Genomic DNA, 57,671 nt, shown 5'->3' with positions numbered 1-57,671 from the left:
CAAATTAGCTAGTATTTAAGAAGCTATGATTATAGAGATACTAAAACATCATGGCTTTTGTGTGACAAAATAAGAAAAAGGAGGTGGCTGTGGATCATGTCTATCACAAATGTAATACTTATTGCAATTGTAACAGCTATATTATCTGCTTTTGCAGGATATATGGCTAGAAAAAACATTTCAGAAGGCAAGATAAACCAAGCCGAGAATGTAGCGAAAGAGATTATTGAAAAAGCTGAAAAAAATTCTGAAACCCTTAAAAAAGAAAAGCTCCTTGAAGCAAAAGAAGAAATACACAGAATGAGAAATGAGTTTGATAAAGACAGCAAGGAAAGAAGAACCGAGCTTCAAAAATTTGAGAAAAGACTAGTTCAAAAAGAAGAAGTTTTAGACAAAAAAATATCTCAACTTGAAGACAAAGAAATTAAACTTGCTGAAAAATTAAGGGGAATTACAGAACAAGAATTAGAAATTGAGGCCATAAAAAGGCAGCAGCTAGAAAAGCTTGAAGGAATATCCAATTTAACTACTGAAGAAGCAAAGAATCAAATACTCACAAATGCAGAGAGAGAAGTAAGACAAGAACTTGCAATAAAAATCAAAGAAATTGAAACAGAAGTAAAAGAAGATGCAGATAAAAAAGCAAGAGAGATAGTAGCTTATGCTATTCAAAAATGCTCGGCTGATCATGTGGCTGAAACAACTGTAAGTGTTGTTAATCTGCCAAATGATGAAATGAAGGGTAGAATAATTGGAAGAGAAGGTAGAAATATAAGAACCCTTGAGACGCTAACAGGTGTAGATCTTATAATAGATGACACTCCAGAAGCTGTAGTTCTTTCTGCTTTTGATCCTATAAGAAGAGAAGTTGCTAGAATAGCACTTGAGAAGCTTATATCAGATGGAAGAATACATCCTGCAAGAATTGAAGAAATGGTTGAAAAGGCTAAAAAAGAAGTTGAAAATACTATCAAAGAAGAAGGGGAAAAGGCTGTATTTGAAACAGGAGTATATGGTCTTCATCCTGAGCTTGTGAAGCTTTTAGGAAGATTAAAGTATAGAACAAGTTATGGACAAAATGTCCTAAAACATTCAATTGAAATATCCCATTTATGCGGTATAATGGCTGCAGAGATTGGCTCAGATGTAAAACTTGCAAAAAGAGCTGGACTCCTTCATGATATTGGAAAGGCTGTAGACCATGAAATGGAAGGAACTCACGTAGAAATAGGTATGGACCTTCTAAGAAGATACAAAGAATCCAAAGATGTAATCCATGCTATGTCAACTCATCATGGAGATTATGAGGCTCAATCTGTTGAAGCGATCCTTGTTACAGCGGCGGATGCTATATCAGCTGCAAGACCAGGAGCAAGAAGAGAAACCCTTGAAGCATATATCAAGAGACTTGAAAAACTAGAAGAAATTGCGAACTCATATGAGGGTGTTGAAAAATCATATGCGATACAAGCTGGAAGAGAAGTTAGAATTATTGTAAAACCTGATAATGTTGACGATCAATATCTTCCTCTTTTAGCAAGAGATGTAACAAAGAAAATTGAAAATGAAATGGAATATCCAGGTCAAATTAAAGTAAGTATAATAAGAGAAACAAGAGCAGTAGATTACGCAAAATAATGAACTTGAAATCAAAGGAGCTGATTATAAATCAGCTCCTTTTTGCTATGTAAAATATCAAAACAATCATTAACTTAAAAATTATGTTATAAAATTGTTTAAAAATTAAAAATTATTTATTTTTATGATACTATTATTATAAGTTGGGTAAAACGAATATAGGCTAAAAGATAGGAGGAAATAATTTGAAATTCTATTCAAATAATATCTTGTCAGAAGTAGAAGCTTTTAAAACCAAAGACAGTGAAAGAGAATTTTATAAATATTTTAAAAACAAACTTCCTGGGGTAGGAATTTTAAAAATAACTCCTTATCCAAGTTTCTATGCAGACCTATATTATGAGTACAAGGGAAAAACACTTATTATAAAATTTATGGATACCCAAGAAGATACTTTTTCCATTCTTGAAGAAGAATTAATGGAAATTATGGAGGAGGAAAGTCTCTACCTTAGAGAAAATATAGATAAAGAAGGATTAAATTTTAATTTTAAATATGTTTTTTTTATGCCTTATGTAGATTTATCAAAATATAGTTATGATTTTGCAAAATCAAATATTATTGATAAATCAATATTTGAAAGGATTTTAAACAATGAAGAGTCTATGGATAGTTACATGAGCGAGCCTAACGATGAGATTACTTTAAATTTAATGAGATATTATCTATGCAAAGAATACCATGTAATGAAAAAAGAAGATTCTAATAGACTAATCAATAAAGAATTTAAAAAACTGCTCTTTTCATATAAAGATCATAACTATCAGGCTATGCCTCTTACTAAGACTCAAGTGGCTAAAATTAATTCTATAAAGTACGGCAACACTCTTTTTATTGGTCCAGCAGGGTCAGGAAAGACTACTACATTACTTGCAAGAGCTATTAAATTATCAAAAGTATACAATAAGGACAAATTCCTTTTCATAACCTTTAATAAACAGCTTATGAATGATATAAAAAATAACCTTGATATGACAAACTCAAAGAATGAAAATCTGGAAATCATCAATTTTCATAGCTATATACTTGGGCTTTCAAAAAAATATGGACTAAAAATAGAGAAAAATAGCAAAAAAAACTTTGATCAGCAGTTCGATACAATATTTACAAAAGTGTCCCAGATATACAAGGATAAAAACTTATATAAAGGTATTTTTATAGATGAAGCTGAGAATTTCAAAGAAGAACATTTTCTTTTTTTAGAAAATGTACTTTATAAAACCAAAAAATTTCTTATGATATCTGCAGACAAAGGAAAAGACATAAGAGGAACACTTATGGATTTTGTTGGAGGATGGGAGAATTTTGATTTTAGGGATATTAAAGAATTCAATAAAAATTATAGATCAACAAAATCTCTTACAGGCTTCACAAATAATTTCATTGATAATGTAATTTCTTATAGTCAGGAAAAAAACCTTATAGTCCCAGACGATTATCTTATAAAAAGTGCATCCCAGCGAATCAAAGGGGATTCAGTTTGCATAGAAAAAGTAGAGACTATAGAAGAAAAGTTTCAGGAAATAATAAACAAAATAAATTTTTTACAGGAAAAAAAGAAGATAAATATTTCAGATATATGTATTATATTTCCATTCAACAAACGAAAGACAGGAACCAGAAGTGTGATTTATTTCCAGTATCTCTTGAAAAAAGCCCTTGATGATGCTGATATACCTTATATTTCGGCTCATGAGGAAATTACAAATCTAAACTACAAAAGCGGAGTGACTATATCAAATATATATTCTATCAACAATCTAGAATATAAGGCTGTAATTTTATGTGAGCTTGAGATGCTCTTTAATCATAGCCTTGGCAATGAATATACCATGTCAGACTCCCATTCATTTATCAAAAATATAAATGTAGTTTATACAGCTATTACAAGGGCTACTGATTATCTTCAAATATTTACTCTTATGGATAAAGAGGACAGTGACATAATAAAAATGCTATGGGAAAGTGTGGTGTAATATAGTTTTTTCAAAATAATTAAATAGACGTAAATTCAGTCAATTGATATATTCTCCTGTGAGGACAAAATGATAAAGACAGTCTCAAGTCTAGTCTTATTAATCTCAAAATTTATGAAAAAGGTTTTTAGGGGCAAATATTTTTTGTAATGGGATTTGTATGGGGGGAAAATCATGAAAAAAAGACTGGGATTTACGCTTATTGAGTTTTTAGCTGTTATATCACTTATTTTATTGATAGCAGCTATTTCTTTGCCTAAATACTCGGAAATAGTAGATAATCAAAGATTAAAAACAGATGCAGCAACTGCAATTCAGCTTGGTAAAATGGCAGAGATGTATTATATGGAAAATAAAAACTTACCTGGATTTAATCCTTCAAAAATAGAAGATTATGTTAAGGATTCCTACAATGGAGATTTAAAGTCTAAGTATATCAAAGATGAAAAATTTAAAATAACATTAACTGATAATAAGGCAAATGTTTCTCTGGGGTCAATAAATTTTGTTGTAAAAGGAGAGTTTAATGAAAGCTCTATAATACCTCCGAACCTTGGAGGTGATTAAATTGAATAAAAATCTAACTGAAATTATAGATTTTGATACTGCCAATAAAATGAAAATAGTTCCAATAGAATCAAGTTTGGGAAAAATATCAATCTTATCAAAAAAATCTTTAAAGAGTGAAGAAAAATCTTATATAGAACATATTTCCAAACTTGAGGTTGAAATAATAAAAGATAAAAGAAAAAACTTTGAAAAACTTTTTGAGGAAACCTATAATATCTGCGGGCAAGTCAATGACTTTAAAGAAGAGTTAGTCAATTTAGAATATAAAGATAATATATCCGTGCTTGCAGGATTTATATTTACATCATCTATAAAACTCAAGGCAAGCGATATACATATTACAGGAGAAAAGGAGAGAATATTAGTAAAATTTAGAGTTGATGGGATACTTAGAACATTTATATATCTCAAGCTTGAGGAAGGTGAGCTTCTTGTAAGGTATATAAAAATTAAATCAAATATAGATATTAGCAGAACTGTAAGACCCTTAGAAGGTAGATTTTCTTGGGTGCTATATGGTGAAAACATGGACTTTAGAATTTCTATAATTCCAACAATATATGGTGAAAAGATAACTATAAGGCTTCTTGGAATGAATGAGAATGTTTTTTTATTAGAAGATATAGGATTTTCTTTTGAAGAACTCGAAATAATCAAAAGACGGATAAATACTACTTCTGGATTTGTTCTTCTTTGTGGACCCACAGGGAGCGGTAAATCAACAACTTTATTTGCAATATTAAATGCGATTAATAACGGTCAAAGAAATATAGTGTCAATTGAAGATCCTGTTGAGTACTATATGGATGGAGTTACTCAAATAGATATCTCTAAGGAAAAGAATATGGAGTTTTACAATACCTTGAAATTTGTATTGAGGCAGGATCCAGATATCATAACCATAGGGGAAATAAGGGATTTTGAAACAGCAGACACCTCTTTAAAAGCATCTATTACAGGTCATCTTGTATTTTCAACTGTCCATACCAAAAGCTCTATAGGAGTGCTTGAGAGGCTTATAGACTTAGGTGTAAAGCCTTATATTGTTGCAAATGCAGTCTCTCTTATTATAAGTCAAAGGCTTATTAGAAAGCTATGCGAATCCTGTAAGACTAAGCAAAGTTCCAATGCCTTGGAATTAGACTGCTTTAATATTCCAATAGGAACAACTATATTTGAGGCAGTGGGTTGTGAAAAATGCTATGGAACTGGATATAAAGGAAGGATGCCTATTTTTGAGATTCTAGAAATAGATAATCAAATAAAGGGATTTATAAAAAATAGTGATTTAAAACCTCTACAATCAAACATAATTCCCCTAAAGGAAAAAATTAAAAATACAATAATAGAGGGGAGGACGTCTTTTGCAGAAGGATATAAATATATCTAAAAACTTTAAAAAGAAGGCTCTCTTTAATAAAATAATTGAAAGTAATAAAAAGCTAACTTTAAATGAGAATGAAAAGTTTTTTTTATCACTACATTCTTTAACGTCTGCCGGAATACCAATATTAAAATCATTAACGATTTCTAAGAATCAAATTTCATCAAAAAAAATAATTGATAAAGTAATAAAAGAAATTGAAAAAGGGGAGTCATTTGAAAACGCATTAAAAAAATCAAATGCATTTAGCTCATTTGCAGCCTCAATAATAAGTGCAGGTGAAAATAGCGGAAAATTAACTGAAGCATTTGAAAATCTTACCTACTATTTTAAGACAATGAATCTGATTAAGCAAAATGTTCAAGGTGCTCTTTACTATCCCTTGATGGTGCTTACCTCAATAATTTTTTTAATTTTATATTTGATTTTCAACTTTATTCCGTCTTTGTTAGATTTATATGGTGGGGAGATGGCATATAGCAGTAGCTGGGCTTTTTACGTCATAAAAATTTCTATGTTTATAAAGGAATACTTTATTGAAGTCATCTTAACTTTTTTTTCGATTATATCTATAGTTGTACTTTTATTTAAAACTATATCAAAAAATCCTAAATTCTATGGATTGAAATATAAAATTCCTATACTTGGAAATATATTAAAAAAACAATCGATAAATAATAGCATATGGAGTCTGTATATTTTATTAGATTCAGGAATTCCAATTATGACTGCCTTTGATATCATCTCTGACAATTCCCATGAAAAAATAATAAAAGAATATATATTTAGAATAAAGGAGGATTTAGAAAGCGGATATCCTCTCTCAGAAAGCCTTGTAAATTTAAACTTAAAAGATGAAATTTTGTTATATTTTGTCTATTTAGGAGAAGAAACAGGAGATATGGTTCAAAAGCTAAAGCTTATTTCAGAAATATATACAAAAGACATCACAAATGGTTACAAGGAGCTCTCACAGGTAGTACAACCTTTATTTATCGGTATTATGACTTTAATAGTTGGAACACTTATGTTTAGCGTAATATTACCACTTTTAAATTATGATGTGTTTTATAATCTCTAGGGGGAAAATATGAGTCAAGGGATAAGGAAATTAAGTCTAGCTTTGATACTGACATTAGTAATAGGTAATATATATCTGATTTACTGGAATCAGAATTTAAAAAAAGAGTTTAAAAAAGAAGTTTTAATTTCTCGAAATAATCTTTCACTGGAATATAAAAATTCAAATTATAAAAACTATAGCTTATTGAAAGGAATAAATTCAGCACCTGAAAAAATTAAAATGGGGTTAGAATCAATATATATTTCAAAGGAATCCATAGCTTTTGAGGTTAGAGGGAATTCTTTAGAGGAAATTGAAGATATTGAAAGTTTTTTAAATGATGTATTAGAAAAGACAAAGTTATCCATGAACTTATTATCTGAAGGTGAGAATATAAAAGGTACGTTAATATATGGAGGATTCTAATGAATAAAAATATAATCTTAGTCATATTGATTATCTTCTCAAATTCTATATTTATAACCTATCCACTTTATAGCGAAAATATCAAAATAAGGAAAGATATATTAGATATTAGGGATATGAAAAATGAAAAAAAATATATTAACGAAAGCCCTGTTTCACAATATGAACATCTAGAGAAAATAAAAAACTTACTTGCACATGCAGGATTTGTGAAAATATCTGAAAGGATTGAAGTAGAGAACCAAATATCCTTAGAGCTTAAATTTAAATGTGATTTTGCAGATTTTCAAAAATTTATAAATTTAGCGGATGAGTATGATTCTGACTTTTTTATTGAGGAAGGTTTTTTTAATTTTGATAATAACGGACGAGAATCTTATCTAATAATAAAGCATTTTGGAGAAGGGATATGAATATAATATTCAAGATAAAAGGCAAGTACAAAAAATCCAAAGGCTTTTTGATTTTAGATGTTATGGTATCTATGGTAGTTATAATGACGATATTAATACCTCTTTTAAATATATTTATTATAGTTAGAGAAAATAATGAGTACCATCAAATCACCCAAGAGGTTCATAGTTTTTTAGATTATCAAATAGAAGAGATACTTAAAGAGGATTTTAATATTGAACATACTAATTTTATAGAAGAAGGCTTTATAAGAATTGAGCTTTTAAGAACACCTTCAGAAGATCCTGATATCTATAAAATAACAGGAAATGTCTATTATGATAATAGCCTTTTTACAACTATAGTGCTCTATAAGCTTAGGGGAGATTATAATGATTAAACCAAGAGGTTATTTTAAAAAAGAGGGAATATTTGAAGTGAATTTCAGAAGTTTAGCTTTTTATAAAAAATCAGGGTTTGTATATATAGGGTTAATTATAGCTATGACTATGATTTTTACCGCGTCTCTCGGTCTTTTATCAATTTCAAATAATTCAAGAAAAATAGCAAATTTTAAAAACCAATCACGTCATTATCATTACCTAACAAAATCAGCTCATAGCTATGTTTACAAAAAAGTTTTAGATTATGTACATATTGCTCTTATAAATACAGAAATTAGAATGAAAAATGAATTCGAAAATAATACTACTCCTGAAAATATTGAAGAGATGTTTTTATTAGGGAAAGACAGATTTCAGATAATTTTTATGGAAGAGCTTTATAAAAATGGTGGACTTGGTATTAGAAAATATTTTTCAGCCATGAATTTTGCACAGTGTAGCTATGAAGTTAATTATCTTTACAGGGGATATAGAGGACCTTTTTTGGTTATTGTAACCGCAAAATATAGAGAAGACAATATTAGAAAAGAGCATCTCGTTGAATATAAAATAAATTCTCCAGAACTTGAGATAAATGATTTTTTAAGTATTCTTAAAGGCGAGGGAAGCTCTTTTGTAGAAAAACATTGGAGTGTTGTAAATGTTGGAAGCACTTATGAAGGACTTTAAAAAAAGAAGGGGACTTTTATTAATAGAAGTAATAATATATATATCCATTATTCTTTTATTAGCCACAGTAATCCTAGGCCATAATGGATTTTCAAGACTAAACTCCGATATATTCATAAAGCAATTTGTAAGTGACATAAGGTATGTATATTCAAAAAATAGATTTGGGGACTACGACACTAGATTAAGGTATATATACGAAGGGAATAAAACCACAGGAAAAATATTAGGATATTATATAGATGAAAAAGGTTATTCAAGAAAAACAGTTATGAAACCAGATTCTTTAGATTTTTTAATCGCAACAAAGGCAGATATTAGATTTTCTTCAAGTGGGGTACTTGCATTTAATGGAGAAACTATAGAGATTGCAGATAAAACTACGAAAAAGAAATATAAAATTACAATTGTTCCTATAAGTGGGAGGGTATATGTCTATAATGAATAAAAAAAGAGGATTTCTACTTTTAGAATGCATTGCATATATTTCTCTTGTTTTAGTACTTTTTTTATTTTTTTACTCTTTATCCAACAATTTTATTGAGCATTATAAAAAAGTCTCCACTTCTATGAATCTTCAAGAAAGCGGGGAAGTGATTGAAAAATTCTTCAAGGCAGAGATGAAGATGCAGGGAAATGTAGTTGGTCTTTTTGTAAAGAATAAAGGACTTATAAGTTATGATGAATATAATGATGAAGATATACTGGCCTTTTTTTATACAAATACATATCTCAAGGAAAGGGCAGATATCTATGAAACCTTTACATTTGCTTTTAAAGTGATTGAAAGCTCAGAAAAACTTATACTTTGCAAAAATGTACCTAGAGTTACTAGTAATATAGGCAGCCTGGTAGGTTATGAGGTGGCAAATCACATAAATAATATAAAAATAGAAAAAATAGATAATGAAAATTTTTTTGTTATAATTTCGTTAGCTAATAATGATATAATATATGTTCATAAGTTTCATATTAGAAATAAAATTAGAGAAGCTTAGAGTATGTGAAAAAGAAATTCATAAAAGATAGGAGAACATAAATGCTTAATGAAGAAAGATACGAAATTGGAAACAGAATATCCATAATATCCATAATTGTAAATATACTCCTTGCGTTAATTAAGTTTGGGGCAGGAATATTTGGAAAAAGTTCTGCAATGGTGGCTGACTCTTTACACTCTTTATCAGATGTGGCAAGTACCATTGCAGTTATGATAGGACTAAAAATATCAAAAAAGCCTGCTGACAAGGAGCATCCATATGGTCATGAAAAAGCAGAGCCTGTAATGGCCAAGATTCTTGCTATAATGCTAATACTTACTGCTACGGGGATAGGTTATGGTGGAGTAATTAGGATAATTGAAGGAAACGAACAAATACCTGAGAACATAGCACTCTATGGAGCAATTTTATCCATTATAATAAAAGAATGGATGTATAGATTCACAATTAAAGGAGCAGAAAAAATAAATAGTCCTGCACTCAAGGCCGATGCATGGCACCATAGATCTGATGCAATGTCTTCTGTGGGTTCTTTGGCTGGTATATTTGTAGCACGAATGGGGTATCCAGTGTTTGACTCTATTACTGCCATTGTTATAGCACTATTTATAATTAAAGTTGGCGTTAGTATATATATAGACAGTATAAAGCAGCTTATTGATCAATCTGTAGATCAAAAATCCTATGAAGATATAGAAAGAATAATTTTAAGCACAACTGGAGTTATTGGAATAGATGACCTTAAAACCAGAGTTCATGCCAATAAGATATTTGTAGATGTGGAGATTTGCGTAGATAAGAATTTAAGCCTTATAGATGCCCATAAAATTGCAGAAAATGTCCATAACAAGATTGAGGGAAGTAACAAGGATATAAAACACTGCATGGTTCACGTTAATCCTTATGATGAAACTATGAGTCATCATAAGGGCAAAAGACCACTATAAATCCAAGTTATATTCTAAAAATCATATTTCCTCCACAATCTGATTATAAAATACTATTAAGAAAATAAAAAAGTACACTATATTAGGAGGAATTAAAATGATGTATGGAAGAATGATGAACTCAGAATTTGCTCAAGGATGCAGAGGATTAGGAGCTTTTCATGGACCAGTTGGAATGATAATCTGGACTTTATTAATACTTGGAATAATATATCTGATTTATAAAATAATAACAAAAGATAATACATCTCAAAATCACATACTTGAATCTCTTCAAATGAAATATGTTTCAGGAGAAATAGATGAAGAAGAATATGAAAAGAAAATAAGAGTTTTGAAAAAAAAGTAAAAAATTAAAAAACTAAAATATTAATACCTTTTTAGCTATATCATGTAGATAAGAAACTAAGACTCTTATAGATATGAAGTTAACGCTCAACATGAGAGCTTTAATATATTAGCTATAAAGGTATTTTATTTTTAAGAAGAAAACTGTTTTGAAAGGGTGCTAATCAATGAAATACAAAGTATTAGTCATAGAAGATGAGAGGGATATTAGAGAAATAGTTGTAAAATATCTTGAAAATGCAGACTATGAGGTTCATGAAGGAATAAATGGAATACAGGGATTAAAAAAATTTAGAGAAATCACTCCCCATATAGTGATTTTGGATATTATGATGCCAGATATAACAGGCTTTGAGGTCCTTGAAGAGCTTAGGAAAATATCTGACATTCCAGTTATAATGTTAACTGCAAAGCAAGAAGAAATAGACAGGCTCCATGGATTTGATCTTGGGGCTGATGATTATGTATTAAAACCTTTTAGTCCAAAAGAACTCACAAAAAGAGTGGAGGCTATTTTAAAAAGGGTGCATAGTAAATCCTCAAAGGATAGCTTTTTAAGAAGTGGAGAGCTTATTCTTGATTTAAAAAAATATAAGCTCTTTAAAAACAATGATGAAATAATAATCACTACAAAAGAATTTAATATTTTAAAAGTGTTTTTTGAAAATCCCGAAGTAGTATTTTCTAGGGAAAATCTTATAGAATCAGCCTTTGGTTATGACTATATAGGATTTGATAGAAATATTGACTCATATATAAAAAATCTCAGAAGTAAGATTGAGGATGATGTAAAAAATCCCAAGTATCTGAAAACAAAGTATGGAGCAGGGTATGTATTTGGAGGAAAATTCAATGACAATTAAAAGAAAACTAATCATACTAGGATTTTCCTTAGTTCTTATATCCACACTTTTAAGCTCAATTATATCAGGACTATATATCGATAGGTATTTTACAAATTATATCAAAGAAGAGCATCTCAACAATATAGAAAATATAAAAATATTCGCCCAGGAGATACTTTTAGAAAATCCAAATGAAGTAGAGATATATTCAAGAGAGCTTGCCAATTATATTAAAGATCCGGTTTTAGGAATAAAAATAAGGAATAAAAGTAATGAAGAAATAATTTCAGTAGGACCTAGGGGCATGCAGAATCATATGATGGGTATGAGACATAATAGGACTATTCAGGACGACAGCTATGAAATATATTCAAATGGCAATCATCTTGGATATATAATCATAACAACAACCAGTAATTTACAAGATACCCAGAGCATAACCCTCTTTAAAAATTCTCTAGTTCGTAGCACCGCTATATCCTTTTTCTTAGTCATTTTATTTTCTTTTTTTATCATAGGGTATATGAGCGAAAAAATGAGCAAAGAGCTTATAAAAACTTCCAGATATGCAAGAAACATTGAAGAAGACAATAATGAGGAAATACAGATGTCAAGTGTTATAGAGATAAAAGGAATACAAACAAGCTTATTCAATCTTTCTAAAAGACTTAGAATGAAAGAAAGTATACGAAAAGAAAAAGCCGACAAGCTTTATCATGAGATAAGGACCCCACTGTCTATACTTAAAGCAAATATAGAAGGAGCTTATGATGATATAATTGAACTTGACAAGGATAGACTCTTAAATCTAATAAAACAAACTGATATTATAACTAGCATGGTTAAAAATATATCATCAATAATGGAGTATAATGAAGAGGCTGAAAAAATTGAATTTAACAATTTTGATATAGCAAAGGAGCTTGAGAGTATTATACGTGGGCTAGAGACTCAATTCAATCAAAAGGGAATAAAACTCTCTTTAATAAGCCCCAAATCTTTAATAATAAATTCCAACAAAGATAAGCTCAACCAAGCTATATATAATCTACTTACAAATGCCTACAAATTCACAGAAAAAAATGAGGAAGTAGAAGTTGAGCTTTATGTAGAAGAGGATAAAGTTGTAATCGAAATAAAAGATACCGGAATAGGAATTAATGAACTTGAAGTAACTGAAATCTTCAAACCCTATTTTAGGGGGAAAAATGTGAAAAATTACAAAGGAGAAGGACTTGGACTTCATATAGTAAAACAAAATATTACTAATATCGGTGGAGAAATAGAGGCTTCAAAAAATAAGGATAAGGGATCAGTTTTTAGAATTATCTTAAAACTATAATAGATTTTAAAACAACTTATGGAAAGTAGTGATTATTTTTGTTATAATGCTTAAATATAGTTTTTGAATAAATGACTAAGGGGTGAAGCACTTGAGTTTGGAAAATGATAAAAAGTTAAATGCAGAATCAGGAATAATTCAATCCAATTTCATTCATAATATAATAGACGAAGACCTAAAAAATGGAGCCTATGGACAGAGGGTATATACCAGATTTCCCCCAGAACCAAATGGATATCTTCATATTGGTCATGCAAAATCCATTTGCTTAAATTTTGGAACTGCTCAAAAATATAGTGGAAAATGTAACCTTAGGTTTGATGATACAAATCCTGTAAAAGAAGATGTAGAGTATGTGGATTCAATAATGGAAGACGTTAAGTGGCTTGGATTTCAGTGGGATGAACTACTTTTTGCATCGGATTATTTTGATGAAATGTACAACCTTGCAGTTGGACTAATAAAAGATGGAAAAGCCTATGTATGTGAGCTTTCAGCTGAAGCAATAAAGGAATATAGAGGAACATATGACAAGCCTGGAAAAGAAAGTCCTTACAGAGAAAGGCCAGTAGAGGAGAGCCTTGATTTATTTGAAAGAATGAAAAACGGAGAATTCAAAGACGGCCAAATGGTTCTAAGGGCAAAAATAGATATGTCGTCTCCAAACATGAATATGCGTGATCCAGTTCTTTACAGAATCGCTCATGCTCATCATCATAGAACAGGAGATAGCTGGTGTATATACCCGATGTATGATTATGCACACCCGCTTGAAGATGCAGTCGAAAATATAACCCATTCTATATGTACACTTGAATTTGAAGCCCACAGACCTTTGTATGACTGGGTACTTAAAGAGACAAAATGGAAAAATCCACCTAAACAGATAGAGTTTGCAAGACTTGAAATGACAAATATGATAATGAGTAAAAGGCATTTGAAAAAATTAGTAGATGAAAAACTTGTAGATGGTTGGGATGATCCAAGAATGTCTACAATATCAGGGCTTAGAAGAAGAGGATATACTCCAGAATCTATAAGAAGCTTTGCTGACAAAATTGGTGTTTCCAAGGCTAATAGTACTGTTGATATCTCACTTTTAGAGCACTGCATTAGAGAAGATTTAAAGATGAAGGCAAGTAGGAAGATGGCTGTCCTAAATCCTCTTAAATTAGTAATTACAAATTATCCTGAAGGAGAAGTAGAGTGGCTGGAGGGAGAAAATAATTCAGAAAATGAAGAAATGGGAACAAGAAAGATTCCATTTACAAAAGAGTTATATATTGAGCAAGATGACTTTATGGAAAATCCTCCTTCTAAGTATTATAGATTATTTCCTGGAAATGAAGTAAGACTTAGAAACGCATATTTTGTAAAATGTGAAGAAGTGATTAAGGATGAAGCTGGAAATATTATAGAAATCAGATGCACATATGATCCTCAGACTAAGTCTGGAACTGGCTTTACGGGGAGGAAAGTAAAGGGAACTATTCACTGGGTGAGTGCTACAGAAAATGTGAAGGCTACAGTTAGGCTCTACGATTATCTTTTCATTAAAGAAAATGAAGATGATGAAGAGTACAAATACAATAATAATTCTAAGAAAGTATTAAAAGATTGCTATCTTGAAAAGAGTTTTGAGTCTGCTCAAAAAGATGAAAAATTCCAGTTCACAAGACATGGGTACTTTGTTGTAGATACAAAAGATACTACTGAAAATCAGCTTGTGTTTAATCAAATTGTATCCTTAAAGGATTCATTTAATAAAAAAGGGAAGTAAATAAAAAAGAAATCGGGGAATCCTCGATTTCTTTTTTATTTTAAAAGATTTTAGAAGACTTTATTTTAAACTCAAAACTAAATTTTTTATAGATTTTGCTACTTTGTCAATAGTTCCATCATTATCGATAATATAATCTGAATAGGTTCTATATTTTTCAATTCTATGATTATATATTTCAAATAGTTTTTCTGGGTTTTCTTTCAAGAGGGGTCTTGTATTAGAATCAATATCTTCAAATATCGCATCAATATCCCTATTTAAAAATAAAACTATAAAACCATTTTCTTTTAAAATTTCTATATTTTTTGGATTGAGGATTATTCCACCACCGCAATCAATAACTGCATCATTTTTCTTTGCTAGTCTTGATATAGTCAAAAGCTCTTCATTTCGAAAATACGCTTCTCCCTCTTCTTTAAATATATCAGTTATTGTTTTTTTATTGTTTTTTTCAATTTCTTCATCTATACTAAAATACTTAAGACTCAATAAATCTGAGACAACTTTGCTTATTGTGGTCTTTCCAGAGCCCATCATACCAATAAAAGCTAATTTCACGATAAATCCTCCCCTACAAAATATGACTAGATTATTTTATCTAATATTATACAATAATGTTAAGTAGGGAAACCATTTTTATTATGAAGGAGATTTCTATGAGAATAATAAGCGAAAAAAAAATAGATATAAGAGGAAGAGTATTTGGGGGAGAAAAAGTACTTATATGTTTGCCTTTAGTTTCTAATGATATAAAATCCCTCTGTGAAGATGCTAAAATGCTTTATTTAGCTACTCCAGATATTATAGAGTGGAGAGTTGACTGTTTTGAAAGTGAAAATATAGAAGATATAGTAATGGGATTAAAAGCTTTAAAAGATGAAATTAAAGATATCCCTCTTATATTTACCATCAGAGATTATTCGGAAGGTGGCAAGAAAAAAATCAAGGACGAGAGCAAACTTAAGATTTTAGAAGCTGTATCCAAAGAAAAATTAATTGATATTATTGATGTTGAGCTTTCAAAAGGAAAAGAATATATAAAAAAAGTAAAAAGGATTATTAAAGACTTAGACATAAAGCTTATACTCTCTTATCATAATTTTATTAAAACTCCGGAGCCAGGAGTTATCTTAAACAAAATATTAGAATCTATAAAAAATGGAGCAGATATACCAAAGATTGCTGTAATGGCCGAGTCTCTCGAAGATACTATAAATCTCTTAAATACTACATTAGAAGCCAAAAATATGATTAATTCTCCTATAATATCTATGTGCATGGGGGAGAAAGGGGTAATTTCTAGAGTGGTTGGAGGCCATTATGGCTCAGATATGACATTTGGGTTTTTAGGTGAAGCATCTGCTCCTGGACAGATTAAAATGGACACCTTAAAAAATCTCTTAGATAATTTATTTTAAAAAAACTCTAATTTAAGTAGGGTTGGATTTATTTTAAAAAAAGTAGTATTATTAAAAGTAGAAAATATTAGACTTATATATAGAGAGAAGGGATTTTTTTGGAGCATTTAAATCTTATATTAAAAAAAATACCAAGATTAATTATGGGATTTATAATAATAGCGTTTGGAACTAATATGACAAGATACTCAGGACTGGGATTAAATCCATGGGGAACTCTTCATGAAGGAATATCAATTGTAACCGGTATATCTTTTGGTAGAGTGACTCAACTCACAGGAGTAGCTGTCTTATTACTTTCTTTGTTTATAAAGCTTTATCCAGGTATAGGGACTATACTTAATATGTTTTTTATAGGATTTTTTGTGGACTTAATTGACAAATTAGGAATTATTCCAAGGGTAGATATGATTTCAGGGAAAATGCTATATCTTTTATTAGGAATGTTTCTCTTTAATTTTGGAGTATATATATATATGAGTGGAAGACTGGGAGCAGGGCCTAGAGACGGACTAATGGTAGGTCTTGTAAGACTTACAGGAAAGCCTGTATCTATAGTAAGACCAGCAATGGAATTTACTGTAATAGCCCTTGGAATTCTTCTAGGAGGAACATTTGGAATAGGAACTATAATAAATGCTTTTGGGGGTGGATATATGCTCAATTTTATATTTAAGCATTTTAACTATGATCCAAGCATAAACAAAAATATTGCCTTAGCAAGAGCTGTAAAAGAGCCTGCATAGATGTACTGTGACTCTAAAGAATTTTAAGATAAATAAAAAAATTATTATAATATAGTTAGCATAAGCCTCGAAGCAGTAGTTGTTTTTCGGGGTTTTTTCATGGTAAAATTATAACTTGATAATTAGTTAGAACTAGGAGGGTTAAGATGAAAAATAAGGCTGTTATTTTAGGAGCAAATTATTATATCGGGCTTAGTACCATAAGGTGTCTGGGAAAAAACGGAGTTGTTGTAGCAGCAGTAGATTACTCTGATAATGGTGCCTATGGATTCAGATCTAAGTATTGCTCTGAAAAACTTATAGGCCCTCATTACAAGGAAAATTCAAAGGCGTTTCTTGAATTTTTGATTGATTATGCAAAAAAACAAGATGCTTCACCGGTGCTTATTCCATGTGCAGATCCCTATGTTGAGTTTGTAGATACATATTTATATGAACTAAAAGAATATTTTTTAATTCCTCAGACAAAAAAGGGGCTTTATACTGAGCTAATGAATAAGGAAAAGCTTCATTCATTGGCATCCCTAATGAATGTGAAGGTTCCAGAGACTATAAGACTTACAGAAGATAACTACATTGAAAAAATAGAAACTATATTAAAATATCCATGTATTGTAAAGCCTGTTGATTCGCCTGCTTTTGTGTCTACTTTTAGAAGAAAGATGTTCAAGGTTAATGACAGGAAAGAACTTGTTGAAGCAATTGATAAAGCAAAAAAAGCAGGTCTTGAGGTCATAGTTCAAAGAATAATTCCAGGTTTTGATGATCATATGTATACCTTTGATGCTTATTTAAATCAAGAGGCTAAAGTTACTAACTGGCTTACATGTCAAAAATATAGGCAGTATCCTATTAATTTTGGAGCATCTGTATATACCGGACAAAAATATGTTCAGGAACTATACGATATAGGAGCAAAGTTTTTAGAAGGAGTAGGATTTAAAGGTTTTGCTGAAATAGAATTTAAAAAAGATGCAGTAACAGGAGATTTTTATCTTATAGAGGTAAATGTAAGAATTACCAATTTAAATAGCCTTCTTGAAAAGGTTGGGGTCAATATGCCTTACCTTACCTATATGGAGCTTACAGGAGAAAAAATAGAGCCTCAGGAAATAAAAAAAGACACAGGTCTTGTTTTTTGGTATGCATATGAGGATTTTTTAGCAAGCAGAGGTTATGTAAAGACAAAGCAGTTAAAAACTTCAGAAATTATAAAGTCTTTATTTAGACCTAAAGCCTATGCAATTTGGGACGTATCTGATTCAAAACCATTTTTTGAATTTAATGGGATTCTTATGAAAAAGGTTTTTAGAAAACTATTTAAGTGATTGAAAGGAGATTTATTTTGCCGAAATTAAAAGAGCTTTTATCTGGCCTAAATATAATTGGAACAACAGGAGACGAGTTTTTAAATCAACTTGAGATTAATGGAGTATCTTATCATTCAGGAAAAACTAAAAAAGATGATATCTTCGTATGCATAAAGGGATATAAGACAGATGGTCATTCATATATAGATTCAGCTATAAAAAACGGAGCCGTAGCAGTAATTGTAGAAGTAATAAATAAAGATTTTGAAATACCTCAAATATTAGTAGAGGATTCGAGAAAGGCTTTAGCCATAATTTCTTCCAACTTTTATAATAATCCTTCAAAAAAAATGAAAATGATAGGTATTACAGCCACAAATGGAAAGACTACTACTGCATATATGACAAATCATATATTTGAAACCTTTGGTTTAAGTACAGGCATAATAGGAACTGTATCAATAAAGTATAAGAAAAAGGAGATACCTTCATATCTTACAACACCAGAATCTCTTGACTTGCAGGGTTATTTAAGAGATATGCATGATGAAAATATTGATGTGGTTACAATGGAAGTCTCTTCATCTGCTCTTGATCTTAAAAGAGTCTATGGCGTAGATTTTGATATAGTGACCTTTAACAATATTAGTAGGGAGCATATAGATTTGCACGGTAGCTTTGAAGAATACTTTAAAGCCAAATCAAGCCTAATTACAAATGCAAAGGAAGGGAGCTGGGCTATACTTAATCTAGATTGTCCATACTCATCATCTTTGCAAGAAAAAACAAAAGCCAATGTACTTACTTTCTCTGTAGAAAAAGACGAAGGACATTTTTGCTGTAAAAATCTTGACCTATCTAGCGGAAGAGGGAAATTTGTACTTGATATACGTAAACCTTTTACAGTAGGAGATTATACTTACGAAAAATCTGAGTATGAACTATCTCTTTCTGTTCCAGGCTATCATTCGGTTTATAATGCTATGGTTGCAATTGGTGTAGGGCTTTTATCAGGAATTCCTATTGAAACTATAAAAGAGAGTTTCACCACTTTTGTAGGTGTTGAAAGAAGATTTGAATTTATTTATGAAAAAGATTTTAAAATAATAGATGACCACTTTGCAAATAGCGGAAACATTGACGTAACTCTTGAAACCTTAGATTATATGGATTATAAAAATCTTGAGCTTGTTTATGCCATAAGAGGGTCGAGAGGGCCAATAGTAAATAAGGAAAATGCAGAATCAATAGTGAAATGGTCTAAAAAGCTTGGCCTTAATCATATAATTGCTACAAAAAGCATATCCCATACAACTGAAAAAGATAAGGTTTTAGACGAAGAGGTTCAGGTATTTAAAGAGGTCCTCGATAATGCAGGACTTAGATATACTATTTATGAGGAGCTTGATGAAGCAATAGATAATTCTTTAAGTCATGCAGGCGAAGGGGATGTAATACTTTTAGCTGGTTGTCAAGGTATGGATTATGGAGCAAATTTAGCACTAAACTTGCTTCATAAAAAAAATCCCAAGCTAGATAAGGATGAGTTATTTTTACCCCTTAAAGACAGAGTGTGTGGAATGGATTAAAAATCTATACCTGTCAGATATATTCTTGAAATCTGACTTATTTTTATTAAGAAAGAGGTTTTTTATGAACAATAAAGTTATAGGGATTATAGGTGGAATGGGTCCAGAAGCCACAGCCAATTTTTATATGAATCTTATAAAAGCTACAAAGGTTAATGCTGATCAGGACCATTTTCGAGTAATAATAGACAGTAACTCTAAAATACCAGACAGGACTAAAGCTATTTTAGGGAGGGGAGAAAGTCCAGTAAATCAAATGATAGATGCTGCGAAAAATCTTGAAAAAACAGGAGTAGATATAGGCTGTATACCTTGCATCACTGCACATTATTTTATAGAGGATGTTTCAAAGGCTGTAAATTATCCTATATTAAATGCCTTAAAGGAGCTTGAAAAATTTATTGAGCTTCGTTTTTCAAATATAAAAAAAATAGGAATATTAGCTACCTCTGGAACGGTAAATAGCGAGCTTTTTACTAAATATTTAAAAGACTACCATGTGATTTATCCAAGCAAGGAAATTCAGCAAAATAAAGTTATGGAAGCTATATATTCAGATGAAATAGGAATAAAAAGCGGAAAGGATTTCAAAGAGGCAAAAAGACTTCTAATAGAGGCTGGAGAATACTTAATTAGTGAAGGAGCAGATGTTTTAATAGCTGGATGTACAGAAATTGTCTTAGCTATAAAGCCTGAAGATTTTTCTAAGCCTCTAGTTGATCCTATGGAAGTAGTGATAAAAAAGCTAATTGGTGAAATCTAGTGATTTCACTTCATTAAATAATTCTCTATAAAGTGTATTTAAATTATGATAATATTATATTATGAAAATATTAAGGAAGATTCAGACTTATTTGATGAGACTTAATAATTCAAACATATCATACAAATAAACCTAAGGAGAGTGCAGTGATGATAAAGAGACTAGAAAATTTGAGAAATCTAATAAAAGAAAAAAGCTTAGATGGGGCGCTTATTTACATGCCTGAAAACAGATTTTATTTCTCAGGATTCACAGGAAGCACAGGATATTTAGTGATTACTCCTAAAAACAGCTTTTTTATAGCTGATTTTAGATATATAGAGCAGGCAAAAAAACAATGTGAGGGATATGAAGTTCTTACAATGTCTAAAGATCTTCCCTTAAGTCATCATTTGAAAGAGCTAAATATTACAAACCTAGGAATTGAAGATAACCATATGGATGTCTTTACATACAAAAAACTACTTTCTGATATTGATACCCTTGAAATGGTCTCAATAGGAGAAGATTTAGTGAAAATAAGAGCTATAAAAGATGAAAGTGAAATAGAAAATTTGAGAAAAGCAGCTGAGATTGCAGACAAAGCATTTGAACACATCCTTCCATTTATCAAACCAGGAGCGATAGAGCTAGATATAGCCCATGAAATTGAATCATTTATGAAAAAAAATGGGGCTAGTGGTTTATCCTTCCAAATGATAGTGGCATCTGGAAAAAGATCTGCCCTTCCCCATGGAGTGGCATCTGACAAAGTATTGGAAGATGGAGATTTCTTGACATTAGACTTCGGGTGTATATATAATGGATATTGTTCTGATATGACTAGAACTGTAGTTTTAGGTAAAGCAACGAACGAGCAGAAAAAAATATACAACATTGTGCTAGAGGCCCAAACTAAAGCTTTAAGTCACATAAAGCCTGGGGTAAAAGGCAAAGATGTTGACTTTATTGCTAGAGATATAATTTCAAGCTATGGATACGGAGATAAGTTTGGTCATGGGCTTGGTCACGGTGTTGGCCTTAAGGTCCATGAGCTGCCTAATTTAAATCCAGAAGGGGATATTATACTTGAGCCTAATATGGTTGTTACAGATGAGCCAGGAATTTATATTCCTGACTTTGGAGGAGTTAGAATAGAAGACCTTGTGGTTGTTACTGAAAACGGTCACGAGATTCTTTCAAAATCTCCAAAAGAATTGATAGAATTATAATAATTGATGGAGGGATTTTATGATTTCAGCGGGTGATTTTAGAAAAGGAGTTACTTTTGAAATTGATGGGCAACCATATTTAATCATGGATTTTCAACATGTAAAGCCAGGAAAGGGTGCGGCTTTTGTAAGAACTAAATACAAAAACCTAAAATCAGGGGTTATAAGAGAAGAAACCTTTAACCCTAATGATAAGTTTCCTAAAGCAGCTATAGAGACAAAAGAAATGGAATACCTTTACAATGATGGTGAGCTTTATTACTTTATGGATGGCGAAACATACGAGCAAATTCCTTTAGATTATGCTCAAGTTGAAGATGCTATAAGATTCCTTAAAGAAAACATGAAGGCACAAATAAGATTTTATCAAGGAAAGGCTTTCCAAGTGGAAGCTCCAAACTTCGTAGAACTTGAAGTTCTTGATACTGAGCCTGGGGTAAAAGGAGATACTGCAACTAATGTAACAAAGGCAGCAACTGTCGAAACTGGAGCAATAGTTCAAGTACCTCTATTTATAAATATTGGAGATAAAATCAAAATTGATACTAGATCGGGAGAATACCTATCTAGAGTCTAAAAGGAGGATGACCATGCAACATTTATATGAAAGAGTTTCTTATCTAAAAGGTCTTTGCGAGGGTTTGGGAATATCTGAAGAAACTAAAGAAGGCAAAGTTATAGGTGTGATGGTTGACATTCTTGATGAATTTGCAGATGCTCTTGTTGAGCTTCATGAAGAACAAGAAGAACTATCTGAGTATGTTGATTCTATCGAAGAGGATTTAAGCGAGATTGAGGAAGATTTTTATGAGGATGAGGATTCTGAATTTGTAGAGCTAAAATGTCCTAACTGCGGTGAAGAAGTTGAGGTTGATGAAGAGCTTCTTTATGATGAAGATGAAGATATTGTTTGCCCTGCATGTGGAGAAGTTATAATCCATGCTCAAGATGAAGAATATATATGTGAGAATGAAGAAGAACATGAATGCTGCGGTAAGCACAATCATTAATCTAAAAGGCTGCTAACGCAGCCTTTTTTAAAATGAATAACGAGGTAGATAAAGTTGAAAAATTTAAAACTATTCCAAGAAAAAATTAACTATAAATTTACAAATATAAGTGTACTTAAAGAAGCTCTTACCCATAGTTCCTATTCAAATGAATACAAAAAAATCAAAAACAAGGACAATGAAAGGTTGGAGTTTTTGGGAGACAGTGTACTTGGTCTTATAATAAGTAACCATCTTTTCAATACTAAAAAAAATCTTCCAGAAGGAGAACTTACTAAAATAAGGGCAGCGATAGTATGTGAGAGAACTCTTAAAGACTTTGCAAAAAAAATCAACTTAGGAGAATACCTATATCTTGGTAAGGGGGAAGAATCTACAGGAGGCAGAGATAGAGATTCTATACTTGCTGATGCTGTAGAAGCTTTAATAGCAGCAATATATATTGATGGTAATTTTGATTTTGCCACAAATTTTGTACTTAGCTTTATGAAGGACATTATTGATGATGCTGTAGATGGAAAGATTATGAGGGACTATAAAACTCAGCTTCAGGAGATAATACAAAAAGATAATAAGGATAGTATTCATTATAAGCTTTCGAGACATTTTGGACCAGACCACGATAAAACCTTTGAGATGGAGGTTTTTTTGGGTGATATTGTAATAGGAGAAGGAAAAGGAAAAAGCAAGAAGGAAGCTGAGCAAGAAGCTGCAAAAAATGCAATGGAGAAATTAAAATGAAAAAAATAATTCCAATATTCATACCACATCAGGGCTGTCCAAACGATTGCGTATTTTGTAATCAAAGAAAAATTACAGGTAAATTAGCATCCATAGACTTCGATGAAATAAAAAAAGATATTGCAGAATTTATAAAAACTATTTCAAAGGAAAGTGATATAGAAATAGCTTTTTTTGGAGGAAGCTTTACTGCTCTTGATAGAGATATTCAAAAAGGGTGTCTTGATATTGCAAATGATTACATGAAAAAAGATTATAGGATAAAGGATATTAGAATTTCTACAAGACCAGATTCTATTGATAAAGAAATACTAGATTTTCTTAAAATTCATAATGTAACTATAATTGAACTCGGAGTTCAGTCCCTAGACAAAGAGGTTCTAAAACTTAGCAATAGAGGGCATGATGATAGGTGCGTATATACAGCATCAAATCTTATCAAAGAACAGGGGTTTAAGTTGGGACTTCAGATGATGGTAGGTCTTCCAGGAGATAGCCCTAAGAAGTCTATTTTTACTGCCATGGAGTTTGCTAAAATAAAACCTGATTTTGCAAGAATATATCCCGTACTTGTAATTAAAGAAACAGCTCTAGAAAGTATGCTTTTAGGAAAAATTTATAACCCCCTTTCTCTTGATGATACTGTTCAAACAGTTAAGAAACTTTATAGTATTTTAATAAGCTCAGATATTGATGTTATAAGAATTGGCCTTCAGGCTAGTGATACTATAAATGTGGGGAAAGAAATAGTTGCAGGACCTTTTCATCCTTCTATAGGAGAGCTTGTATATTCTTCATTAATAAAAGACTATCTGATAAAGTATATAAAACAAAACAAAAATACCACAGATATAGATATAACTTGTGGGACCTCTATGATTTCCAAAATAGTAGGAAATAAGAAAAGTAATATAAAATACTTTAAGGAAAACCTTAATATAAACATAAATGTCCAAGAAGATATTTTATTAAATAAGGATACTATACTTTTAGACAATAACTATATCACTATAAATTCCATAGCTCAAAAGCTTTATCATGAATACTTCTAACAGGAGGTGATTTTAATGCACTTAAAAAAAATGGAGCTAAAAGGATTTAAATCATTTCCAGATAAAACTGAAATATTATTTCCCAAAGGTTTAATCTCTGTAGTAGGGCCAAATGGAAGTGGAAAAAGTAACATACTAGATGCTGTAAGATGGGTATTGGGAGAGCAAAGTATGAAAAATCTTAGAGGAGAAAAACTCGAAGATGTTATTTTTTCCGGTACAGAGAAAAGAAAGGAAATGGGGTATTGCGAAGTTTCTTTGATTATTGACAACTCCAATCAAAAAATCAATTTGGAATATACGGAGATTGCAATAAAAAGGAAGGCTTTTAAATCTGGTGAAAGTCAGTTTTTTATAAACAACAAACCCTGTAGATTAAAAGATATAAAAGAGCTACTACTTGATACAGGTATTGGAAGAGAAGGATATTCCATTATAAGTCAAGGGAAAATCGATGAGATTGTAAATGGTAGTTCGGTTCATAGAAGAAAGATATTAGAAGAGGCAGCCGGAATCACAAAGTTTAGATATAAAAAAGAAGAGAGCGAAAAAAAACTGTCTTCTACAAAAGAAAATCTAGAAAGAATAAATGACATATATAAAGAGATTGAAAAACAGATAAAACCTTTAGAGATTCAAAAGGAAAAGGCTGAAAAATATTTTGTATTGAGAGAAGAACTTATAAAATCAGATATTAATAGGGTTTTAAAGGATTTTGATGTCCTTTATAAATCACAAAGGGATGCCTTAGCTGAAGTAGAGATTCTAAAGAAAAAGGTAAAAGAAACTGAAAGATTAAAGCAGGATATTACAAATAAGATATTTCAGTCAAAAGGAGAGCTAGGCTTTTCTGAAGAAAATATTAAGGAATATCTAGAGGAAATAGAAGAGCTTGTAAAATTAGAGCAGTCTTGCCTTAGAAAATATGATGTAACAAAAGAAAAAATAGTTAATATAAAAAGCAATAATATAAGACTAAAAGATTCTCTAAGCTCAGAAAAGATTGAAATTGAAAATTTAAACAAAAAAATAAAAAATATTGATATTGAACTAAATAATATAGAGCTATCTATTGATGAACTGACTAAAGAGCATAAAGAGCGTATCAAATCCCATAAGTCAGAAATAGCAAGCCTAGGTGAAATGGATGAAAGTATAGAAAATCTTAAACTAAAAGCAATAAACCTTGAAAGTGAAAAACTAAAAATTGAATCAAGATGTGAAATGTTAGAGGAAAATATAAAAAGTATGGAAGAAAGAATGGAGGAAACATCAAAATCCATTCTTGATGTAAAAGACACTCTAAAGCAGTATGTGGATGAAGGAGAAAAAATAAAACAAGAAATAAAAGAAAAAAATAAAGAACTTGACTCTTCAAAAATCGAGCTAAATGCTATCAAAGAAATGATTAGTGAAACAGAAGATAAAAAATCCAAACTCTTAAAATCTTTAAATGACAACTTATACGAGATTAAAGACACCAAATCAAAGCTTTTGATGCTTCAAAAAATGGAAGAGGATATGGAAGGCTTTTCAAAAGGGAGCAAAGAGATTTTAGGAAATAAAAATTTAAAGGGAATCAAAGATGCTGTTGCAAATATAATAAAGGTAAAATCAGGCTATGAAAAAGCAATAGAAGGGGTTCTATCTGGGCAACTTCAAAACATTATTGTAAATACAAAAGAAGATACAAAAAATGCCATAGACTTTTTAAAGAAAAATAGACTAGGTAGAGTGACATTTTTACCCCTTGACTCAATTTCAGGAAGAACTCTAAACTATAATCAATCAGGAACTTTAGCTTATAATGTGGTGGAATATTCCTCTTTATATGAAGAGATAGTAAAATATCTTTTAGGACGAATAGTTATAGTTGACACTATGGACGAGGCTATAGCACTTGGTAAAAAAAATAAAGACTCCTTTAAAATAGTTACAAAGGATGGAGAGATATTTAATGTAGGAGGCTCAGTTACAGGAGGTAGCCTTTATTCATCGGCAAGTATATTTACAAGAAGAAAAACTATTGAAGAACTAATTAAAAAGCTCAGCGAACTCGAGAGTTTTAAAACAAAGCTAGAAGAAGAGCTTAGACGGGCAGATGAAAACTTAGATGATTTAAAAAGAAATCTAAATGATATAGATTTGAAGAGAGAAAATCTTGAAGGATTTATTGTAAGGAAAATAAATGAAAACAAGGAGCTTCAAATAAAAGAAGAATTTTTGAAAAGACAAGAAACATCTTTTGAAGCTGAAATCCAAGGGATAGAAAAAGCAGTTTCAGACTCTAAGCTTACATTGAAATCAGACTTTGATAAGGTTAAGTCATTTGAGATAGAAATAAAGGGCTTGAAAAATCAAATAAACTCTAAGCTAAATGAAAAAGAATTAATAGTGTCTACTATGACATCTCAAGATAATAAAATTAGGGAGTTGGAAATTGAAAAAACTAGACAGGAAGAAACTCTTAATGGAAAAATAAAAGAAAAAAATGAGCTTAACTTACAACTAACAAATAAGGAAAATCAACTTAAAAATGTAGAGGAAGAGATTCTTTTCAATGAAAAAGAAGAAAATAGATTAAAACATTATGCAGAAGAACTAAAAAAAGAGTCAGATGATTTAAAAGCAAAGATTAAAGATTTAGAATCTGAAAAATCAAATTTTGAAAAGGAAAGAGCTTTGCATGAGGAAGAGATAGAAAAATACCATAGAGAAAGTGATGAACTAAGCAAGCAGCTAAATAGCTTTTCTGTAGATTTGGGAAAAAAAGAGTCTGATTTATCAAGGTACATATATCAAGAATCTTTAATCAAGGAAAAAATTATGGAAGACTATGAGATGGATATAAAAGAGGCTCAGGTGCTTAGAGATGAAACTCAAGAAATATCTAAAAAACATATTCAAAGCTTAAAAAAATCCATATCTGAGCTAGGAAATATTAACATGGACGCCATAGAAGAGTTTAAAAATGTAAAGGAAAGATATGATTTTTATTTATCTCAAAAAACAGATCTTGAAGACTCAACTGAAAAAATTGAAAATATAATAAAAGATCTAGAAATAAATATGGTCAAGGAATTTAAGGAGAGCTTTTTAGACATCAATGAAAAGTTCAAAGAAGTATTTAAAGTACTATTTGGAGGTGGAAAAGGAGAGCTTATATTAAAGGATGGTGAAGACATACTGGATTCAGAAATTGATATTAATGTTCAGCCACCAGGGAAAAAGCTCAAATCAATAAGTGTCTTATCAGGAGGAGAAAAAGCTCTTTCGGCTATTGCAATACTTTTTTCCATTTTGATGAGAAAAGCAGTCCCTTTTTGCATACTTGATGAAATTGATGCCCCACTTGATGATGCCAATATAAATAGGTTCATTTCTTTTTTAGAAGTGGTTTCTAAGGAAACTCAATTTATAACTATAACTCATAGAAGAGGAACAATGGAAGCCTCTGACTATATATATGGAATAACGATGCAAGAAAAGGGAGTTTCAAAGGTATTAAGTCTTAAACTGGATGAAGCAGAAAGCTATATAGAAAATTAATAAGGAGGAAAAGATGTTTAAAAAATTCATTAAAAATATAATGGGATTTGAGGATGAGAAAGAAAAAGATGATGAGGAAATCATAGAAAATTCCACAGAAGAAATAGAAGATTTAGAAGAACAACAAATAGAAGAAGCAATAGAAAAAATAAAGGAAGATATTAAAGAGGATGCATTAGGGGAAATAAAAGAAGATTTTAAAGAAGAAATTATACAAGAACTGAAAGAAGAACTCAAAGAAGACATTGAAGAAATTGAGGACATTGAAGAAGTTGAAGATAAAAATATAGAGATTGAAGAAGAGTCAAAAGAAGATCCTATGGGGGAGATTCAGGAAGAATCTCAGGAAGTGCCTCAGGAGCAGCCAAAAAAATTCAATTTATTTTCAAAGCTTAAAGAAGGGCTTAGTAAAACTACCCAAAATCTAACAGGAAAATTAGACGATCTTTTCAAAGGGCATATTACCATAGATGAAGAGCTATATGAAGAGATTGAAGAGATATTAATTACAGGAGATATTGGTTTTGAGACTACTATGAAGATAGTGGATACATTAAGGACCAATGTAAAAAAGAAGTCTATAAAAGAAATTGATGGTGTTAGAGAAGAGCTAAAGCTTATAGTAGAGGAAATTCTATCATCAGATGATGCTAAACTCAAAATAGAGCCTTCTCCTGCTATTCTTGTAGTTGTGGGAGTAAATGGTGTAGGGAAGACTACTTCTATAGGGAAGATAGCATCAAGACTCAATCAAGAGGGGAAAAAGGTAATGCTTGCAGCAGGAGACACCTTTAGGGCAGCAGCAGCAGACCAACTTGAAATTTGGGCACAAAGGGCAGGGGTAGATATAGTAAAACATGGAGAAGGAGCAGACCCTTCGGCTGTGATTTTTGACTCCATTCATAGCGCAAAATCGAAAAATATAGACGTTCTTATTTGTGATACAGCGGGAAGGCTTCACAATAAAAAGAATCTTATGCAGGAGCTTTCTAAGATATTTAGAATAATAGAAAGAGAATACCCTGAGGCTACAAGGGAGGTTCTTCTTGTAATTGATGCAACAACAGGTCAAAATGCAATGAATCAAGTTAAAATATTTAAAGAAGCAGCGCCTCTTGATGGAATAATACTTACAAAGCTTGATGGTACTGCAAAGGGTGGTGTGGTACTTGCAATTAAATCAGAGCTGAAAATACCAATCAAACTAATAGGAGTTGGAGAGAAGATTGAGGATTTACAGGACTTTGATGCTAAATCCTTCTCAGAAGCTTTATTTGCTAAAAGTGAGTAAATATATGTTGACAATTGAAGATATGTAATATAAAATACTTTAGTGTAAAGGTTAAAAACTTTACAGAGGTGATACTTATGGAGATTCAAAAAGTAGTAGAAATAAGTGAACTCTTGGATATCTACGGAAAACTTTTGACAAAGAAGCAGCTTGAAGTAATAGAGCAGTATTATAATGAGGATTTGTCCCTTACAGAAATAAGTGAAAATCTAGAGATTTCAAGACAAGCTGTATATGACACAATCAAAAGATCAGAAAAGCTTCTTTATGAATATGAAAAAAATATTGGATTTAAGAAGCTGAAAGATAAACGATTAAAAGAGATTAATGATATTTTAATCAGCTTAAATAAATTAAGAAAAAGTGTTGATAACGAAGACTTTTTGAATAAAGTCGATTCTATAATAGATTATTGTGAGGGGTTATCAGAATGATATTTGAAGGTCTTGCTGAAAAACTTCAAAATACCCTTAAAAATCTTAAGGGCAAAGGAAAGCTTACAGAAAAAGATGTAGAAGCTGCAATGAGAGAAGTGAAACTTGCTCTTTTAGAAGCAGATGTTCACTACAAAGTAGTAAAGGATTTTGTAAAAAAAGTCAAAGAAAGATCTATTGGAGCTGAGGTACTAGAAAGTCTTACTCCAGGGCAACAAGTAATAAAGATAGTTAATGAAGAGCTTTCAGAGCTTATGGGCGGGGTGCAAAGCAAGCTAAACCTATCCTCTAAGCCTCCTACTGTAATCATGCTTGTCGGACTTCAAGGAGCTGGTAAGACAACTACAGCAGGAAAACTAGCTTTAAATCTCAAAAAACAAGGCAAGCAGCCAATGCTTATTGCATGTGACATATATAGACCAGCCGCTATCAAGCAGCTTGAGGTGGTATCAGAAAAAGCTGGAGCTGTATTTTTCTCGGATGAGGGCAATAAAGATGCGGTTGATATAGCAAAAAAAGGCTTAGAAAAGGCTAAGACATTAGGATATGATATTGTAATAGTTGATACAGCCGGAAGACTCCATATAGATGAGAATCTTATGGAAGAGCTAAGTAGCATTAAGAAAAATGTAAAACCTCATGAAATTCTTCTTGTAGTGGATTCTATGACAGGGCAAGATGCCGTAAACATTGCCCAGTCCTTTGATGACACATTAGGCATTGACGGAGTAATCCTTACAAAGCTTGATGGTGATACAAGGGGAGGGGCTGCTTTATCTATAAAGGCTGTCACCCAAAAGCCAATCAAATTCGCAGCTATTGGAGAAAAACTTGAAGATTTAGAACCTTTTTACCCAGACAGAATGGCATCTAGGATTTTAGGCATGGGAGATGTACTAAGCCTAATAGAAAAAGCTCAAGGAGCATTTGATGAAAAGTCTGCAAAGGCTATGCAAGACAAAATAAAATCATCAGATTTTACATTTGATGACTTTTTAGAGCAGATGCAACAAGTTAAAAAAATGGGGCCATTAAAGGATTTAATCCAGATGATACCAGGAGTATCCCAAATGAAGGGGATTAAAGATATTGATATAGATGATAAAGAGCTTGTAAGAGTGGAAGCAATAATACAATCCATGACAAAGCAGGAAAGACAAAACCCTTCAATAATAAACGCAAGCAGAAGAAAAAGAATTGCTAAGGGAAGCGGAAACGAAGTTTCTCAGGTAAATAGGCTTTTAAAGCAGTTTGAAGAGTCCAAAAAAATGATGAAGCAGTTTACCCAAATGAACAAGTCCATGAAAAAAGGAAAAATGAAATTCCCTTTTCCAGGATTATAGATTAATAAATTTTTAAGGAGGTGAAAACATGGTAAAAATCAGACTAAAAAGAATGGGTGCTAACAAAAAACCTTTCTATAGAATAGTTGTTGCTGATTCTCGTGCACCAAGAGACGGTAGATTTATAGAAGAAATAGGTTACTACAACCCAGTTTCAGAACCTAAAGTTATCAAAATAGATAATGAAAAGGCTGAAAAGTGGCTATCAACAGGAGCTCAGCCAACTGAAACAGTAAAAACTCTTTTCAAAAAGAACGGCATTATCTAATAATAGAAAGTACATACTTTCTATTTAGATATGTCTAGGAGGTAATTAATATGGGAGAACTTGTTGAAGTAATTGCAAAATCCCTAGTTGACCATCCAGAGGAAGTTACTGTTACCGAGACTCATGGAGAGCAATCTATCATAGTCGAGTTAAAAGTAGCATCTGAAGATATGGGGAAGGTTATTGGCAAGCAGGGAAGAATTGCAAAAGCGATAAGAACTGTAGTCAAAGCCGCAGCCATAAGACAAAACAAAAGAGTAATAGTAGAAATCATTCAATAAGGATTAGAGTATACTCTAATCCTTTGTTTGTTATCTAATCCTTAATGTTTTTGAGGTGATTTTGATATGAAACAAAAGATAAGAATAGGTAAAATTGTAAACACCCATGGACTAAAAGGGGATGTAAAAATATATTCCTATGCTGATTATCCTGAGCGATTTGAGGAAATTGGATATGTGTATTTTGAAAACAGCGATCATAAAATTAAAATAAATAGCATAAAATACTCTAAAGGAATGCCTGTCCTAAAGCTCGATGGGATAAATACTGTAGAAGAAGCAGAGAAGATGAAAAACAAATATATTTTCATAGACAGAGATAATCTCAGGGATATGGAAGAGGACGAGCATCTGATATCAGACCTAATAGGATTTGAAGTTTATGATACAAAAGAAAATTTTATAGGCATTTTAAAAGATGTACTTCAGTACACTGCAAATGATGTTTATGTCATCGAGGATAAGGTTGTCCAAAAGGAATATTTAATACCAGGCTTAAAGAGATTTATTCCTGAGGTAGATATGGAAAACTCAAAAATAATAATTGATCCTATAGAAGGAATGATAGAGTAATGAATTTTCATATAATGACTCTTTTCCCAGAGATAATTCATAGCTATATGGGTGAGAGTATCATGAAAAGAGGAACGGAAAAAGGTGAAATATCATATAAATGCTGGAATATAAGGGATTATTCTAAAAATAAGCATAGAAAAGTAGATGATTATCCTTATGGAGGAGGAGCAGGCATGGTAATGACTGTTGATCCAATAGTTAGCTGTTATAACCATATAAAAGAAGCTGTTTTTAAAAAGCCAAAGGTTATCTATCTTACTCCAAAAGGTGAAAAATTTACTAATGAAATGGCAGTAGAGCTTTCAAAAGAAGATGATCTTGTACTTCTATGCGGTCATTATGAAGGCATAGATCAAAGAGCTATTGATATGATTGTAGACAAAGAGGTTTCAATTGGAGACTATGTACTCACTGGAGGAGAACTTCCAGCTCTTGTACTTATAGATAGTATATCTAGACATGTAAAAGGCGTTCTTGGGGATGATGACTCCCTAGATGAAGAATCATTTAGCGATGGATTGCTTGAATATCCTCATTATACAAGACCAGCAGAATATGAAGGGCTTAAAGTTCCTGAGGTTCTTCTTTCTGGAAATCATAAACATATTAATGAATATAGAAAGACTGAGTCTTTAAAACTGACTCTAGAGCGAAGGCCTGATATACTAGATATTTCAAAACTATCAAAAGAGGATATCAAGATTTTAGAAAAACTCAAAAATATTGACAAACAGTCAAAATAAGTATATAATACCTTGTGTTTAAAATTCGGGCGTTCCTCTGTTGTTTGGCATTAAGAACGTCTTTGTGAGGAGGAAATAAAAATGGAAATTTTAAGAGCTATTGAGCAAGAACAAATCAAGACTGACTTACCTGAGTTTGGAGCTGGAGATACAGTTAAAGTTCATATCAGAGTAAGAGAGGGAAAAAGAGAAAGAATTCAGATTTTTGAGGGAGTTGTCCTTAAAAGACAAGGTGGAGGACTTAGAGAGACTTTCACAGTAAGAAAGATTTCTTTTGGTGTAGGAGTAGAAAAAATATTCCCAGTACATACTCCAAGTGTAGAAAAAATCGAAGTTACAAGAAAAGGTAAAGTAAGAAGAGCTAAGCTTAACTACCTAAGAGATAGAGTAGGAAAAGCAGCAAAAGTTAAGGAAGCTAGATAACTTTAAAAGCCTCTAAAAGGAACTGAGTACTCAGTTCCTTTTATTATGGGAAAACGCACCTACTTTTTTAAAAAATCCCTGAGTGTTTTTATATGATATAATAACCATAAAACTTAAGATGTAAGAAGGTGAAAAAATGAATTATGATGATAAAAATATGGAGATAGTAATAAACTGGTATCCGGGTCATATGAAAAAGACTAAAGAGCAGATTGCAGAAAACTTAAAACTAGTTGATGTTGTTATAGAAATTGTAGATGCTAGAGCGCCAATAAGCACAAGCAACCCTGATATAGATGAACTTGTTAAAACCCTTCCCAAGGTAGTTGTTTTAAACAAAGAAGATCTTTCAGATCCTATCCTTCTTAAATCCTGGATGGACTACTATAAATCAAAAAATTATGAATCTGTAGCAGTTAATTCACTTACAGGCAAGGGTATTAAAGATTTACTTGGATGTCTCAACAATAAATCAAAGGCTTTATATGAAAACCTTGCTAGAAGAGGTAGGAGAAGAAGACCCCTTAGAGTGATGGTAGTTGGGATACCAAACGTAGGAAAATCTTCTATTATAAACAAGATAATAGGCAAAAAAAGCACTCAAACAGGAGATAGACCTGGAGTAACAAAAGGAAAGCAGTGGGTAAAGCTAAAGGGAGACCTTGAGCTTCTTGATACACCAGGAGTACTTTGGCCTAAGATTGAAGATCAAGACGTAGCTTTAAAGCTTGCTTTTTTAGGATCTATAAAAGACGATGTAATAGAAATAGAAGAGATTGCAGTGGAGCTTATAAAATATATTTCCAAGGTAAAACCATCTGTTTTATCAGAGAGGTTCAAGATTGAAGAAGACCTTGAATCCGTTATGGATATAATAGAGGCTATTGCTAAAAAAAGAGGATATATACTTCCTGGGGCTGAAATCGACTTTCTAAGACTCTCTTCGACCCTTCTCCACGAATTCAGAAGCGGGAAGCTAGGGAAGATAACCCTTGAATCCCCTGATGACTTTAATAAAGCTATATAATTTTATATTTTTTAAAAGACCACTAATGGTCCTGTTCTTATGATTATTCAAAGAATAGGTCCATTTTTAAATTACATATTATCTAAGTGAATTAAATTGCTTTGCAGTGATTAGATAAAACATATACAATATATTTATAAAATATTAGAAATTTTCATAAAAAAATGAAATGAGGTACATATTTTGATGGATAAACTGAAAGTTCAAGAAATTAAAAATATAATCGATAAACTAGAAGAGAAAGAATATCTAAAATATATAGATATGATGTCAAAAGATAATAGAGAATCTGTAAAAAAATTGGCCCTTGGTCTATCAAAAAAGCTAGACAAGTCTAGAATAGAAACAGAAAGACTTATAAAGCTCTTTGAAATAGAGGAGCATTTCATAGAAAAAGGAAATACTCTAATAGGGGGAATTGATGAAGCGGGAAGAGGTCCTCTTGCTGGGCCTGTAGTTGCAGCCTGCGTAGTCTTAGAAAAAAATCCAATGATAAAAAAGATAAATGATTCAAAAAAAATAAGTGAGAAAGTTAGAGAAGAATTATTTGAAGAAATAAAGAATAATTCGATTTCATATGGGATAGGAATTGCAGACAACAACGAAATCGATAGTCTGAATATATATGGTGCTACAATGCTTGCCATGAGAAGAGCTATAGAAATGTGTGATATAAAACCAGATTTTATACTAATAGATGGAAATCAAGCAATAAAAGAGATTTCTTTGCCTCAAAAAACGGTGATACAGGGAGATGCAAGATGTTCATCTATAGCCTGTGCTAGTATTTTAGCAAAGGTTACAAGGGATTCTTTGATGAAAGAATATGCAAAGATATACAAGGTGTATGGATTTGAAAAGCACAAAGGATACGGCACACTGGAACATGTAGATGCTATAAGAAAATTTGGAGTAACTCCTATTCACAGGATGTCCTTTTTAGGCAAAATACTAGAGCAAAATTAGAACCGGATGCTCTTACAAAGGGAGGGAAATCATTTGAGGATAGATATAGGAGCAAATAGCTTTAGGACAGATTTGAACTTAAACAAAACCTCAAGCGATGCTAATGAACTAAAAAATAGAGGAGAACATGTAAAAGGCAAGGTTCTTGATGTGAATCAAAATACTGTGCTTATTTCATCTGGAGGGAAAGAGTTTTTAGCTACCTCAACAGTTCCAATGGAAAATTTTATTGGAGAGGAAATGCTTTTTAATATATTTATAAATGATGATGGAAGCGTACTTTTAAAACCGGATATGCAAAAAAAAGAATTGAATTTGGTAAAAGAGTTAAAGCTTGAAGACTTATTGAACACATTAAAACAACCTATAACTGGCGAAAACAAAGAAATTTTAAAGGAAATGATTAAAGCAGGAATTCCAGTTACGAAGGAATCCTTTAAAGAAATAAAAGATCTAAATATTTCATTGAAGCTAGTTAAAGAAGAGGATTTTACTTTGATTTCAAATGACAAGCTAAAGCTTCCCTTAGATGAACTAGTAAAGCAAGGCATAGAAAAATCATCAAAAACAGATGTACATCAAAATAGCATAAGCAATATGGCTTTAAAAGATATATTGTTTTTAAAATCAGCAAATATTACTGTAAGTGCTCAAAATATTAAAGCTCTATCTGAGATATATCAAAATATAAAGGATAAAAATATTGATCTTATTGGACTTGAAAAACTTAGTCACAATGACAAAGAAAATAAAATAAATCAAAGCTTTGAGAATAAGGAAGATTTAACTAGCAACAAAAATACTCAAGTAAGTGATATTTCAAAAGAAGCTTCATTTAATAAATTTGATGAAATAAGCAAAATACAAACCTCAAATAAAATTGGCCTTGATTCTAAAAATCAGGATACAGAGAAAAACACATTACTTAAGAGCGGTTCATCTGAAAATCAAAATTTAGATAAAATAGTAAATCTAATTAAAGACGCATCTATTAAGAACTTGGATTTAGAAAAAAACCATCAGGAAAAAAATCCAATAAAGTTAGACTTTGAAAAAATTGAGGATAATCTCAAACTGCTGATGGATGCCTCTAAAGATAGAAAAGATATTAGAGATATATTAGAAAAGGATATTCTTCCTAAAACTGAGCTACTTAAAAATTTTACAAAGGATCTAAGCTTTCATATTGTGCCATTTGAAATAAAAAAATATGAAAATATTGCCCAGTATTATGTGAAAAAAAATAAAAAAAGAGAAGAAAATGATGAGCTTAGAATTGGATTTTCCATAGACACCTATAAAAATGGAAATGTAAGAGCTTTATTAACCTATAAAAATGAAAGCACTATGAATATAGATATGTACTTTGAAAATAAGAGTATTGAATCAAAATTTAAAAAACTGCTCCCAAAGTTAGATTTAGCAATTAAAAACTTAGGATATAGCAATATAAATCTAAAAACTCAGATTAAATTAGAAGAAACAGGACCATTAATAGAAGAAGCTTCATACAAAAATATTAATCTAGAAACCTTTGAAACGTGGGTGTAGATATATGAAAAAAAAGATTAGAGGAAGAGAAACTGCAGTAGCATTAAACTATGACTCTGATAGAGATGTTGCACCTAAAGTAGTTGCAATTGGACAAGGAAATGTAGCAAAAAAAATGCTTGAAAAGGGAGAAGAAAGTGATATCCCTATATATAAAGATGAGAAGCTAGTCTCTCAATTAGCGCAGATGGAAATGGGAAGCTATATCCCAGAAACTCTATATGAAGCTGTGGCTCAGGTGCTTGTTTTTATAGCTGAGGTGGATTCATATGAAGAATAATAAAATCAAAGGGAATTTAGGGGAGGATTTAGCCTGCTTATATCTAACTAAAAATGGATATAATATTTTGGAGAGAAATTTAACCTTTAAATTTGGAGAAGTGGATGTAGTTGCAATAAAGGACAACATTTTAACTTTTATTGAAGTTAAATCCAGAAGTAGCTTAAATTTTGGTCTTCCAAGTGAAGCTGTTGATTTTAAGAAAGTAACAAAGATAACCAAAGTAGCGAAAGCTTATATTTCTAATACTTCATTATATTATAATGAAGTATCCTTTGATGTAATTGAAGTATATTTAAATGAGAATAAAATAAACCATATTGAAAGGGCATTTTAAGGGGGAGCGAGATGTTTTTTAAAAGCTTTTCAGCAGGGACAGAAGGAATAAACGGGTATATTGTTGAGGTGGAAGTGGACATTACTACAGGGATTCCAGGCCTTACAATGGTAGGGCTTCCGAATGGTTCTGTAAGAGAAGCTAAAGACAGAATTAAGTCTGCAATAGGAAACAGTGGCTTTAAATATCCAAACAAAAAAATCGTGGTAAACTTGTCCCCAGCAGATATCAAGAAAGAAGGTTCACATTATGATATTTCAATTGCGGTATCTATACTTATGGATAGCCAGCTTATAGATGAAAAGCATCTAAAGGATACAGGATTTTTAGGTGAACTTGCATTAAATGGAGATTTAAAACCAGTAAAGGGATGTACTGCGTTGCTTCTTGGACTAGCAAAAGAAAAGAAAATAAAAAAAGTTATTATACCTTGGGAAAATAGAAATGAAGCATCTATGGTTCCAGATATAGATGTGTTTTTAGGAAAAAATTTAAAGGAAGTATGTTTTTATCTAAAAAATGAAGGGGTTCTTGAGAGTCTTTCAAATATAGACTTAAACTATAAAATTCCAGAAATCGAGGATTTTAAAGACGTAAAGGGAAGCTTTATTGTAAAAAGAGGAATGGAGATTGCGGCTGCAGGATTTCATAATGTATTTATGATAGGTCCTCCAGGATCAGGAAAGACAATGATTGCATCTAGGCTAAACACCATAATGTCTGATCTTGATGACAAAGAATATATGGAAGTAAGTCAAATTTATAGTTTTTTAGGTGAAATTCCAGACAATATAATAGCGAGGAAGCGTCCTTTTAGAGCGCCTCATCATACTGTAACCTACTCATCCTTGATTGGAGGCGGATATAGCAGCACGCCTGGAGAGGTAGTGCTTTCTCATAACGGAATACTATTTATGGATGAGTTTCTGGAATTCAACAAAAAAATTGTGGAAGGACTTAGGCAACCCCTAGAGGATAAAAAAATTACAATATCTAGGGTAAATAAAAAAATAACCTATCCCTCTGATTTTATTTTAATAGGTTCTAGCAATCCATGTCCGTGTGGAAACTATAAAAACCCATTAAAAGAGTGTCTCTGCAGTGAAAATAAAATAAAAGCATATCTTAATAGGGCATCTGGACCGATGCTTGATAGGATAGATGTATTTTTAGAAACTACGCCATTAGCCTATGATGAAATTTCATCTAAGTCAGATGAAGAATCATCCCTAAGCATAAGAGATAGGGTGATGAAGGCTGTGGATTTTCAAAGACAGAGATTTAAGGATGAAAATATAAACTATAATAGTCAAATGAACATAAGACATATTGAAAAATACTGCAACCTTACTAAAGATGCAGAAAACTTTTTAAAATCTGCTTTCAAAAAAACAGGACTTTCAGCCAGAAGCTATCATAGAGTTCTTAGAGTATCTAGAACTATAGCTGACCTTGACTCATCAGAGGACATCAAATTAAATCATATTGGAGAAGCCTTAAGCTTTAGAAAGACATTTATGAAATATTGGGGTTAATTAATATGAATATGAGGTGAAATCATGGATAGAGTTTCCCTGTTTATGTCTTTGTTTAATAAAAGAGACTTAAAAAACCAGCAAAAAATTAGAGATATTCTTTTAAGTTCAGATATTATAAACGGATTTGTTGACGCTAAAATGTATATAGGAGAAAAAATTGACCAAAAGCTATGGGAAACCAAATTTGAAGAACTTTTAAAACTAGAAGATATACTATTTAAAGAAAATATAAAGTATTTAACCCTATATGATGAAAATTATCCTCAGAAACTAAGAAATATCTCAAGTAAACCTCATATACTTTTTTACAAAGGAGATATAAGTCTTTTGAACTGGAAATTTTCTATAGCTATTGTTGGAACGAGAAAACCAACCACTTATGGAATATGGGCATCCAAAAGATTTTCATCAGAGCTTGCAAAAAGTGATGTTTGTATTATTAGTGGCATGGCAACAGGAGTAGATACATATGCACACGAGGGTGCTCTTGAAGAGGAAGGGAAAACCATATGCGTACTTGGAACCCCTGTAAGCAAAGCTTATCCTACTTCAAATAAAAAGCTTATGGAAAGGGTTTTAGCTTCGAAGGGACTAGTGATATCAGAATACTCTCCACTTGAAAAAACACTCCCTGTGAACTTTGCATATAGAAATAGAATTATAAGTGGGCTGTCAGACGGTATTTTAATTGTTGAAGCAGGATTAAAGAGCGGCACTTTAATTACTGCGGATTTTGCCCTAGAGCAGGGTAAAAATATATTTGCTGTCCCAGGAAATATAAATTCAAAATACAGCATAGGAACTAATAATCTTATAAGACAAGGAGCTATACTTGCTTCTAACATAAGTGATATATTTTCTGAGTATGATATGGATTTTGATATCATATCTTCTAAAAGCCACGAAGAACTTAATCTTTCAGAGCTTGAAAATAAAATATATCTTTGCGTAAAAAAGGAAGGAATATGTCATATTGACTATATTGCGTCAACTACAGGAATCAATATAAAAGATGTTATGGGGATACTAAATATACTTGATATAAAAGGTGTTGTAAATTACGATGGCATACTTGTTAATGCAGTACTTTAAAAAATGAAGTTGAAAAAATAGAGGTTTTAAGTTATAATCCTTTAAGCATTCAATATTCAGAATTGTTGACATTAAATACATCTAATGAATTCAGGCTGGAGATTAACTCCAGCCTGAATTCATTAGATGAAGCGTGATATTTTAAAGAAAAATTTATATAGATACACAAAATAGAGGTGAAATAATGGGGAAAAATCTTGTTATAGTAGAATCGCCTGCAAAGGCTAAAACTATTGGGAAATTTTTAGGAAAAAATTATATTGTAAAAGCATCTGTAGGTCATATAAGAGACCTACCTAAGAGTAAAATGGGAGTAGATGTGGAAAATGACTTTGAGCCTCAGTATATAACTATAAGAGGTAAAGGTCCTGTTGTAAATGAAATTAAAAAAGAGGCAAAAAAGGCTGACAAAGTTTATTTAGCTACTGACCCTGATAGAGAGGGTGAGGCAATATCGTGGCATTTAGCTTACTTGCTTGGCCTTGACGAAAAGGAAAACATCAGAATTGAATTTAATGAGATTACTAAAGAAGCAATAAAAAAAGCTATTAAAAATCCTCGAAAAATAGATATTAATCTAGTAGATGCACAGCAAGGACGAAGAGTACTCGATAGACTAGTGGGATATAAAATCAGTCCTATACTTTGGGCAAAAATAAGAAAAGGTCTAAGTGCTGGAAGAGTCCAGTCCGTGACTACAAAACTAGTATGTGATAGAGAAAAGGAAATAGAAGCATTTGAACCAGAAGAATACTGGTCTTTAAATCTAAAAGCCAAAACAAAAGAAAAGAAAACCATAGATTTTAAATTTTTTGGGAATACTGATGGAAAAATGGATATAAAGACTAATGAGCAAGTTGAAGAAATATTAAGAAAAATAGAAAAGAAAGATCTTGAAATTGAAAAAATAGAAACAAAAGAGAGAAAAAGATCTTCGCAAAAACCTTTCACCACAAGTTTACTGCAGCAAGATGCTGCCAATCGTCTGTCTTATGCAACAAAAAAGACTATGATGATTGCTCAGCAACTTTACGAAGGTATAGACATAAAAGGGAAGGGAACAACTGGGCTTGTAACCTATATAAGAACAGATTCTCAAAGAATATCTGATGAAGCTCAGGAGCAAGGAAAAGATTTTATTAAAGAAAAATATGGAGAGAAGTACTATAAACCTTATGTAAATGCAAGCAAAAAAAATAAAAAGGTTCAGGATGCTCACGAATGTATAAGACCTACCTCTATAAGCCTTACTCCCGAGACTATAAAAGATTCTCTTTCAAAGGATCAATACAAGCTATACAAGCTGATATGGGATAGATTTACTGCTTCTATGATGTCTGATGCTCTATATGATTCCCAGACTATCACTGGAAAAGTAGATGAGTACACTTTTAAAGCATCTGGATCAAAGATGAAATTTGATGGTTTTACTAAGGTTTATAATTACTCAGCGCAAGAAGAAGTAATCCTTCCAACCGTAGAAGAAGGAGAAAAACTTAAAGTCTCCAAACTGGAGCCAAAGCAGCACTTTACTCAGCCGCCCCCAAGATATAGCGAAGCTTCTCTTGTAAAAACCTTGGAAGAGAGAGGGATAGGAAGACCAAGTACCTATTCTCCTACCATATCTACAATTCTTCAAAGAGGGTATGTGAGTAAAAAAGGTAATGTACTTTATCCTACAGAACTTGGATTTATAGTTACGGAAATCATGGAAGAAAATTTTGACAAGTTTGTAGACGTAGATTTTACAGCTGAGATGGAAGGCAAGCTAGATAAAGTTGAAGATGGAGATATTAGATGGCAAGATATAATCTCTGAGCTTTACAATCCTCTTGAAAATGCTGTTGAAAAAGCTGTAGAGAATATAGAAAAAATAGTACTTGAAGAAGAAACGGATGAAATTTGCGACATATGTGGTTCATCGATGGTAGTGAAATTTGGGAGATTTGGAAAATTCTTAGCTTGCAAAAACTATCCGGAATGCAAAGGAACAAAACCTATGCTTGAAAAAATAGGAGTAAAATGCCCTGAGTGTGAGGATGGAGAGGTAATTTTAAGAAAAAGTAAAAAAGGTAGAGTTTTTTATGGATGTTCAAAGTTTCCAAATTGCAAATTTGTTTCATGGGATAGACCTGTAGGAGAGAACTGTCCAAAATGCGACAGTATTTTAGTAAGTGTAAAAAATAAATCAGGTGAAAAAATAAAGTGCTCAAATAAAGAATGTGACTATGAAAAAGAATAATTATAAATTGCTTGATTAAATAAAAATATTGTGGTATTATCTGAATGTCAAAAGAATACTTTAGAAAATTTAAAAAATTCAAATAATTAAAATATAATAAACAAGGAGAGAATTGGATGTCAAGCATATTATTAGAAAAAACAAGAAAAATCAACCGTATTTTACAAAATTCTGGATCAAATCCTGTATCTTTTGTAGAGCTTAGTCAGACACTAAAAGATGTATTAAACTCAAATGTATATATTTTTAGCGCTAGAGGAAAAGCTCTAGGGATTGAGCTTACTCATACATCAGATAGTCCTACTATAATAGATGAAAAAACAGGAGAGGAAAGACTTCCGAATCACTATGTAGAATCTGTAAATAAAATCAGCGAAACAATATCCAATCTAACTCAGGAAAAATTGCTGGAAGTATTTAAAGATGATTTAAATAGTTATGAAAAGTATGCAACTATAGTACCTATCATGGGAAGTGGTCAGAGACTTGGAACTTTAATACTATCAAGATACGAAAGTAAATTTGTAGATGAGGACCTTATACTAGCAGAATATAGTGCAGCTGTTGTAGGGCTTGAAATATTAAGAGCAAGAAGTGAAGAGCTTGAGGACGAAATGAGAAGTAAGGCCGTAGTTCAGATGGCTATAAATACACTTTCATATTCTGAGCTTGAAGCAGTTGAGCATATTTTCAATGAGTTAAACGGAGATGAGGGACTACTTGTAGCAAGTAAAATTGCAGATAGAGTAGGAATCACAAGATCTGTAATAGTAAATGCTCTTCGTAAATTTGAAAGTGCTGGAGTTATAGAGTCTAGATCTCTTGGGATGAAAGGGACTCACATAAAAATATTAAATGACAAGCTCATGGAAGAGTTAAAGAAGCATAGAAATTAATAAAGATTTATAGCCCTCGACAGTAGTTGTCGAGGGTTTTTTAAAGTCATTGTGGAAATATAATCCTTTAATTAAAAATTATTTGGGAATAAAAGCATAAAGTTTATAAGACCATATAGGAGATTGATTATGAAAAAACCACTTGCAGAATATTTAAGGCCTTCTGATATAGATGATATAGTGGGGCAAAGTCATTTGACTGGGGAAAACGGAGTTATATACAGGGCTATAAAAAAATCTATTATACCAAATATGATTTTTTATGGACCACCGGGGGTTGGAAAGACATCTGTTGCAAATGTCATAGCTCAAAAATCAGGTAAATCAATGCATATGCTAAATGCTACCCAATCAAACACCTCGGAAATGAAAGAGGTATTAGGCTGGTCAAAATCAGGAGCTATCTATAAAAAAGATATAATTTATATCGATGAGATACAAAGCTTCAATAAAAAGCAACAGCAGGTTCTTCTTGACCATATTGAAAAAGGTGACATAACACTAATTGCAAGCACTACAGAAAATCCCTATCATTATGTATATAAGGCCCTTCTTAGTAGGTGTCTGGTTTTGGAATTTAATGAGATAAATATTAACGATATTGAAAATAATTTAAAAAAAATCATAAAAAGATTAAATAAAGAAGGTTACTCAATATTCTATAAAGAAGAAACAATTAAAAAAATATCAAGTTATTCTGATGGAGATATGAGAAAAGGGATTAATCTTCTAGAGCTAATAATCCAACTTTATTATGAAAATGAAAAATTGAGCATTGACAATAATCTTTTGGAAAATCTAAATATATCAAAACAAATGGTATATGATTTAAAAGGGGATTCCCATTATGATGCCTTAAGTGCTTTCCAAAAATCCATAAGAGGGAGTGACGTTGATGCAGCCCTTCATTATCTTGCAAGAATAATTAAAGCTGGAGATTTAAAATCTATATGCAGAAGGCTTCTTGTAATTGCATCAGAAGATATAGGCCTTGCATACCCAAACGCTATATCAATTGTGAAAAGTTGTGTAGACTCTGCTATTCAGCTTGGGTTTCCAGAAGCAAAAATACCTCTTTCTCAGGCCGTAATACTTCTTAGTATGTCTCCAAAATCCAACTCCGCTGTAAATGCAATAGCATCGGCTGAAAAAGACTTAGAGGAAAGTTTTGTATCAGATGTACCTCTTCATTTAAAAGATTCCCATTATGATGGAGCAGAAAAAATGAGTAGAGGAACTGATTACAAATATCCCCATGACTATGAAAATAGTTATGTTTATCAGGAATATCTTCCCAAGAGCTTAAAGGGTAAGATATACTATAAACCTAAGGAAAATAAATTTGAAAAAGGATTAAAAGATTATATAGATAAGATTAAAAATATTTAGCTGTCTTTAGATTGACAAGAAATAAACTCTAATATATAATTATTTTAGAATTCATAGTAATTGACTAGGAATTATAAAAGTGAGGTAATTAAAGTGAAACTTTCAACAAAAGGAAGATACGGGCTCAAAGCTATGTTTGAACTTGCCTTAAATGAAACTTCTGAAACACCAATGCCTTTAAAATATATAGCTGAGAAACACGGACTTTCAGAGCAGTATTTAGAACAAATTTTTGCTATATTAAAAAAATCCAATCTAGTTAAAAGTGTAAGAGGGGCTCAAGGTGGATATCTTCTAAGCAAAAGCTCATCACTAATAACTGTAGGAAGCGTACTTAGAGCCTTGGAAGGTCCTATGGCGCCAGCAGATTGTGTGATAGAATCTGATAGTGACTGTGAAAATTCAGAGTTTTGCGTTACTCAGGTAGTATGGAGAAAAATAAAAGATAGTATAGACAGTGTTATTGATTCAGTAACCCTTGAAGATATGGTAAATGATCATAATTTAAAAGGTGGTCAAATTGATATTGAGGAGATGTAAATATGGAATTAAATAGAGTTTATCTTGATAATGCAGCAACAACTCCTGTAAAACCAGAAATTTTGGATTCAATGCTTGATTTTTATAAGGAAGGCTATGGTAATCCTTCAAGCATACATTCTTTCGGAAGAGAAGTAAAATCCCATATTGATATAGCTAGAGAAAATGTGGCTAATCTTTTAAATGCTTCTGCAAAAGAAATCTACTTCACAGGTGGAGGTTCTGAAGCAGACAACTGGGCAATAAAAGGAATAGCTCTTAGATATATGAATCAAGACAAGCATATTATTACTACGGAGATAGAACATCATGCAGTTCTTGATACTTGTAAATATCTCGAAAAAAATCATGGATTTAAAGTTACTTACCTTAAAATAAAAGAAAATGGAATAATAGATATAGAAGAATTTAAATCAGCAATCACAAAGGATACTATACTTACATCTATAATGTTTGCCAATAATGAAATAGGTACTATACAGCCAATTAAAGAAATAGGAGCCATATGTAGAGAAAACAATATAGTTTTTCATACAGATGCAGTTCAGGCTGTTGGAAATGTTCATATAGACGTTAAGGATATGAATATAGACATGCTGTCTCTTTCTGGCCATAAGATATATGCTCCAAAGGGAGTAGGAGCCCTTTATATCAGAAATGGAATAAGACTTGATAATCTAATTCATGGGGGAGGACAGGAAAGAAAGAAAAGAGCTGGAACAGAAAATGTTGCAGGAATAGTTGCCCTTGGAAAGGCTTGTGAAATCGCAAATAAAGGACTGGATGAACATATATCTAAGCTTACAGCCCTTAGAGATGATCTTATTAGCAGGATACAAGCAGTTATTCCCCATACTATAGTAACAGGGGATTTAGAAAAAAGACTTCCTTCTATAGCAAGCTTTTGCTTTAAATTTATTGAAGGAGAAGCCCTTCTTTTAAGCTTGGATTTAGTTGGAATAGCTGGTTCGAGTGGATCGGCTTGCACATCTGGATCACTAGATCCTTCCCATGTTTTAATGGCATTAGGACTTACTCATGAAGTGGCTCACGGCTCACTTAGATTAAGCTTATCAGACTTTACAACTAAGGAAGAAATAGACTATGTTGTGGAAAAGCTTCCTCCAATAGTTGAAAGATTAAGAAATATGTCACCATTATACGAAGATTTTCTGAAGGGAGAAAAATAATGTACAGTCAAAAAGTTATGGATCATTTTACAAATCCTAGAAATGTTGGAGAAATTGAGACACCTGATGGGGTTGGCGAAGTAGGAAATGCAAAATGTGGAGATATAATGAAAATATATCTAAAAGTTGAAGAAAACGTAATTACAGATGTAAAATTCAAGACATATGGATGTGGATCTGCTATAGCAAGCTCTAGCATGGCTACAGAAATGATTAAGGGAAAAACAGTAGAAGAGGCTTTAAATCTTACAAATAAAGCTGTTGCAGAAGCTTTAGACGGACTTCCTCCAGTTAAGATGCACTGTTCAGTCCTTGCAGAGCAGGCTATAAAAAAAGCACTTCAAGATTATGCAAGAAAGAATAATCTAGACATACCTGGTCTTACGGATATTGAAATAGATGATGATCATGATCATCATGAAGAAATTGAAGATTAGTATTGATTTTTAGATGTTTAAGTTTTATAATATTTTTTAAATCAATAATCATAATATAGGCTTTGAAGAGAAGAGTAGGACATAGATTTCCTTTAGAGAGAAGGTGGATGGTGAAAACCTTTGGAAAATTTTGTTTGAAGCTGACTCTGAGCTTGGCTTTCTAATAAAAAGCTACGGTGACAACGATATAGTCCTTTAAGTGGCCTTTAAGGCAATTAGGGTGGTACCGCGAACAACCTCGTCCCTATGAGTAATCTCATGGACGGGGTTTTTTTATTGTAAATAAATTAATGGAGGTAAATTATGGATTATATGAAAGTTTCAGAAATAAGAAAAAAATTCTTAGATTATTTTAAAAGCAAAGAGCATTTTGTTGATAAAAGCTACTCTTTGGTGCCTGAAAATGATAAAAGCCTACTGCTTATCAATGCGGGTATGGCGCCCCTTAAAAATTATTTTATGGGAATCGAAACTCCTCCAAGTAAAAGAATGGCTACCTGTCAGAAATGTATGAGAACTGGAGATATAGAAAATGTAGGAAAAACTGCTAGACACGCTACCTTTTTTGAAATGCTTGGAAATTTTTCATTTGGGGATTACTTTAAAAAAGAAGCAATAGAGTGGGCGTGGGAGTTCACAACAAAAGAGCTTGGTTTAAATGAAGAAGAGCTTTGGGTTACTGTATATGAAGAAGATGATGAAGCATTTGAAATTTGGGAAAATCATATTAAAGTACCTAAAGAAAAGATTGTAAGACTTGGCAAGGATGATAACTTCTGGGAAATAGGAACAGGCACTGGCCCGTGTGGTCCTTGCTCTGAAATATATATAGACAGAGGAAAAGGTTTTGGATGTGATGATCCAAACTGCAAGCCTGGCTGTGACTGTGATAGATTCCTAGAGTTTTGGAATCTTGTATTTACACAGTTCGATAAGGATGAATCAGGAAACTACAACCTTCTGCCAAACCCTAATATAGATACAGGAATGGGTCTTGAAAGAATAGCATGCATAATGCAGGGTGTTGAAAGTATATTTGATATTGATACCATGAAAAACCTTATAAATAAAGTAGCTCAAATGTCAAATCAGGAATATGGAAAAGATAATAAAAAGGATATCTCTATGAGGGTTATTGCTGATCATGCTAGAGCAGTGACATTCTTAATCTCTGACGGAGTTATTCCATCAAATGAAGGAAGAGGCTATGTAATAAGAAGACTAATTAGAAGAGCTATAAGACATGGAAAGCTTCTTGGAATGGAAGATATGTTTTTATGGAAGCTTGTTGACACTGTTGTAGAAAATTATAAAGACGCATATGAGGAACTAACTGAGAAACAAGAATATATAGAGAAAATCCTTAAAATTGAAGAGGAAAAATTTGAAGAAACTTTAGATCAGGGAATTACAATATTAAATGGATATATTGAAAGATACAAAAATGAAAATAAAATGATATTAAACGGGGATGAAGCCTTTAAATTATATGACACCTATGGTTTCCCACTTGAGCTAACTCTTGAAATTTTGATTGAAAATGGCATGACAGTTGATGAAGAAGGATTTAAAAATGCCATGAAATCTCAAAGGGAAAGAGCAAGAGCAGCTAGAAATGAAAAAGGAGTAGAAGGTTGGAAAAATGATATGTCTGGCCTTGAGCTATCCGTACAGACCACAATATTTAATGGCTATGACACTTTATATGAAAATACTCAAATAAATGATATTATCAAAGATTCATCCCTTGTGAATGAAATTAATGAGGGTGAAGATGCAATTTTAGTGTTTGAAAAGACACCTTTTTATGCAGAATCAGGTGGACAAGTTGGAGATAGAGGATATATAAAAGGGAATAACTTTGAGGCAATTGTTGAAGATGTAAAAAAATCACCAAATGGACTTTTTATGCATAATATTAGAATGACTTCAGGTACATTAAAAAAAGGAGATAAAGCTGAGCTTCTTGTTGATAAAACCCTAAGAGGAGCTACTCAGCGAAATCATACAGCTACTCATTTGCTCCATAAAGCCCTTAAAGAGGTAGTTGGTGAGCATATTAATCAAGCTGGTTCATTAGTAAATGAAAATAGGCTTAGATTTGACTTTAATCATTTTGAAGGAGTTACAGCTGAGCAAATCAAGGAGATTGAAAAAATAGTAAATAGAGTAATCTATGAAGGACATAGAGTTAATGTAGAGACTATGAGCATAGAAGAGGCAAAGCAAATAGGAGCTGTGGCTTTATTTGGAGAAAAGTATGACAGCGTGGTAAGGGTTGTTTCTGTTGAAGGTTATTCTACAGAGTTATGCGGAGGAACTCATGTCCAAAATTCATCAGACATAGGTATGTTTAAGATACTTTCAGAATCAGGCATTGCTTCAGGTGTAAGACGTATAGAGGCTATTACAGGAGAAAATGTATACAAGTATCTTCTTGAAAAGGAAGAGCTTTTAACAGAAGTAAAATCTACACTAAAATGCAACGAAGATATGGTAGTTCCGAAGATAAATCAGATTATAGATGAGCATAAAGAAGCGATAAAAGCTCTTTCAAAATTAAAGTCAGAATCTGCAATGAGCAGACTTGATGACATGATTAAAAATGCACAAGAAATAAAAGGTATAAAATATATTAGTGATACCTTTGAAAATATAGAGGATGAGATATTAAGGAAAACTGCTGAACAAATAATAAATAAAGTGGAAAATTCGGTGGTGCTTTTTAGCAATATAATTGATGCTGAAAAAGTTTCTTTTGTTTGTATGGTATCAGGCTTAGCCCAAGCTCAGGGAGTTCATGCTGGAAATCTTATTAAAGAAGTAGCTAAGATAACAGGCGGAGGCGGTGGCGGAAGGCCTAATATGGCTCAAGCTGGCGGAAAAGACTCTTCAAAAGTTCCAAATGCAATGGATGAATCTGTAAATATACTTGCAAGTCAGATTAAGTAATAAAAATGTAAATATTAATAAGAAATATTTTGATATGATACTTCTAAAGCATATAGTATAACTTTAGTTAATTATACTATATGCCTAGAGGTATTTTTTTGCCTTGTTTGTCCTTGAATTAAATTAGAATATGGCTTATTATTGTATTTACAATAAATAATCCATGAAAATATCCTTGGACTTTACAGTTACAACTAAAGGCTTTTAGATGGGGAGATTTATTTATCAGGGGTATATGAAAGGAGAAAATGAAATGAATGATAATATGGATTTCACAATGAAATTTGAAACAAAAAAAGAAGAAGAGGTAATGGATGAAAAATCCGTAATAATGTATGTGTTTGATGCATTAAAAGAAAAAGGATATAACCCAGTTAATCAATTGGTAGGATATATTCTCTCAGGGGATCCCACATATATCACAAGTCACAAAAATGCTAGGACAGTGATTAGAAAATATGAAAGAGATGAACTTTTAGAGACAATAATAAAGGACTATTTAAAGGAAAAATAATATGACAACTAAAAAAACTAAAATTTTATTTTTTATTTTATTGCTATTAATGATTTTTCAAGGAATTAAATATACCCCTGTTTATGCCCAAAGTACTTCAAAGGGTAAAACCATAATAATAACTACTAATAGAATGAATATAAATGATTATGAAAATATGAACTCCATAGGAGGTAGTCCAGGTTATATAGGACTTATGAATATAAGAGGTGGAAGAGGAACAAACGATGCCAGCTCATATGCTAGTATGGGTTGGGGCAGAAAATCCTATGTATTAAATAGAGACCTTGATTATTTTGATATAGAGGATAGTGAAAAATCAGCTAAGTTTAAGTTTCTTACAGACTCGAACCCCTTATCGATTAATAATCTAAATATAAATACCTTAATCCTCACCAATTCGGGTTCTGATTTTGGCTCACTTCCTGGGATACTCGGAGATGAAATGGCAGAAAAAAATCTTTCTATATCTATTTTGGGAAATTCAGATAAGGAAGAAAATATAAGCTTTGCAGGAATACTGGCCATGGATTCTTTTGGAAGAATTCCCTATGGCAATATATCTCAAATGAATACCCACGATCCACAAAAGCCATTTTATATAGGAACAGATTATGAAACATTGCTTGACCTTTCCAAAGAGCATATTGAAAAATCAGACCTTATAATAATAGAATTGGGAGATTCATACAGACTTGATGAATATAGAAATAAGCTAAATGAAACATCCTATAGCAAAGCTAAAAAAAACATGGTCAACGAAATTGATATTTTTATAGGCGAAATTAAAAAAACTTTAGGAGCAGATGATCAATTAATTGTACTTAGTCCTTTTCCTGATTTGCAAGGATATTCAGAAGGGTACAGACTTGCTCCAATATATTATTTTGATAAAAATAGCTCTGGATTAATCACGTCATCTTCTACAAGAAGAGAAGGCGTAATTACAAATATCGATATTGCTGGCCTTATATTTCAAAACTTTGAATTAGAACAATCCAAAATATCTGGCCAACCATTAAGGTTTGTTGAAATGAATAATCCTTGGGAATTTTTAAAAGGAGATTATCAAAATATAGTTTCTCTTTCACAGGTTAGAGTACCAGTACTTTATTCTTACGCAGTATTTCAGATGTGTATATGGATAATAGCTATGATAGTATCATTTTTTTATAATAAAATCAGCGAAAAAGTTATAAAATTTGTTAAATTTATACTTAGAATTACACTTCTAATTCCAATTGTAATAATTTTAGCACCACTTTTCAGTTTTGGAAGCATAATTTATTCAATTGTTTTTGGGTTAGTTTTAGGAAGTATAATTTATATCATATTAATAAAAAAAGTAAACAACGATTTAAATAGTATCCTGATTCTTAGTGCAATAATGTCCTTGATATTATTAATAGATATGTCTATCATGGGACAAAACCTTATCAAAAACTCTCTTTTAGGCTATGATCCAATAATAGGAGCTAGGTTTTATGGGATAGGAAATGAATATATGGGAGTATTAGTAGGAGCGATTATCCTAACCTTTAGCATGATTTTTGAAAAGATAAAATTCAAAAACTATATTATGATTCCAATTGCGATAATTGTGGTATTTATAATGGGAAATCCCTCAATGGGAGCCAATGTAGGTGGGACAATAACAATATCTTCATCTCTTATGTTTTTTATATTAAAATCCAACAATATAAAACTGGATTTAAAAAAAGGAATGGGAATAATTGGGGTTGTTGTTGTAATTGTGGCTACTATGGCTTTGATAGACTTCTCTAATGAGCAACAAAGCCACTTGGCAGGAGCGATTTCAAATATAAGTAGTTCAGGTCCGGCCGCTATCATTCAAATAATAACTAGAAAACTTTCAATGAATATGAAGCTTATATCTGTTTCTATTTGGAGTAGGGTTCTTATTTTGGCGCTTATACTTATGTCTATGCTTTTTTATAAACCATTTGGAGTGCTTAAAGAACTTTGTCAAAAATACAAAAGTATAGCAAACGGCTGGATGGCAATATTATTTGGCAGTATAGTTGGTTTTCTTGTAAACGACTCTGGTGTAGTGACAGCAGCTACAAGTATTGGATACGTTATAGTTCCGATGCTTATAATATTATTGGAGAATAACCATGAAAAAAGAAATATATAAAAACTCATTAAAATCAAGTTTAGGAAAGACAGGGCTAAATGTTTCAAAAATATGCTTTGGTTCTTTGACTATGGGTCCCCTTCAAAGGAATATGAGCTGGGAAGAGGGAGCCAATCTTATAAAATATGGGCTTGAAAGAGGGATTAATTTTATAGATACAGCAGAGCTTTATGAAACCTATGGACATATCTCAAAGGCTCTTGAATCTATTAAAAGAGAAGATCTATATATTTTTACAAAGTCCTATGCATATGATATGAAAACTGCACAGCAAAGCTTGAGCAAAGCCCTAAAAGAGCTAAACACAGACTATGTAGATGGTTTTTTGCTCCATGAGCAGGAAAGCAAGCATACCTTAAGAGGGCATTATGAAGCTACTGAATATTTTTTAAAAATGAAGGAAAAAGGTTATATAAGAGCATTTGGAGCTTCTACACACTCAGTGAAATGCGTAAATGCATGTGCAGAGCTTGATTATATAGATGTGATACATCCTCTTATAAATAAAACCTCTATAGGTATACTTGACGGGACCAATAAAGAGATGCATCAAGCGATAAAAAAAGCCAAGTCTAAAGGTATAGGTATATATTCAATGAAGCCCCTTGGGGGCGGAAATCTAATAAAAAGCTATGATGATGCACTTGACTATGTACTGGATATAAAAGAGATAGATGCCATAGCGATAGGTATGCAGTCAAATGAAGAAATAGATATGAACGTTTTGAAATTTTCTAGACTTGACATACCAAAAAAACTCTACAAGGATATCCAAAGAAAAAATAGAGAACTTGTTATATCAGAGTGGTGTATAGGATGCAAAGCATGCGAAAATATGTGCAGTCAAAAAGCTATAAAGGTGATAGATGGAAAAGCAGTTGTTGATAAAGAAAAATGCGTTTTGTGCTCGTACTGCGCTTCCTACTGTAAGGAGTTTTGTATTAAAATAATATAAACTAAGGAGATTTATGGAAAAAATACTTTGCTTAGATGTGGGAGAAAAAAGAATTGGGATTGCATTGAGTGATTTATTGGGGCTTACAGCTCAACCTCTCTATACACTAAAAAGAAAAAATACTAAAGATGCAATACGGGAAATTTGTGATATAATTCAAAGAGAAAGTATAAAAAAAGCAGTAATAGGGCTTCCTAAAAACATGGATGGTAGTGAAGGCTTTCAAGCTGAGATTACAAAAAAGTTTTCTGAAACATTAAAAAAGCATGCAGATATTGAAATTATTTTCTGGGATGAAAGGCTTACAAGTGCTCTTGCAAAAAGAAGCCTTAGTCATATGAAGATAGGGAAAGCCAAAGAAAAGAATTTAATTGATACAGCAGCAGCTGTTCATATATTGCAAAGTTATCTCGATAGAATAAATATGAATAAATAGGAGGCTACTAATGGAAAATGATATTATAACCCTTGTAGATGAAAATGGAAATGAAGTAGAGTTTGAGCTTATAATGAGTATCGAAGCAGAGGACAAAGATTATGCAATTTTAGCTCCAGTTGAAGAGACAGAAGATGATGAGGCTTATATCTTTAGAATAGAATACGATGAAAACGATGAAATGACTCTTATTCCTATAGAAGATGAAGAAGAGTATGAAATGGTTGTAGAAGTTTACGAGACTCTTATAGAGGAATAAATGAGAAATATATTGACAGTTCTCAATTAGGTGCTATAATATTAATTGAAAAATATTATTATTTGAAACTGAGGATTCGGGTGAATATATGGATGCTTATTTGGAACAATTAAAGTTAAAACTTAAAGAACAGGGATTTAAACTTACACCTCAAAGACGCTGTATTGTAAAAATCATGCTCACCTCTAAGGGGAAGCATTTAAGCAGTGAAGAGATTTATGATGAGGTGAAAAATGAATGCCCTGAAATTGGACTAGCGACAGTTTACAGAACTCTTCAAATGCTTGACAAGATAGGTTTTACAAACAAGCTAAACCTAGACGATGGTTGTCTTAGATATGAATTAAACCTTGATCAAGATGCTCATAACCATCATCACCTAGTTTGTAAAAAATGTGGGAAAATCATAGAGGTTGAAGAGGATCTTTTAGATCATCTTGAGACAAAAATAGAATCTAATTATAATTTTAAGATATATGACCATGATGTTAAGTTTTACGGAATATGCTCTGAGTGTAAATAGACTGGAAAAATGAGCTCCCAGCGTTATACATTAGCTGGGAGTTCTTTGTTTATATTTTATTATTTAGATAAAATGCCAAAATAACTAAAAAAGATATTACTGATATTTCCACGATATTTTCATATTTTTGGGATTTTATTTTGGTGCTTATTAAAGAAAATCTTTTTTTTGAAATAGGCCAAAAAATAGGAACGCCCTGAACAGTTAATATATCTCCAAGAAAGATATGACTGGCGTAGGATAGGGCTACTACTTCTTTTAAATGGTCTAGATTAAATAGGCTTTCAAGTCTTTTTATACTAAAATAAAGAAAAACTACAGATACTAAAGAGTGAGAAAAAGATCTGTGGGAAAACCAGGGTATGATACCTAAAAATAAGACAAAAAAATAATGAGACTTGCTTCCTGTTATATAAACAATAATGAAGTAAAATACTATAGAATAAACTGTTAGTATGATTTTTCTTAGCTTGAGTTTTTTGATATTGAATTTAAATATAAAAAACAAAAAAAGAAAAAAGATTAGAAGTACGTAATAATTAAATCCGTTCTCTACCCATAGCTGAAATGTAGTGAGAAAGAGTATTACCCCTATAATAGCCTCTATGAAAATCTCTAATTTCCTAGAAGGGATATGCTTTGAAGCTATAGATTTTTCAGTATCCAAATCTGGGATAAGTGAAAAAATTATGCTTATAAAGAACATTAATAAACTCAGTCCTGATTGAGTAAGTATAGCGTAATTATAATATGTAAGAGCTCCTATAGAAGCATGAGCCTTGCCTTTCACTATATCAGTCCTTTCCGACTTTTTACGTAGAGTCTAACAGGGAAAAAGGGTGATGTCAAATTAGGGTTTTATTATTAAGTATTTTTAAGGAAGAAAGAATACTATTAATTTATTTAAAGTCAATTTAGCTGTGCGGAAAATGCTAAATGGATAAATATAAAAAGAGGAGAGATAAAATGTCAAGAAAACCATCAAAAGTAAAGGTGATTCCACTTGGTGGAATGCAGGAAATAGGAAAGAACATGACTGTAATAGAATATAAGGATGAAATTATAGTTATAGACTCGGGACTGAGCTTCCCAGAAGATGAGATGCTAGGGATAGATATTGTAATACCTGATATATCTTATCTTATAAAAAACAGAGAAAAAATAAAAGGTATATTCTTAACTCATGGCCATGAGGATCATATAGGAGCACTTCCTTATGTCCTAAAAAAGCTTGATGTTCCCGTATACGGAGCAAAGCTTACTATAGGACTTGTAGAGGTTAAATTAAAAGAGCATAGACTAAACAATGTATCTTTAAATGCTATAGATCCTGGAGATAAAATTAAAACTGGAAATTTCGAAGTTGAGTTTATTAGAGTAAATCATAGTATCCCTGATGCATGTGCTCTTGCAATAACTACTGGAGCAGGAGTGATATTTCATACAGGAGATTTTAAGATAGATTATACTCCAATAGATGGGAAAATGATGGATTTTCATAGGATAGCAGAATTAGGTAAAAAAGGCGTACTCCTTATGATGGGAGAAAGCACAAATGTAGAAAGAGCAGGTCATACCCTTTCAGAAAGCCTTGTAGGACACACTCTAGATGAGATATTTTCAGAGGCTGACTCTAGAATAATTGTAGCTACATTTGCATCAAACCTTCACAGGGTACAGCAAATAATAAATGCTGCTCACAAAAATGGAAGAAAAGTAGCATTATCAGGACGTTCTATGTTGAATGTAGTAAATGTTGGTACTAATCTTGGTTATTTGGATATTCCTAAGGACTGTTTTATAGAGCTTAGAGACGTAAATAGATACCCAGACAACGAAGTAGTGCTTATAACTACGGGTTCTCAGGGAGAGCCTCTAGCGGCTCTTACAAGAATGGCATCTCAAGAGCATAGACAAATAGAGATTAAGCAAGGTGACCTTGTCGTATTTTCTGCCCATCCAATTCCAGGAAATGAAAAACTTGTATCAAGAGTAATAAACCAGCTCTTTGAAAGAGGGGCTGAGGTTATATATGAAAGTCTATCTGAAATTCACGTATCTGGTCATGCTTGTCAAGAGGAACTAAAGCTTATGCACTCACTTGTAAAGCCAAAGTTCTTTGTGCCAGTTCATGGAGAATACAGACATCTAAAGCAGCATATGGATTTGGCAATTAGACTTGGAATGAATCCAGAAAACACTCTTACCCTCACAAATGGCTCAGTTTTAGAGTTAGATAAAGATTCTGCAAAGCTTGCAGGAAAGGTTTCTTCAGGAAATATTCTTGTTGACGGCCTTGGAGTAGGAGATGTAGGTAACATAGTCCTTAGAGACAGAAAGCACCTTTCTGAGGATGGTCTTATGGTTGTAGTTGTAACTATATCAAAATCAACAGGAGCTCTTGTATCAGGGCCTGATATTATATCAAGAGGATTTGTATATGTAAGAGAGTCTGAAGACCTTATGGATAAGGCAAAGGATGTTGTGAAAAAATCTCTAGAGAGCTGCGAAAGCAGAAATGTGAGAGAATGGTCACATCTTAAAAACAATATAAAAGATGATTTAAGAAACTATTTATATGAGCAGACAAAAAGAAATCCTATGATTTTGCCAATAATTATGGAAGCCTAAGTATAAAGCCTCGACAATATAGTCGAGGCTTTACTAGAATGTAAAGAATTTTTCATTAAAATAGGGTATAATTAATCTTGTAAATGATTAAATAAAAGCAATCTGGTAATATGTCAAGAAAAGATTTTTAAAGAAAACGTACAAAAGATTTAAAGAAGGGCAAAGCAAATAGAACCTATGATTTTCAATGAAAAAAACAGGTTAAAGATTGAGAAATATTT

At 31.8% G+C, this 57,671-nt stretch carries 58 protein-coding genes and 1 other annotated feature; of the genes, 56 read left to right on the top strand and 2 right to left on the bottom strand.

The window, feature by feature from the left end; all coding sequences use genetic code 11:
• Window positions 1–96 precede the first annotated feature (96 nt).
• From rny to J2Z35_RS08095, 16 genes are all read left to right on the top strand, one after another.
• Window positions 97–1,638: a ribonuclease Y gene (rny, locus tag J2Z35_RS08170; RefSeq protein WP_209660906.1), complete on the top strand. Its 1,542-nt coding sequence runs from the start codon at window positions 97–99 to the stop codon at window positions 1,636–1,638.
• A 185-nt stretch (window positions 1,639–1,823) separates the two neighbouring features.
• Window positions 1,824–3,614, top strand: coding sequence for a 3'-5' exonuclease (locus J2Z35_RS08165; RefSeq protein ID WP_209660905.1), 1,791 nt, complete (start codon window positions 1,824–1,826; stop codon window positions 3,612–3,614).
• A 174-nt stretch (window positions 3,615–3,788) separates the two neighbouring features.
• Window positions 3,789–4,181 (top strand): type II secretion system protein, encoded by a 393-nt coding sequence (locus J2Z35_RS08160; protein ID WP_209660904.1) that lies wholly within the window; start codon window positions 3,789–3,791, stop codon window positions 4,179–4,181.
• Window position 4,182: 1 nt separating this feature from the next.
• Window positions 4,183–5,574, top strand: a complete 1,392-nt coding sequence (locus tag J2Z35_RS08155) for a GspE/PulE family protein (protein ID WP_209660903.1) — start codon at window positions 4,183–4,185, stop codon at window positions 5,572–5,574.
• A complete protein-coding gene (locus tag J2Z35_RS08150) occupies window positions 5,549–6,649 on the top strand; it encodes a type II secretion system F family protein (RefSeq protein WP_209660902.1) in 1,101 nt (366 codons plus the stop codon). The genes J2Z35_RS08155 and J2Z35_RS08150 overlap by 26 nt, the downstream gene beginning before the upstream one ends.
• A 9-nt stretch (window positions 6,650–6,658) precedes the next feature.
• On the top strand, window positions 6,659–7,057 hold the full coding sequence (locus J2Z35_RS08145; protein WP_209660901.1) for a hypothetical protein: 399 nt from the start codon (window positions 6,659–6,661) through the stop codon (window positions 7,055–7,057).
• Window positions 7,057–7,470, top strand: a complete 414-nt coding sequence (locus J2Z35_RS08140; RefSeq protein WP_209660900.1) for a hypothetical protein — start codon at window positions 7,057–7,059, stop codon at window positions 7,468–7,470. Before J2Z35_RS08145 ends, J2Z35_RS08140 begins: the two co-directional genes overlap by 1 nt.
• Window positions 7,467–7,850 (top strand): hypothetical protein, encoded by a 384-nt coding sequence (locus J2Z35_RS08135; RefSeq protein WP_209660899.1) that lies wholly within the window; start codon window positions 7,467–7,469, stop codon window positions 7,848–7,850. The genes J2Z35_RS08140 and J2Z35_RS08135 overlap by 4 nt, the downstream gene beginning before the upstream one ends.
• Window positions 7,843–8,523, top strand: a complete 681-nt coding sequence (locus J2Z35_RS08130) for a hypothetical protein (RefSeq protein ID WP_209660898.1) — start codon at window positions 7,843–7,845, stop codon at window positions 8,521–8,523. The genes J2Z35_RS08135 and J2Z35_RS08130 overlap by 8 nt, the downstream gene beginning before the upstream one ends.
• Entirely contained in the window at window positions 8,495–8,971 is a 477-nt protein-coding gene (locus J2Z35_RS08125; protein WP_209660897.1) for a hypothetical protein, read from the top strand. The genes J2Z35_RS08130 and J2Z35_RS08125 overlap by 29 nt, the downstream gene beginning before the upstream one ends.
• A complete protein-coding gene (locus J2Z35_RS08120; RefSeq protein WP_209660896.1) occupies window positions 8,955–9,521 on the top strand; it encodes a hypothetical protein in 567 nt (188 codons plus the stop codon). Before J2Z35_RS08125 ends, J2Z35_RS08120 begins: the two co-directional genes overlap by 17 nt.
• A gap of 41 nt (window positions 9,522–9,562) precedes the next feature.
• Complete coding sequence (locus tag J2Z35_RS08115; protein ID WP_209660895.1) at window positions 9,563–10,471, top strand: cation diffusion facilitator family transporter; 909 nt, start codon at window positions 9,563–9,565, stop codon at window positions 10,469–10,471.
• Window positions 10,472–10,568: 97 nt separating this feature from the next.
• Window positions 10,569–10,820 (top strand): SHOCT domain-containing protein, encoded by a 252-nt coding sequence (locus J2Z35_RS08110; protein ID WP_209660894.1) that lies wholly within the window; start codon window positions 10,569–10,571, stop codon window positions 10,818–10,820.
• Between the two features lie 166 nt (window positions 10,821–10,986).
• Complete coding sequence (locus tag J2Z35_RS08105; protein ID WP_209660893.1) at window positions 10,987–11,682, top strand: response regulator transcription factor; 696 nt, start codon at window positions 10,987–10,989, stop codon at window positions 11,680–11,682.
• Window positions 11,672–13,006, top strand: coding sequence for a sensor histidine kinase (locus J2Z35_RS08100; protein ID WP_209660892.1), 1,335 nt, complete (start codon window positions 11,672–11,674; stop codon window positions 13,004–13,006). The genes J2Z35_RS08105 and J2Z35_RS08100 overlap by 11 nt, the downstream gene beginning before the upstream one ends.
• Window positions 13,007–13,097: 91 nt before the next feature.
• On the top strand, window positions 13,098–14,786 hold the full coding sequence (locus tag J2Z35_RS08095; RefSeq protein ID WP_245330806.1) for a glutamine--tRNA ligase/YqeY domain fusion protein: 1,689 nt from the start codon (window positions 13,098–13,100) through the stop codon (window positions 14,784–14,786).
• A 60-nt stretch (window positions 14,787–14,846) separates the two neighbouring features.
• Here J2Z35_RS08095 and J2Z35_RS08090 read toward each other — a convergent pair whose 3' ends face one another.
• Window positions 14,847–15,347 carry a shikimate kinase gene (locus J2Z35_RS08090; protein WP_209660891.1) on the bottom strand — a complete coding sequence of 167 codons (501 nt, stop codon included), beginning with the start codon at window positions 15,345–15,347 and terminating at the stop codon, window positions 14,847–14,849.
• A 98-nt stretch (window positions 15,348–15,445) separates the two neighbouring features.
• On the opposite strand from J2Z35_RS08090, the gene aroD reads away from it, so the two are divergent.
• The 39 genes from aroD to J2Z35_RS07895 all read left to right on the top strand — a co-directional run bounded on the left by aroD (window position 15,446) and on the right by J2Z35_RS07895 (window position 54,819).
• Complete coding sequence (aroD, locus tag J2Z35_RS08085) at window positions 15,446–16,207, top strand: type I 3-dehydroquinate dehydratase (RefSeq protein ID WP_209660890.1); 762 nt, start codon at window positions 15,446–15,448, stop codon at window positions 16,205–16,207.
• A 98-nt stretch (window positions 16,208–16,305) separates the two neighbouring features.
• Window positions 16,306–16,953 carry a YczE/YyaS/YitT family protein gene (locus tag J2Z35_RS08080; protein ID WP_209660889.1) on the top strand — a complete coding sequence of 216 codons (648 nt, stop codon included), beginning with the start codon at window positions 16,306–16,308 and terminating at the stop codon, window positions 16,951–16,953.
• Window positions 16,954–17,099: 146 nt separating this feature from the next.
• Window positions 17,100–18,281, top strand: coding sequence for a carboxylate--amine ligase (locus tag J2Z35_RS08075; RefSeq protein WP_209660888.1), 1,182 nt, complete (start codon window positions 17,100–17,102; stop codon window positions 18,279–18,281).
• A 17-nt stretch (window positions 18,282–18,298) separates the two neighbouring features.
• Window positions 18,299–19,852 (top strand): Mur ligase family protein, encoded by a 1,554-nt coding sequence (locus tag J2Z35_RS08070; RefSeq protein WP_209660887.1) that lies wholly within the window; start codon window positions 18,299–18,301, stop codon window positions 19,850–19,852.
• 64 nt (window positions 19,853–19,916) lie between these two features.
• Window positions 19,917–20,615 carry a cysteate racemase gene (cuyB, locus tag J2Z35_RS08065; protein WP_209660886.1) on the top strand — a complete coding sequence of 233 codons (699 nt, stop codon included), beginning with the start codon at window positions 19,917–19,919 and terminating at the stop codon, window positions 20,613–20,615.
• A gap of 149 nt (window positions 20,616–20,764) precedes the next feature.
• The gene (locus tag J2Z35_RS08060; RefSeq protein ID WP_209660885.1) at window positions 20,765–21,826 is read left to right on the top strand and encodes a M24 family metallopeptidase; all 1,062 of its coding nucleotides are present in this window, start codon (window positions 20,765–20,767) and stop codon (window positions 21,824–21,826) included.
• 19 nt (window positions 21,827–21,845) lie between these two features.
• Window positions 21,846–22,403, top strand: a complete 558-nt coding sequence (efp, locus tag J2Z35_RS08055; RefSeq protein ID WP_209660884.1) for an elongation factor P — start codon at window positions 21,846–21,848, stop codon at window positions 22,401–22,403.
• 13 nt (window positions 22,404–22,416) lie between these two features.
• A complete protein-coding gene (locus tag J2Z35_RS08050; protein WP_209660883.1) occupies window positions 22,417–22,836 on the top strand; it encodes a CD1247 N-terminal domain-containing protein in 420 nt (139 codons plus the stop codon).
• Window positions 22,837–22,890: 54 nt separating this feature from the next.
• Window positions 22,891–23,577 carry a ribonuclease III gene (gene rnc / locus J2Z35_RS08045; RefSeq protein ID WP_245330805.1) on the top strand — a complete coding sequence of 229 codons (687 nt, stop codon included), beginning with the start codon at window positions 22,891–22,893 and terminating at the stop codon, window positions 23,575–23,577.
• Window positions 23,574–24,629 (top strand): elongator complex protein 3, encoded by a 1,056-nt coding sequence (locus J2Z35_RS08040; protein ID WP_209660882.1) that lies wholly within the window; start codon window positions 23,574–23,576, stop codon window positions 24,627–24,629. Before rnc ends, J2Z35_RS08040 begins: the two co-directional genes overlap by 4 nt.
• Window positions 24,630–24,644: 15 nt before the next feature.
• Entirely contained in the window at window positions 24,645–28,178 is a 3,534-nt protein-coding gene (gene smc, locus J2Z35_RS08035) for a chromosome segregation protein SMC (protein WP_209660881.1), read from the top strand.
• A gap of 13 nt (window positions 28,179–28,191) precedes the next feature.
• Window positions 28,192–29,469 carry a signal recognition particle-docking protein FtsY gene (gene ftsY / locus J2Z35_RS08030; RefSeq protein WP_209660880.1) on the top strand — a complete coding sequence of 426 codons (1,278 nt, stop codon included), beginning with the start codon at window positions 28,192–28,194 and terminating at the stop codon, window positions 29,467–29,469.
• Window positions 29,470–29,546: 77 nt separating this feature from the next.
• On the top strand, window positions 29,547–29,903 hold the full coding sequence (gene ylxM, locus J2Z35_RS08025) for a YlxM family DNA-binding protein (protein WP_209660879.1): 357 nt from the start codon (window positions 29,547–29,549) through the stop codon (window positions 29,901–29,903).
• Window positions 29,900–31,246, top strand: coding sequence for a signal recognition particle protein (ffh, locus tag J2Z35_RS08020; RefSeq protein WP_209660878.1), 1,347 nt, complete (start codon window positions 29,900–29,902; stop codon window positions 31,244–31,246). The genes ylxM and ffh overlap by 4 nt, the downstream gene beginning before the upstream one ends.
• A gap of 28 nt (window positions 31,247–31,274) precedes the next feature.
• Window positions 31,275–31,514, top strand: coding sequence for a 30S ribosomal protein S16 (rpsP, locus tag J2Z35_RS08015; RefSeq protein WP_209660877.1), 240 nt, complete (start codon window positions 31,275–31,277; stop codon window positions 31,512–31,514).
• 50 nt (window positions 31,515–31,564) lie between these two features.
• Entirely contained in the window at window positions 31,565–31,795 is a 231-nt protein-coding gene (locus J2Z35_RS08010; protein WP_209660876.1) for a KH domain-containing protein, read from the top strand.
• A gap of 66 nt (window positions 31,796–31,861) precedes the next feature.
• Entirely contained in the window at window positions 31,862–32,368 is a 507-nt protein-coding gene (gene rimM / locus J2Z35_RS08005) for a ribosome maturation factor RimM (protein WP_209660875.1), read from the top strand.
• Complete coding sequence (gene trmD, locus J2Z35_RS08000; RefSeq protein WP_209660874.1) at window positions 32,368–33,114, top strand: tRNA (guanosine(37)-N1)-methyltransferase TrmD; 747 nt, start codon at window positions 32,368–32,370, stop codon at window positions 33,112–33,114. The genes rimM and trmD overlap by 1 nt, the downstream gene beginning before the upstream one ends.
• 81 nt (window positions 33,115–33,195) lie before the next feature.
• A complete protein-coding gene (gene rplS, locus J2Z35_RS07995; RefSeq protein ID WP_209660873.1) occupies window positions 33,196–33,537 on the top strand; it encodes a 50S ribosomal protein L19 in 342 nt (113 codons plus the stop codon).
• A 136-nt stretch (window positions 33,538–33,673) separates the two neighbouring features.
• A complete protein-coding gene (gene ylqF / locus J2Z35_RS07990) occupies window positions 33,674–34,564 on the top strand; it encodes a ribosome biogenesis GTPase YlqF (protein WP_209660872.1) in 891 nt (296 codons plus the stop codon).
• A gap of 186 nt (window positions 34,565–34,750) precedes the next feature.
• Window positions 34,751–35,530, top strand: a complete 780-nt coding sequence (locus tag J2Z35_RS07985; RefSeq protein ID WP_209660907.1) for a ribonuclease HII — start codon at window positions 34,751–34,753, stop codon at window positions 35,528–35,530.
• A gap of 33 nt (window positions 35,531–35,563) precedes the next feature.
• Complete coding sequence (locus J2Z35_RS07980; RefSeq protein ID WP_209660871.1) at window positions 35,564–37,081, top strand: hypothetical protein; 1,518 nt, start codon at window positions 35,564–35,566, stop codon at window positions 37,079–37,081.
• A gap of 4 nt (window positions 37,082–37,085) precedes the next feature.
• Window positions 37,086–37,361 (top strand): EscU/YscU/HrcU family type III secretion system export apparatus switch protein, encoded by a 276-nt coding sequence (locus J2Z35_RS07975; protein WP_209660870.1) that lies wholly within the window; start codon window positions 37,086–37,088, stop codon window positions 37,359–37,361.
• Window positions 37,351–37,698, top strand: a complete 348-nt coding sequence (locus J2Z35_RS07970) for a YraN family protein (RefSeq protein ID WP_209660869.1) — start codon at window positions 37,351–37,353, stop codon at window positions 37,696–37,698. Before J2Z35_RS07975 ends, J2Z35_RS07970 begins: the two co-directional genes overlap by 11 nt.
• Before the next feature lie 11 nt (window positions 37,699–37,709).
• A complete protein-coding gene (locus tag J2Z35_RS07965) occupies window positions 37,710–39,233 on the top strand; it encodes a YifB family Mg chelatase-like AAA ATPase (protein ID WP_209660868.1) in 1,524 nt (507 codons plus the stop codon).
• A gap of 24 nt (window positions 39,234–39,257) precedes the next feature.
• On the top strand, window positions 39,258–40,328 hold the full coding sequence (dprA, locus tag J2Z35_RS07960; protein WP_209660867.1) for a DNA-processing protein DprA: 1,071 nt from the start codon (window positions 39,258–39,260) through the stop codon (window positions 40,326–40,328).
• A 184-nt stretch (window positions 40,329–40,512) separates the two neighbouring features.
• Window positions 40,513–42,570 carry a type I DNA topoisomerase gene (gene topA / locus J2Z35_RS07955; protein WP_209660866.1) on the top strand — a complete coding sequence of 686 codons (2,058 nt, stop codon included), beginning with the start codon at window positions 40,513–40,515 and terminating at the stop codon, window positions 42,568–42,570.
• 116 nt (window positions 42,571–42,686) lie between these two features.
• Window positions 42,687–43,466: a GTP-sensing pleiotropic transcriptional regulator CodY gene (codY, locus tag J2Z35_RS07950; protein WP_209660865.1), complete on the top strand. Its 780-nt coding sequence runs from the start codon at window positions 42,687–42,689 to the stop codon at window positions 43,464–43,466.
• 129 nt (window positions 43,467–43,595) lie between these two features.
• On the top strand, window positions 43,596–44,855 hold the full coding sequence (locus J2Z35_RS07945; protein ID WP_209660864.1) for a replication-associated recombination protein A: 1,260 nt from the start codon (window positions 43,596–43,598) through the stop codon (window positions 44,853–44,855).
• A 93-nt stretch (window positions 44,856–44,948) separates the two neighbouring features.
• Window positions 44,949–45,395 carry an RrF2 family transcriptional regulator gene (locus tag J2Z35_RS07940; protein ID WP_209660863.1) on the top strand — a complete coding sequence of 149 codons (447 nt, stop codon included), beginning with the start codon at window positions 44,949–44,951 and terminating at the stop codon, window positions 45,393–45,395.
• A gap of 2 nt (window positions 45,396–45,397) precedes the next feature.
• Entirely contained in the window at window positions 45,398–46,585 is a 1,188-nt protein-coding gene (gene nifS / locus J2Z35_RS07935; RefSeq protein WP_209660862.1) for a cysteine desulfurase NifS, read from the top strand.
• Entirely contained in the window at window positions 46,582–47,022 is a 441-nt protein-coding gene (gene nifU, locus J2Z35_RS07930; RefSeq protein ID WP_334300523.1) for a Fe-S cluster assembly scaffold protein NifU, read from the top strand. Before nifS ends, nifU begins: the two co-directional genes overlap by 4 nt.
• Before the next feature lie 53 nt (window positions 47,023–47,075).
• Window positions 47,076–47,271 (top strand) — a binding site (T-box leader).
• 54 nt (window positions 47,272–47,325) lie between these two features.
• A complete protein-coding gene (gene alaS, locus J2Z35_RS07925; protein WP_209660860.1) occupies window positions 47,326–49,974 on the top strand; it encodes an alanine--tRNA ligase in 2,649 nt (882 codons plus the stop codon).
• Window positions 49,975–50,227: 253 nt separating this feature from the next.
• Window positions 50,228–50,488 carry an IreB family regulatory phosphoprotein gene (locus J2Z35_RS07920; protein ID WP_209660859.1) on the top strand — a complete coding sequence of 87 codons (261 nt, stop codon included), beginning with the start codon at window positions 50,228–50,230 and terminating at the stop codon, window positions 50,486–50,488.
• A 1-nt stretch (window position 50,489) separates the two neighbouring features.
• Window positions 50,490–52,646, top strand: coding sequence for a hypothetical protein (locus J2Z35_RS07915; protein WP_209660858.1), 2,157 nt, complete (start codon window positions 50,490–50,492; stop codon window positions 52,644–52,646).
• A complete protein-coding gene (locus J2Z35_RS07910; protein ID WP_209660857.1) occupies window positions 52,627–53,601 on the top strand; it encodes an aldo/keto reductase in 975 nt (324 codons plus the stop codon). The genes J2Z35_RS07915 and J2Z35_RS07910 overlap by 20 nt, the downstream gene beginning before the upstream one ends.
• A gap of 13 nt (window positions 53,602–53,614) precedes the next feature.
• Complete coding sequence (gene ruvX / locus J2Z35_RS07905; RefSeq protein ID WP_209660856.1) at window positions 53,615–54,037, top strand: Holliday junction resolvase RuvX; 423 nt, start codon at window positions 53,615–53,617, stop codon at window positions 54,035–54,037.
• A gap of 10 nt (window positions 54,038–54,047) precedes the next feature.
• Window positions 54,048–54,296, top strand: a complete 249-nt coding sequence (locus J2Z35_RS07900) for a DUF1292 domain-containing protein (RefSeq protein WP_209660855.1) — start codon at window positions 54,048–54,050, stop codon at window positions 54,294–54,296.
• 88 nt (window positions 54,297–54,384) lie between these two features.
• On the top strand, window positions 54,385–54,819 hold the full coding sequence (locus J2Z35_RS07895) for a Fur family transcriptional regulator (RefSeq protein WP_209660854.1): 435 nt from the start codon (window positions 54,385–54,387) through the stop codon (window positions 54,817–54,819).
• 49 nt (window positions 54,820–54,868) lie between these two features.
• On the opposite strand, the gene J2Z35_RS07890 is transcribed toward J2Z35_RS07895, so the two are convergent.
• Complete coding sequence (locus tag J2Z35_RS07890; protein WP_209660853.1) at window positions 54,869–55,609, bottom strand: metal-dependent hydrolase; 741 nt, start codon at window positions 55,607–55,609, stop codon at window positions 54,869–54,871.
• A 176-nt stretch (window positions 55,610–55,785) separates the two neighbouring features.
• Here J2Z35_RS07890 and J2Z35_RS07885 point away from each other — a divergent pair, with 176 nt between their 5' ends.
• The gene (locus J2Z35_RS07885; protein WP_209660852.1) at window positions 55,786–57,450 is read left to right on the top strand and encodes a ribonuclease J; all 1,665 of its coding nucleotides are present in this window, start codon (window positions 55,786–55,788) and stop codon (window positions 57,448–57,450) included.
• The last annotated feature ends 221 nt before the right edge of the window (window positions 57,451–57,671 follow it).

The organism is Acetoanaerobium pronyense (assembly GCF_017874355.1).
Lineage (GTDB): Bacteria > Bacillota > Clostridia > Peptostreptococcales > Filifactoraceae > Acetoanaerobium > Acetoanaerobium pronyense.
The sequence above is the reverse complement of the archived record's forward strand: the minus strand, read 5'-3'. Positions and strand labels throughout refer to the sequence as shown.

Excerpts from the sequence above, each read along its gene's own strand:
- J2Z35_RS08050 (WP_209660883.1), top strand. The coding sequence starts at position 22,417 with ATGCAACATTTATATGAAAGAGTTTCTTATCTAAAAGGTCTTTGCGAG.
- codY (WP_209660865.1), top strand. The coding sequence starts at position 42,687 with ATGTCAAGCATATTATTAGAAAAAACAAGAAAAATCAACCGTATTTTA.
- J2Z35_RS07910 (WP_209660857.1), top strand. The coding sequence starts at position 52,627 with ATGAAAAAAGAAATATATAAAAACTCATTAAAATCAAGTTTAGGAAAG.
- nifS (WP_209660862.1), top strand. The coding sequence starts at position 45,398 with ATGGAATTAAATAGAGTTTATCTTGATAATGCAGCAACAACTCCTGTA.
- J2Z35_RS08130 (WP_209660898.1), top strand. The coding sequence starts at position 7,843 with ATGATTAAACCAAGAGGTTATTTTAAAAAAGAGGGAATATTTGAAGTG.
- ffh (WP_209660878.1), top strand. The coding sequence starts at position 29,900 with ATGATATTTGAAGGTCTTGCTGAAAAACTTCAAAATACCCTTAAAAAT.
- J2Z35_RS08135 (WP_209660899.1), top strand. The coding sequence starts at position 7,467 with ATGAATATAATATTCAAGATAAAAGGCAAGTACAAAAAATCCAAAGGC.
- rpsP (WP_209660877.1), top strand. The coding sequence starts at position 31,275 with ATGGTAAAAATCAGACTAAAAAGAATGGGTGCTAACAAAAAACCTTTC.
- J2Z35_RS08160 (WP_209660904.1), top strand. The coding sequence starts at position 3,789 with ATGAAAAAAAGACTGGGATTTACGCTTATTGAGTTTTTAGCTGTTATA.
- J2Z35_RS08010 (WP_209660876.1), top strand. The coding sequence starts at position 31,565 with ATGGGAGAACTTGTTGAAGTAATTGCAAAATCCCTAGTTGACCATCCA.
- J2Z35_RS08115 (WP_209660895.1), top strand. The coding sequence starts at position 9,563 with ATGCTTAATGAAGAAAGATACGAAATTGGAAACAGAATATCCATAATA.
- topA (WP_209660866.1), top strand. The coding sequence starts at position 40,513 with ATGGGGAAAAATCTTGTTATAGTAGAATCGCCTGCAAAGGCTAAAACT.
- ylqF (WP_209660872.1), top strand. The coding sequence starts at position 33,674 with ATGAATTATGATGATAAAAATATGGAGATAGTAATAAACTGGTATCCG.
- J2Z35_RS08125 (WP_209660897.1), top strand. The coding sequence starts at position 8,495 with ATGTTGGAAGCACTTATGAAGGACTTTAAAAAAAGAAGGGGACTTTTA.
- aroD (WP_209660890.1), top strand. The coding sequence starts at position 15,446 with ATGAGAATAATAAGCGAAAAAAAAATAGATATAAGAGGAAGAGTATTT.
- J2Z35_RS08120 (WP_209660896.1), top strand. The coding sequence starts at position 8,955 with ATGTCTATAATGAATAAAAAAAGAGGATTTCTACTTTTAGAATGCATT.
- ftsY (WP_209660880.1), top strand. The coding sequence starts at position 28,192 with ATGTTTAAAAAATTCATTAAAAATATAATGGGATTTGAGGATGAGAAA.
- J2Z35_RS07920 (WP_209660859.1), top strand. The coding sequence starts at position 50,228 with ATGAATGATAATATGGATTTCACAATGAAATTTGAAACAAAAAAAGAA.
- alaS (WP_209660860.1), top strand. The coding sequence starts at position 47,326 with ATGGATTATATGAAAGTTTCAGAAATAAGAAAAAAATTCTTAGATTAT.
- dprA (WP_209660867.1), top strand. The coding sequence starts at position 39,258 with ATGGATAGAGTTTCCCTGTTTATGTCTTTGTTTAATAAAAGAGACTTA.
- J2Z35_RS07970 (WP_209660869.1), top strand. The coding sequence starts at position 37,351 with ATGAAGAATAATAAAATCAAAGGGAATTTAGGGGAGGATTTAGCCTGC.
- J2Z35_RS07965 (WP_209660868.1), top strand. The coding sequence starts at position 37,710 with ATGTTTTTTAAAAGCTTTTCAGCAGGGACAGAAGGAATAAACGGGTAT.
- ylxM (WP_209660879.1), top strand. The coding sequence starts at position 29,547 with ATGGAGATTCAAAAAGTAGTAGAAATAAGTGAACTCTTGGATATCTAC.
- smc (WP_209660881.1), top strand. The coding sequence starts at position 24,645 with ATGCACTTAAAAAAAATGGAGCTAAAAGGATTTAAATCATTTCCAGAT.
- J2Z35_RS08100 (WP_209660892.1), top strand. The coding sequence starts at position 11,672 with ATGACAATTAAAAGAAAACTAATCATACTAGGATTTTCCTTAGTTCTT.
- J2Z35_RS08040 (WP_209660882.1), top strand. The coding sequence starts at position 23,574 with ATGAAAAAAATAATTCCAATATTCATACCACATCAGGGCTGTCCAAAC.
- J2Z35_RS08105 (WP_209660893.1), top strand. The coding sequence starts at position 10,987 with ATGAAATACAAAGTATTAGTCATAGAAGATGAGAGGGATATTAGAGAA.
- J2Z35_RS07985 (WP_209660907.1), top strand. The coding sequence starts at position 34,751 with ATGGATAAACTGAAAGTTCAAGAAATTAAAAATATAATCGATAAACTA.
- rplS (WP_209660873.1), top strand. The coding sequence starts at position 33,196 with ATGGAAATTTTAAGAGCTATTGAGCAAGAACAAATCAAGACTGACTTA.
- J2Z35_RS08140 (WP_209660900.1), top strand. The coding sequence starts at position 7,057 with ATGAATAAAAATATAATCTTAGTCATATTGATTATCTTCTCAAATTCT.
- J2Z35_RS08060 (WP_209660885.1), top strand. The coding sequence starts at position 20,765 with ATGATAAAGAGACTAGAAAATTTGAGAAATCTAATAAAAGAAAAAAGC.
- J2Z35_RS08145 (WP_209660901.1), top strand. The coding sequence starts at position 6,659 with ATGAGTCAAGGGATAAGGAAATTAAGTCTAGCTTTGATACTGACATTA.
- efp (WP_209660884.1), top strand. The coding sequence starts at position 21,846 with ATGATTTCAGCGGGTGATTTTAGAAAAGGAGTTACTTTTGAAATTGAT.
- J2Z35_RS07895 (WP_209660854.1), top strand. The coding sequence starts at position 54,385 with ATGGATGCTTATTTGGAACAATTAAAGTTAAAACTTAAAGAACAGGGA.
- ruvX (WP_209660856.1), top strand. The coding sequence starts at position 53,615 with ATGGAAAAAATACTTTGCTTAGATGTGGGAGAAAAAAGAATTGGGATT.
- J2Z35_RS08110 (WP_209660894.1), top strand. The coding sequence starts at position 10,569 with ATGATGTATGGAAGAATGATGAACTCAGAATTTGCTCAAGGATGCAGA.
- rimM (WP_209660875.1), top strand. The coding sequence starts at position 31,862 with ATGAAACAAAAGATAAGAATAGGTAAAATTGTAAACACCCATGGACTA.
- cuyB (WP_209660886.1), top strand. The coding sequence starts at position 19,917 with ATGAACAATAAAGTTATAGGGATTATAGGTGGAATGGGTCCAGAAGCC.
- J2Z35_RS08075 (WP_209660888.1), top strand. The coding sequence starts at position 17,100 with ATGAAAAATAAGGCTGTTATTTTAGGAGCAAATTATTATATCGGGCTT.
- trmD (WP_209660874.1), top strand. The coding sequence starts at position 32,368 with ATGAATTTTCATATAATGACTCTTTTCCCAGAGATAATTCATAGCTAT.
- J2Z35_RS07975 (WP_209660870.1), top strand. The coding sequence starts at position 37,086 with ATGAAAAAAAAGATTAGAGGAAGAGAAACTGCAGTAGCATTAAACTAT.
- J2Z35_RS07885 (WP_209660852.1), top strand. The coding sequence starts at position 55,786 with ATGTCAAGAAAACCATCAAAAGTAAAGGTGATTCCACTTGGTGGAATG.
- J2Z35_RS07915 (WP_209660858.1), top strand. The coding sequence starts at position 50,490 with ATGACAACTAAAAAAACTAAAATTTTATTTTTTATTTTATTGCTATTA.
- rny (WP_209660906.1), top strand. The coding sequence starts at position 97 with ATGTCTATCACAAATGTAATACTTATTGCAATTGTAACAGCTATATTA.
- J2Z35_RS07945 (WP_209660864.1), top strand. The coding sequence starts at position 43,596 with ATGAAAAAACCACTTGCAGAATATTTAAGGCCTTCTGATATAGATGAT.
- J2Z35_RS07900 (WP_209660855.1), top strand. The coding sequence starts at position 54,048 with ATGGAAAATGATATTATAACCCTTGTAGATGAAAATGGAAATGAAGTA.